We start from the raw sequence: 55,340 nt of genomic DNA on the forward strand, positions 1-55,340 counted from the left end.
GTGCACGAGCGCATCATGCAGCAGGTCATCATGCCCACCGTTCACGGTATGGCTGCCGAGGGCCACCCTTATAGCGGTTTTCTCTATGCCGGCCTGATGATCGACGCCGAGGGCAATCCCAAGGTGATCGAGTATAACTGCCGCTTCGGCGATCCCGAGACTCAGCCGATCATGCTGCGTCTGCGCTCCGATCTCGCCGAGCTGTGCCTGGCCGGGGCGCGGGGCGAGCTCGCCGGCCACACCTGCGAGTGGGACCCGCATGCTGCGGTGGGCGTGGTACTGGCCGCCGGCGGTTATCCCGGCAGCTATCGCAAGGGTGACGCCATCGTTGGGCTCGACGCCGCAGAGGCGACCGGTTGCAAGGTCTTCCATGCCGGTACCGCCGAGGACGACCAGGGGCGTATCGTGACCAGCGGCGGGCGTGTGCTGTGCGTCACCGCGCTGGGACAGGGCGTGTCCAAGGCTCGCGATCTGGCCTACCAAGGCGTGGCGGCGATTCACTGGGACGGCGTTCAGTTCCGCCGCGACATCGCCTACCGTGCCATTGCCCGGGAGCGTCAGGAGGGCTGATCACGGCCTCCTGTATCTACCGCAACGACAGTCAGGGAGTGAGCATGGAGCGCATCAAGCTGGCATTTCCCGATTCCGCCATCGTGCACAGGCAGCCGCTGTCGGTACGCGTCACCGACATGAACTATGGTCGACACCTGGGGCACGATACGCTGGTATCGCTGCTGCATGAGGCGCGCATACAGGCCTTCGGCGCCCTTGGTCTCACCGAGTGGGACATGGGCGGCTTTCCCAGCGTGGTGGTCGACCTCGCCGTGCAGTACCAGTCCGAGGCCCGCTGGCCGGATGCGCTGGTGGTGGAGACAGCCATTCCGGAGCCGGCCAGCCAGGCTATCGTGGTCTATCATCGGGTACGGCATGCCGAAGGCGGCCGGCCGGTAGCCACGGCGCGCCTCAACCTGGTGCTGTTGGACCCGGCCCAGGGGCGCAGCGTCGCGCTGCCCGATGCCGTACGGCAGGCCTTTGTCGGAGCGGAGAGCGCCTGATGTCGCGGGAATATCCCATCATCGCCGTGACCGGCTCCTCCGGGGCCGGCACCACTACGGTGAAACGCACCTTCGAGCGCATGTTCGCCCGCGAGGACGTGCATGCGGCCTTCGTCGATGGCGATGCCTTCCATCGCTATACCCGCGAGGAGCTGGCGCGCATCTTCCGCGAAGAGCCCGAGCGCAAGAATCAGCTCTCCCACTTTGCCGTGGAGGCCAATCTGCTCGACCGTCTCGAAGCGCTGTTCCTGGAGTACGGCGAGCATGGCACCGGGACCTACCGGCACTACATTCATGCCGAAGACAAGCAGATGATCGAGGCGGGCCATCAGGTGGGCACCTTCACCGAATGGCAGCCGCTGCCCTGCGGCACCGACCTGCTGTTCTACGAGGGATTGCACGGCGGGCTGGTGACGTCGGGGCACGATATCGCCCGCCACGTGGATCTGCTGGTGGGGGTGGCGCCGACCATGAATCTCGAGTGGATTCAGAAGATCGACCGCGACATCAAGCTGCGCGGCTACTCCCAGGAGGCGGTGATCGACACCATTCTGGGTCGCATGAACGACTACGTGCGCTACATTCAGCCGCAGTTCTCGCGCACCCACATCAACTTCCAGCGGGTACCCACGGTGGATACCTCCAATCCGTTCGAGGTGCAGGACATCCCCAACGACGCCGAATCGTTCGTGGTGATTCGCTTCCGTGACCCCTCGACGGTGGATTTTCCCTGGCTGCTGGCGATGATCCAGGACTCCTTCATGAGCCGTCCGCACACTTTGGTGGTGCCCGGGGCGAGGATGTCACTGGCCATCGAGCTCATCCTGGCGCCGCTGGTGCGCCATCTGCTGGCGCAGCGGCGTTTTCGGTAATACGCAAGGGAGCACGTCCGATGCAAGACTGCCTGTTCTGCAAGATCGTCAAGCGCGAGATCCCTGCCGATATCGTCTTCGAAGATGACCAGGTCTTGGCGTTCAACGACATCAATCCCCAAGCGCCGACCCATGTCCTGATCATTCCCAAGCGCCATATCGCCACTCTCAACGACCTCGAGGAGGCAGACCAGACCCTGGTCGGCCGGCTGCCGGTCGTGGCGGCCCATCTGGCCCGGGAGCGGGGCTTTGCCGATGACGGCTACCGGGTGGTGATGAACTGCAATGACCAGGGCGGGCAGACGGTCTATCATATTCATATGCACCTGATGGGCGGTCGTCGCTTTACTTGGCCGGCTGGCTAGCCGGCGCTCTGCGGTCCATCCGCGCGCGTCGAGGCGTGCGACGCATCAGGTGCATCCAATTTCATCAGCGCCACCCCATGGGTGGCGCTGTCGTAATAGCCGACAGGTTTCCGGGCGCGAAACGAGCACACCGCACCCTGACGAGCTCAGGAAGGCGGCGCAAAGGGAAAAGAGACATGTACCGTAACTACTCTCCGGCCGACAATCTGGTCCACCAGTTCGATACCGTGCTGCGCACATTGATCCCCCATGCAGCTCACCCCTCGCGCCCCTCGCCGGCCACCGCGGACATCCAGGACGACGACATGAGCGCCGAGGAGCGGCGCCATGCCGCCGGGCTGATGCGGGTCAATCATACCGGTGAGGTATGCGCCCAGGCGCTCTATCAGGGCCAGGGTTGCACCGCCAAGCTGCCGGAAGTGCGCAGTCAGATGGAGCACTCCGCCCAGGAAGAGATCGATCATCTGGCCTGGTGCGACGAGCGGCTGCAAGAGCTCGACAGTCACCCCAGCGTGCTGAATCCGCTGTTCTATGCGGCTTCCTTCGGCCTGGGGGCGGTGGCGGGCGCCATCGGCGACCGCATCAGCCTGGGCTTCGTCGCCGCCACCGAGGAGCAGGTGGGCAAGCATCTGGAGGATCACCTGGTCAAACTGCCAGCGGGCGACCACCGCTCGCGTGCCGTGCTGCGTCAGATGGCCATCGACGAGGCGCATCACGCCCAACTGGCGCTGGAAGCCGGCGGGGCACGCTTCCCGGCGCCGATCAAATTCGGCATGTCGTTGATGTCGAAGGTGATGACCAAGAGCGTCTATCGAATCTGAGCACGTCGCGATGTCGGACGAGATCCATCGGCGCTGTATCGAAGTCGCCAGCCAGTTGAGTCCACTGCTCGCCGAGGCCATCGAGCGCGGTGGGCCGCTGGTACTGCGCGCCGACGACGGCCAGCCGCTGGCGGAGCGCCTGTGCCGTTCGATCGCTGGGCAGCAGCTTTCGGTAAAGGCGGCGCGCTCGATCTGGGCGCGGGTCGTCGATGCGGCGGGCGAGACGCCGCTGATGGAATTTTTCCTCGAGCCGAACCAGGAGGTGCTGCGTGGCTGCGGCCTGTCGGGGGCCAAGGCCAGAGCGCTGTGCCTGATTGCCGAAGAGGCCCGCGCCGGTCGGCTTGAAGCCGACGCGCTGCGAGGTCTGGACCATGTCGAACGCTCGCGGCACCTGACCGCACTATGGGGTGTGGGGCAATGGACCGCCGACATGCTGTCGATCTTCTACTTCGGCGAGCCTGACGTCTGGCCGGAAGGCGACGTGACGGCGCGCAAGACCCTCGAGCGTCTTACCAGCCCGCGGCGCAAGACGCTGCGAACCGCCATGCGTTTTGCCCCCCATCGCTCCTACCTTGCCCTATACCTGTGGCGGCATGTCGACTCGCCGCCTGGCTAGCGCTTGGCTATCCGTTTGGAACCAGAAAAGGCCCGCCAGGCGGGCCTTCGTCTGTATGGGGGCTCAGTCTCGGTGCTGCTAGTCGTCGATGATGCTGTAGGAGTGGGTAACGTCTACCCCACCCTTGGCCAGCATGATCGAAGCGCTGCAGTATTTCTCGGCCGACAGCTCCACGGCGCGCTTGACCTGGCTCTCCTTGAGGTTGCGGCCGCTGACGGTGAAGTGGATGTGGATCTTGGTGAAGACGGCTGGCACGGCATCGGCGCGTTCGGCCTCGATGGTCGCCACGCAGTCGCTCACGGGGGCGCGCGACTTCTCGAGGATCTCCAGCACGTCGAAGGAGGTGCAGGCGCCCATGCCCATCAGCAGCATTTCCATCGGGCGCGGGCCGGTATTGCGTCCGCCGTGGTCAGGCGGGCCATCGATCACCACGCTGTGACCACTACCCGATTCGGCGACGAACTGACGGCCATCGGTCCACTTGACGCTGGCTTTCATGAGCAAGGTTTCCTTGTCGATACGTTCATGTCGGAGAGCTTACCACTGTGCGGCGCTCGGCTCAGCCCTGCCGCCTGACCAGCTCCCGCTCCAGCTCGGCCAGGCGCTCGGGGGTACCCACGTCGACCCAGCGTCCGCGATGGTGGGTGCCGCCAACGCGGCCGGCACGCATCGCCGTACGCAGCAGGGGGGCCAGGGGAAACTCACCCGGTGCCCGGTCGGCCACCAGGGCCGGGTCGAGCAGGCTGAGCCCGGCGAAGGTCAGGCGTGGCTCGCCCTCGGCGTGGACCCGCCCCGCGGCGTCCAGATGGAAATCGCCGCCGGGGTGGTGAGCGGGATTGTCGACCAGCACCAGGTGGGCCAGATCGCGCCCCAGGACGGGAAGTGTCGAGGGGTCGAATTCGCACCAGACGTCGCCGTTGATCAGCAGGAAGGGCGCGTCGCCCAGCAGCGGCAGCGCCTGGCGAATGCCGCCGCCGGTCTCCAGCGGCTGCGTTTCACGGCTCCAGGCGATGCGTACGCCGAACTGTCGACCATCGCCCAGGGCGCCGATGATCTGCTCGGCGCGATAGCTGACGTTGATCACCACTTCGTCGATACCGGCGGCCGCCAGACGTTCCAGGTGGTGCACGATCAGCGGCTTGCCGGCTACCGGCAGCAGCGGCTTGGGACAATGGTCGGTCAATGGGCGCATGCGTTTGCCGAGCCCGGCGGCCAGGATCATGGCCTTCATGTCGCCTCCGGGCCGGTGCCGGCGGCCAGCCGCTGGGTCAGGGTGGGGCGCAGGCGCTCCGCCAGCCAGCGCTGGAAGGCTGCGTGTTCGGGCAGGTCGACGAGGCTGGCCTCGAGATGGCCGAGGAAGTGCGGCAGACGTTCGAGATAGCCGCTACGGCCATCGCGCAGGGTCAGGCGACAGAAGATGCCGAGCACCTTGAGCGCGCGCTGGGCGGCCATGGCCTGGGCCTGGCGCTGGAAGGTATCGCTGCCGGTGGAGCCGGGCAGGCGGCCGTCGTGAACTGCCCGCTGGCGAAAGGCCTCGACCCAACGCGCGAAGCGCGCGGGCGGGAAGCGGCAGTAGCGCCCGCGCAGCAGCGAGATCAGGTCGTAGGTGATGGGGCCGGCCACGGCGTCCTGGAAATCGATCAGGTAGAGCGTCTCGTCGTGCACCATCAGGTTCATGGCATCGAAATCGCGATGCACCGTGACCACCGGCTGCGCCAGGGCGGAGGCGATCAGCGCCTCACGCAGCTCGGCCCAGCCGGGCGGTAGGGCGCTATCGCCCAGCCATTGCGTCAGGCACCACTCGGGGAAGAGGTCCAGCTCGCGGCCCAGCAGCGCCTCGTCGTAGACCGGCAGCATATCGGGACCGGCGCGATTCTGCAGCTCATGAATCAGGGCCAGGGCGCGTTCATGCCAGGCCAGGGTGTCGGCATGCTCGTCGTCGGCGAAGCGCAGCTGCAGCGGCGTGTCGCCCAGGTCGTCGAGCTCGACGAAGCCGGCGTCGAGATCCACCGCGTGCAGAGCCGGTACCGGCAGGCCACCGGCCCGCCAGCGGCGGGCGATGTCGACGAATGGACGACTGTCCTCCTGGGGTGGGGGCGCATCCATCAGCATGCGCGTGCTGCCGTCGGGCAGCTGCAGACGGAAGTAGCGGCGAAAGCTGGCGTCTCCTGCGGCCAGGCACAGGTCGAGGGCTGCCGGGGAAAGCTCGTGCTGCGCCGCGGCCCACTGGCGCAGGGCCTCGAATCGCGTCGTGGTGTCGGCCTGGGTCATGCTGGCTCCTTGCAGTCTCGGACGGTGCCGGTTGACGCCCGTTGGGCACCGCCGCATGCTGACCGATCAGGCGCATACGACAGGCTGGGTGTGGTCTGTATAATACCGATTCTCTTCGCCAAGGACATCGAGGGACCATGGGCAAGCGACATGCAGGAACGGCGTTGGCCAGCCTGATCACATCCGGCCTGACGCTGGGCGCGCCGCAGGCGCTGGCGCTCGAGCCGTTGGCGGCATGGCAACTGGACTGGCAGCCTTGGGGCGAGGGGCGTCCGGCCGAGGCGCTGTGCCGCGGGGTCTACATCATGCCTGCCTATCGCTTGCCCGCCGGTGACGAGCCGGGCCAGGTGCGCAGCGAGTCCGACACCGCCTATTACGGCGATGATGGCGAAACCATTCTCGGCGGTGAAGTGATCCTGCGGCGTGCCGACACGCAGCTCGAGTCGCCGCGGGTGAGCGTGCCGCCCGAGCGTGAGCGGGCGTTTGCCGAAGGGCCGTTGGCGCTGCGCGATCTCAACCTGCTGGTGCGCGGAGAGGCCGGCGAGGTCTCGCTGGTTACCGATGCCGCCAGCATCGACGCGGCGCACTTCGTGGTCCACGATCAGCACCTGCGCGGCGATGCCATGCAGATGGAGCGGCTGGAGGATGGCCGCTTCCGGCTCACCTCGGCCAGCTTCACCACCTGCGACCCGGGCGACAATCTGTGGCAACTGGTCACCGGCGATCTGGTGCTCGACCGCGAGAGTGGCTTCGGTACCGCGCGTCACGCGCGCCTGGAGATGGGCAATGTGCCGGTGTTCTACTGGCCCTGGGTGCGTTTCCCCATCGACGACCGGCGTCACACCGGTTTCCTGTGGCCCGAAATCGGCCTCTCCGGCGGCGCCCTGGACTATGCCCAGCCGTTCTACTGGAACATCGCGCCCAATCATGACGCCACCCTCACGCCGCGCTGGATCAGCGACCGCGGCCTGCTTTTGGGCGGGGAGTACCGCTATCTGTTCCCCACCGATGCCGGTCAGATCGAGGGGGCCTACCTGTCCAGCGACGGCGGTGGCTCCGACGAGCCGGGTGCCGCTTCGCGGCGCTACGAGGGCGAGGACCGCTGGTACGTCGATTACCGCCATACTGGGCGTTTCGATACGCGCACGAGCTATAACCTGCGCTATGGGGCGGCCAGCGACGGGCGCTATTTCGACGACTACGGCAGCATCTTCGGCGACGACCCCAGCAACATGCCGCGCCTGGCCCAGATAGACTACCGCGGCGCTGTCTGGCGCCTGGATGCCCGTGCCCAGGGCTACCAGCGGCTCGACGATCCGCTGCGCGATCGCGACAAACCGTTCTACCGTCTGCCCAGCCTCACCGCCGACGCTCGCTGGATGCAGCCAGGCGGGCTGTACCAGGAGTGGCGCTCCAATGTCACCTACTTCTGGCGCGACGTGAATGAAGTGGCGCTGTCTCGGGAGCGTGAGGCTGCAGTGGGTACCCGTCTGCACCTGGCGCCAGCTACCGGTTGGCGCTTCGATCAGAGCTGGGGCCACCTGGAGCCGCGAGTGGAGTGGCTCTATACCGCGTATGATCTCGACTACGGCGAGCGCCAGACCGAGCGTGACACCACGCTACAGCGGGCGGTGCCGGTGACTTCCATCGACGGCGGGCTGGTGTTCGAGCGCGAGCTGGAGCTCGGCGGGCGGCCTTATCGTCAGACGTTGGAGCCACGGGTCAACTATGCCTATGTGCCGGCCCGCGATCAGCGTGAGTTTCCCGATTTCGATACCAGCGAGCGGGCACTCTCGTGGAATCAGCTGTGGTCGCCGTATCGCTTCTCCGGGGCCGATCGGGTGGGGGATCTCAACCGCTTGTCGGTAGGTGTCGACTCACGCCTGCTGGAAGACGACCGCGGCCGCGAGCGGCTGGCCATCGGCATCGGTCAGGCGTTCTATTTCGATGATCGTCATATCGACATGGACGGTAATCCCGATACACTGCCGGTGCCGCCTGAGCAGGGCGGGGATTTCGAATCCTGGTACAACGCCACCCGCGACCGCTCATCGCTGGTGACCCGGCTCGATTGGCAGATCAACGATGCCTGGCGCAGCCGCTTGCAGTGGATCTACGACGACTACCAGCAGCGTACCGAGCGGACCTCGCTGGACCTGAGCTACCGCAGCCAGGCAGGGCACGTATTGAACCTTGGCTACCGTTGGGAACTCCAAGGGTTCGACCCGTCGGTGGAGCCGGACGACGACGAGTTCCGCGACTACAACCGCGAAGAGTACGATCTCTCGTTTGCCTGGAAGCTCTCGCCCCGGGTGGATCTGATCGGGCGTGCCGTGTATGACTACACCAACGAGCGCCTGCTCGACCAGTTGGCAGGCGTGCAGTGGAACGACTGCTGCTACGGCTTGCAAGTCGTCTGGCGCGAATGGGTCGATGACCAAGGCACTGCCAGCATCGAGAACGATACGACGGAGCGTGGGTTGTTCCTGCGCTTCGTATTCAAGGGCTTGGGCGGTGTCGGTGGCGACGCCGGCGACTATTTCGAGCGGGCCATACCGGGCTACCGAGCCACTGCCTTCTGATCGTGCGTATGCCCTACAAGTGAGCCATATGAGAGGAAAGAGAGAGATGCGGATTTCGCCATTCGCCACCCTGGGCGCCCTGGGATTGGTCCTGTGCCTCGGTGCCTTGCCGCTGTCGGCTGTGGCCCAGGATTTCCAGCCGGTACAGCGGCAGTCCCTGGACCGTATCGTGGCCGTGGTGAACCAGCAGGCCATCATGCACAGCCAGCTCGAGGAGCGCATGATGCAGGCGCGCAGTCAGCTGTCGGCACAGGGGCAGTCCCTGCCCCCCGAGACGATGCTGCGCGAATACGTGCTCGAGCAGATCATCCTGGAAGAGATTCAGCTGCAGATGGCGGCCAATGCCGGCCTCAGCATCGACGACACCGCGCTCAACCGGCAGATGCGCGAGATCGCCGAGAGCAACAACATGACCCTCGATCAGTTCGCCGACGCCCTGGAGGCGGATGGTCTGACCATGGCATCCGTGCGCGAGGAGATCCGTCGCGAGATGCTGCTGCGTGAACTGCATCAGCGTCAGATCGGCGGCCGGGTCAACGTCAGCACACGTGAGGTGGAGCGCTTCATCGAGCAGCAGGGCGGCAACGTGAGCCATGAGCAGGCGCGCCAGATGGTGTTCCAGCGCAAGGCCAACGAAGCCCTCGACGCCTGGCTGCAGGAGATTCGCGCCGATGCCTTCGTCGACAATCGGCTGGCCAGCGGCAGCTGATAGATGAAACCGTCCGCGCCCGTGCTGGCGGTGACCAGCGGGGAGCCTGCCGGCATCGGCCCCGAGCTGTGCCTGCAGCTGGCCTTGGGGGAGCCGCCGCCCGGGGGCGTCGTGGTAGTGGGCGACCCGACCCTGCTGGCTCAGCGTGCGGCGCTGCTACGCCTGGAGGTCGACTTGGTCGAACTAAGTCCAGGGGCGCCGGTGCCGCCAGCAAGGCGCGGCGTGCTGCCGGTGTGGCCGGTGGCGCTGCGTGAGCCGAGCCGCCCCGGTGAGCTGGCCGTGGCCAATGCCGGCTATGTGCTGGAAACCCTCGACGTGGCGATTGCGGCCTGTCGCGACGGCCGTGCCGGCGCCATGGTTACCGCACCGCTGCACAAAGGGGTGATTCTCGATGCCGGCCATGCCGGCTTTCGCGGCCACACCGAGTACCTGCGCGATGCCTGCGGCGTCGACGAGGTGGTGATGATGCTGGCCACCGACAGCGCTCTGCATGCTGCGGGCTCCGACTGGCAGGGTAGCACCGCGCTGAGAGTGGCGCTGGCCACCACCCACCTGCCCCTGCGTGAGGTGGCCGACGCCATCAGCGAGGCGGGGCTGGAGCGCATCCTGCGTATTCTGCAGGCGGACCTGACACGCTGGTTCGGCATTGCCAGGCCGCGCATTGCCGTGTGCGGCCTCAATCCCCACGCGGGGGAGAGCGGGCATCTGGGGCGCGAAGAGCTCGAGGTGATCGAGCCCTGTCTTGTGCGCCTGCGCAACGAGGGTTTCGAGCTTGACGGGCCGCTGCCGGCCGATACCCTGTTCACGCCGCGCCATCTGACCGGGGTCGATGCGGTGCTGGCGATGTATCATGATCAGGGCCTGCCGGTGCTCAAGTATGCCGGCTTCGGCCAGGCCGCCAACATCACCCTGGGGCTGCCTATCGTGCGTACCTCGGTGGATCATGGCACGGCGCTGGATCTGGCCGGTCGCGGTCTGGCCGATGCGGGCAGTCTGCGAGTCGCCGTGGCACTGGCCGCCGACATGGCCGACCGCGGTTCGGCCACTCCCTGACGAACGAACAGACAAGGATTCTTTGCATGGCATCGCGCCCGCCGGTCCATCGCGCTCGCAAGCGCTTCGGCCAGAACTTCCTGCGTGACCCCGGCATCATTTCCCGCATCGTGCGGGCCATCGCGCCCCGCCCCGGCGACAGGCTGGTGGAGATTGGCCCCGGCCAGGGGGCGCTGACCGAACCGCTGATCGAATCAGCCGGCGGGCAGCTCGAGGTAATCGAGCTGGATCGCGACCTGATCCCCGGGCTGCGCGTGCAGTTCTTCAACTATCCGGGCTTCGTGGTGCACGAGGGCGATGCGCTGAAGTTCGACTTCCGTGCGCTGCGCGGCGACGGCGAGCCGCTACGGGTGGTGGGCAACCTGCCCTACAACATCTCGACGCCGCTGATCGCCCACCTGCTGGAAGCCGGCGATGTGATCGCCGACATGCACTTCATGCTGCAGAAGGAGGTGGTCGAGCGCCTGGCTGCTGAGCCAGGCGGTGCCGACTGGGGACGTCTCTCGGTGATGGCGCAGTATCGCTGCCGCGTCGATGACCTGTTCACGGTGCCGCCGGAGGCATTCGTGCCGCGGCCCAAGGTCGACTCGGCCATCGTGCGGTTGACGCCATACGCCGAGCTGCCCTGGCCGGCGACGAACGAGGCGCTGCTGTTCGATGTCGTGCGTCAGGCCTTCTCACAGCGCCGCAAGACCCTGCGCAACAATCTCAAGGGGGTGGTGGACGGCGACACGCTGACAGCGCTGGGCATCGACCCCGCGCGCCGGCCTCAGACGCTGAACGTAGAAGAGTTCGTTCGCATTGCCAACCACCTCGCTGCCACGGAGGTCACACCATGAACCCGACTTCCGACGTGCCGCTGGAGCGGGAGGTGCTGGTCGACGTGGAGCCGATCTATCGCGACGACGAGTCCTCGCGTGAGGAGTCGCGCTATGTCTTCAGCTATACGGTGACGATCCACAATCATTCGGCGCGTAGCGTCCAACTGCTGGCGCGTCACTGGCGTATCACCCAGGGCAGCGGCAAGGTGCAGGAGGTGCGCGGCAAGGGGGTGGTGGGCCAGCAGCCCATGATCGGCCCCGGGCAGACCTTCCGCTACACCAGCCGTGCCATCCTTGACGGGCCGGTGGGGGTGATGGAAGGCTCCTACACCTGTGTTGATACCGCCAGTCAGCGTCCTTTCGAAGTGAGCATCGCGCCTTTCCGGCTGGCCGGCCCCAATCAGATACACTGAAGCCTGCGGTGCGGGGTGAGCCTCGCGCCGGATGGACAACCCGCGAAGCGCACAAGGGAAAGTGTCATGACCGCCTATGCCGTCGGAGATTTGCAGGGCTGCCACGCCGAGTTCGTCGAGTTGCTCGAGAAGATCGACTTCGACCCCGGCCGCGACCGCCTGTGGCTGGCCGGTGACCTGATCAATCGCGGCCCGGGGTCGCTCGCCTGCCTGCGCGAGGCGCAGGCGCTGGGCGATGCCGCCCTCACCGTGCTCGGCAATCACGACCTGCACCTGCTGGCGGTGGCGCGTGGCGGTGCCCGGCTCAACCGCAAGGACACCCTGGACGACATTCTTGCCGCCCCCGACCGTGAGGCGCTGCTCGACTGGCTGCAGTCGCGGTCGCTGCTGGTGCGTGAAGACTTCGCAGGGCAGGGCGAGACCGTGATGGTTCACGCCGGGCTGTTGCCTCAATGGTCGGTGAACGAGGCGGCAGAGCTGGCCGGCGAGGTCGAAGAGCGTCTCGGCAGCGAGCGCAGCGGTGCCTTCCTGGAGCGCATGTACGGCAACGAGCCGGCCTGCTGGCATGCCGCGCTCGATGGCATCGACCGCCTGCGTGCCATCGTCAACGTGCTGACCCGCATGCGCTTCATCGACGCCGACGGTTGCCTCGACTTCAGTGCCAAGGAGGGGCTCGACAGCGCCCCGACGGGTTTCGCCCCCTGGTTCCGTTACCCCAGAGGCGACGACGTGCGGCTGCTGTTCGGCCACTGGGCCGCGTTGGAAGGACATGCCGAGGGCGCCCGTGTGCGGGTCGAGGCACTGGATACCGGCTGCGTGTGGGGCGGCACTCTCACCGCACTTAACCTTTCCACCGGCGAGCGCATTGCAGTGCCCAGCCATCGTCATCGCCGCTGAACCCGGATTGCGATCCGGCGAGACCTGAATGGAGCGCACCATGTTTCGACACCTGACCATCGATACCCTGACCGCCTGGCTCGACGACGAGGCTCCGCTCACCCTGGTCGATATCCGCGATCCGGCCAGCTTTGCTGCCGGCCGCATTCCCGGCAGCCGCCATCTCGACAATGACAGCGTGCCGGCACTGCTGGAGGCGGCGCCGCGCGAGCAGCCCATGGTGGTGGTGTGCTACCACGGCCACTCGAGCCAGCAAGCCGCGGCTTGGCTGGCGGGGCAGGGCTTCGCCGAGGTCTACAGTCTCGACGGCGGCTTCACCGAATGGGAGTACCGCCTGCCTGAACGCGTGGAGCGTGCCGGCTCATGAGCGCAGCGCGGGACCCGGCGATCGCAGGCCTCGAGGTCTATCGCGTGGGGGGGGCAGTGCGCGATGCTCGCCTGGGCTGGCCTACCGTGGATACCGATTGGGTGGTGGTGGGAGCGACGCCTGAGGAGATGCGCCGCCGCGGCTTTCGTCCGGTGGGGCGTGACTTCCCGGTGTTTCTGCACCCGTTCAACCACGAGGAGTATGCGCTGGCGCGCACCGAGCGCAAGTCGGGGCACGGCTATACCGGTTTCGAGGTGCATGCCAGCCCCGATGTGACTCTGGAAGAGGATCTGGCCCGTCGCGACCTCACCATCAACGCCATGGCAGAGACCCCGGAAGGCGAGCTGATCGATCCATACGGCGGCTTGCAGGATCTCGCAGAGCGCGTCTTACGACACGTTTCGCCGGCCTTCGTCGAAGACCCGCTGCGGGTGCTGCGCACGGCACGTTTCCTGGCCCGCTATGCCGGGCTCGGCTTCATCATCGCCGACGAGACCTGGGCGCTGATGCGCGAGCTGACCGAGAGCGGCGAGCTTTCTCACCTGGTGGCCGAGCGCGTCTGGACCGAGACCGAGAAGGCGCTGGGCGAGCCCGAACCGGCGGTCTACTTCCGTACGCTGCATGCCTGTGGCGCCCTGACGGTGCTGATGCCCGAGCTCATCGGGAGCGGCGCGGAGCTCGATGAGGCGTTGCAGCGCATGACGCGCCTGCCAGATGTACTGCCCGAGGCGGAGCGGTTGCGCTGGCGCTGGGCCCGCCTGGTGGAGCATCTGGATGAGGCCGACCAACGAACCTTGAGCGAACGCCTGCGCCTGCCGCGCAGCTATCGTGAGCTGGGGTGGCAGGCCGCATTGACCCGGCAACTGGCCGAGAGCGACACGCCTGTTGCCGATACGGTGAAAGCCTGGCTGGACGGTGTCGACGCCTGGCGCCGAGCCGAGCGGGTGGCCCCGCTCATCGCGCTGCTGGCGCTCGAGACGCCGGCGCTGGCCATACGACTAGAGCGGGCCTGGCGGGAGGTGTCGCGGCTCGAGGCAAGGGAGCTGCTGGCCGAGGGCTTTCGCGGCGGCGCGCTGGGCGAAGAACTGGCCCGACGGCGCCGGGCCGTGCTGCAGCGGGAAATGGAGCGGCACTGAGAGAATGTGCTCAGCTGTCGGCTTGCTGGCGCATCGCTCAGGAGCGCCAGACGAACTCGACGGGCCACAGACGCTGATCGCCAGCCTCGAACTCGGTCCACAGTTCGGCGTAGGTACGCCCGACCTCGGGGTGGAGCGTGTCGGGCAGTAGTTCGGCGAGCGGCAGCAGCACGAAGGCGTGGTGCAGGATCTCGTCGCGTGGCAGCGTGACCCCGTCGTGCTCGCCGCAGAGGTCGCCCACCGTCAGCAGGTCGATGTCCAGCGTTCGCGGGCTGAACTTGGGCGTGCCCGGGCGTCGTCCGTGCTCGCTCTCGATACGCTTGCACCAAGCCTGCAGCTCGCCCACCGACCAGTCGCTGTCGAACACTGCCACCAGATTGTAGAAGTTGCGTCCGTCGATGAAGCCGACGGGCTCGCTCTCGAAGACGCGGGACACGGCCAGGTTGTCGAAGGTGGCGGCAAGCGCCTCCAGGCAGGCCGTGATGTGACGCTCACGCTCGATGTTGCTACCGATGCTGACGCTTACCTTGGCCATCAGGCGCCCTCCGGCGGTGTGCCGCGTTCGATGCGCACGCCTACCGCAGCAGCGGCCGGTACCGCGCCCGGCTTGCGTAGCGTCAAGCGTAGCCACGGCACGAAAAATTCCGTCATCAACAACTGCGCGAGACGCTCGGCGAAGGTTTCCACCAGTGCGAAGTCGTGCTCGTCGGCGAAGCGCTGGATGCGCTGGCTGATGGCCGCGTAGTCGAGAGTCTTGGTGAGGTCATCGTCGGCAGCTGCCGGGCGAATGTCGGTGGCGAGCTCCAGGTCGAGCACCAGCCGCTGGCGAATGGTGCGTTCCCAGTCGTATACGCCGATGACCGTCTCGAGTTCCAGCGACTCGATCAACACGCAATCCATGTGCAGCTCCCAAACAGGCCGAAGAAGGAGGCACGATTGTACGTGAGCGTCGGGACGGATTGACAGGCTTGCGGTGCTGTCCCTGGCGTGCGGGGGCTGGCAGAATCGTTGATGGTGATGACGAACGAGCATGGGGGCGGATTTGGGCGAAGAGCTGTGGCCGCTATGGGGTCTGGTGCCGCTGGGCTATCTCAGCGGTTCCTGGCTGGGCGCGCTGTGGGTCTGCCGGCTGGCAGGCGTCGCTGATCCGCGCGGGGAAGGCTCCGGCAACCCGGGCTTCTCGAACGTGTTGCGCCTTTACGGCCCGCGGCTTGCCGGAGCGACGCTGGCGCTCGATGCGGCCAAGGGGATGCCGGTGTTGTGGTTCGCCATGGTGCTGGGCATGCCGCCATGGGCCCAGGGCATGGTCGGGCTGGCCGTACTGTTGGGGCACAGTTTTCCGCCCTGGCATCGTTTTCGTGGCGGCAAGGCGGTGGCCAGCGCGTTCGGCGTGCTGCTGGTGCTGACTCCCTGGGTGGCACTGTGCTGTGCCGCGCTGTGGGTACTGCTGGCCTGGCGGGTACGTACCGCGGCGGTGGCCTCGCTGGCCAGCGCCGGTATCGCGCCGCTGGCCAGCCTGTGGCTGGCGCCGGACTATGTGCTGGTGATCCTGGTCTTCACCCTGCTGGTGCTGGTGCGCCACCTGCTCAACATACGTCGGCTGGGCAAGGGCGACGAGCACGCGCTTTGAACGTTGCGTCGTCGTTGGCCCGGCTGGTTGCATCAGGACGGCGGACGTTCAGATGCTGGCTGGTGACGTCAGGGTATCCATCGGCCAGCGCGGTACCGCCTTCATCTGTCCTGTCTCGTCGCGTTCGCCGGCCTCCAGGCGCAAGGCGCCGGCCAGGGCGATCATGGCGCCGTTGTCGGTGCAGAAACGGCCGCGGGGATAGAATACCTGTGCGTTGCGCTTCGCCACCTCTGTGGCCAATCTCTCGCGCAGGCGCTGGTTGGCACTCACCCCACCGGCCATCACCAGACGTTTGAGGCCGGTGTCGTCCAACGCCCGGCGGCACTTGATCGTCAGGGTATCGACCACTGCCTCCTCGAAGGCCCGGGCAACGTCGGCACGGGCCTGGTCGTCGAGCTCGCCGGCCTGTTCCAGCTGGCGCAGGGTGGTGAGGGTATGGGTCTTGAGCCCGGAAAAGCTGAAGTCGAGGCCCGGCCGGTCGGTCATCGGCCGGGGGAAGCGAAAGCGCCCGGGATTGCCCGTCTCGGCCAGTCGGGCGACCTGAGGGCCGCCGGGATAGCTCAGTCCCAGCATCTTGGCGGTCTTGTCGAAGGCTTCGCCGGCGGCGTCGTCCACCGACTCGCCGAGCAGGCGATACAGCCCCAGCCCTTGTACCTCGACCAGTTGAGTATGCCCGCCGGAGACCAGCAGGGCGACGAAGGGGAAGGCCGGCGGCGACTCCTCGAGCATGGGCGCCAGCAGGTGCCCCTCCATGTGGTGAACCCCCAGCACGGGGATGCCCAGCGCACGAGCCATGCCGTGCGCGGTGCTGGCGCCCACCATCAGCGCGCCGACCAGCCCCGGGCCGGCGGTATAGGCGATGGCGTCGAGCTCGCTGCGCTGCATGCCGGCCTCGTCGAGCACCCGCTGTATCAGGGGCAGCAGGCGCCGGGTATGGTCACGGGAGGCCAGCTCCGGTACCACGCCGCCATATTCGGCATGCATGGCGACCTGGCTGTAGAGAGCGTCGGCCAGCAGGCCGCGTTCGGTGTCGTAGATCGCGACGCCGGTTTCGTCGCAGGAGGTCTCGATGCCAAGGACGCGCATGGTGCAGAGCTCATGATGAGAGGAAGGCCGTATTCTAGCAAATCGGGGCCTGGCCATCCCGCCTTCGTGTGGCGGGAATTTGCAAAGCTTGGCATCGCCGACTAAACTACCGTGCGCTGTACAATTGGGTCGTGCACCCACATCCGGGTGTGCGTTCGAACCGAACTCAAGAATTCAAGGTAGGTGAGTGCTTAATGCCTTCTGTCAAAGTACGTGATAACGAGCCGTTCGACGTCGCGCTGCGCCGTTTCAAGCGTTCCTGTGAAAAAGCCGGCATCCTCTCCGAAGTGCGTCGTCGCGAGCACTACGAGAAGCCGACAGCAGAGCGCAAGCGCAAGGCTGCCGCCGCGGTGAAGCGTCACGCCAAGAAGCTCCAGCGTGAGCGCAAGCGTTTCGAACGGCTCTATTGATCCGTACTCGGGGAGCCTCGATGCTTCGTGCATTGCGGCTTCTGGAAGGATGACCAAGCGGCTGCCGTCAGGTGGCCGCTTGTCTTTCAAGTCCGTTTCACTGCAACTTTTCATCTGCCCCGCCGGGAGGTGGCAAGACCCACATGGCCGGCCAGATTCCGCAGCGCTTCATCGATGACCTGCTGGCACGCGTCGACGTGGTCGAGGTGGTGGGCGAGCGAGTGCAGCTGAAGAAGGCTGGACGCAACTATTCCGGCCTGTGCCCCTTTCATCAGGAAAAGACGCCGTCCTTCACCGTCAGTGCCGATAAGCAGTTCTATCACTGCTTCGGCTGTGGTGCTCACGGCACTGCTCTGCGTTTTCTGATGGAGTACGACAAGCTGCGCTTCCCCGAGGCGGTAGAGCAACTGGCGGCCCGCTTGGGGCTCGAGGTGCCGCGCGAAGGCGACGACGACCCTCGCGCTCAGGCACGCGAGCGCAAGCGCCAGGAGGGCGTCAATCTGCTCGAGCTCTCGGCCAGCTTCTTTCGCGAGCGGCTGAAGATGTCTGAGGGGCAGCAGGCGCGGGAGTACCTCTCCCGGCGCGGCCTCTCCGAAGAGGTGCAGCGAGACTTCGGCATCGGCTATGCCCCGGACGACTGGGAGGCACTCAAGCGCCACCTGAGCGCTAGGGGCGTTGCCGAAGCGGTACAGGTCGAATACGGCCTGCTGGTGCAGCGCGAGGAGAGCGGCCGCACCTACGACCGCTTCCGCGATCGGGTGATGTTCCCGATTCGTGACGTGCGCGGACGTACCATCGCCTTCGGTGGTCGGGTGCTCGGCGATGCCAAGCCTAAATACTTGAACTCGCCCGAGACGCCGGTCTTCCACAAGGGCAGGGAGCTGTACGGGCTGTTCGAGGCCAGGCAGGCCAATCCACGGCTCGAGCGGCTGGTGATCGTCGAGGGCTACATGGACGTGGTGGCGCTGGCCCAGTTCGGCATTCGCAATGCCGTGGCGACCCTGGGGACTTCCACCAGCGAGGAGCATCTGGGGCGGCTGTTCCGCATGGTCGACGAGGTGGTGTTCTGCTTCGACGGCGACCGGGCCGGGCGGCAGGCCGCCAGCCGCGCGCTGGAAACGGTGCTGCCGCAGATGATCGATGGGCGGACGGCGCGCTTCCTGTTCCTGCCGGAGGGCGAGGACCCGGATACGCTGGTGCGTCGCGAGGGGCCTGAGGCCTTCGAGAACCGCATCACCTGCGCCAGCCCGTTGTCGGAGTTCCTGTTCGATCAGGCGGCGCGGGGGCGTGACCTGGCACGTGTCGAGGAGCGCGAGCGCTTCGCCAGCCAGGTGTTGAAGGCAGTGGCACGATTGCCTCAGGGCATGTTGAAGACCGTGCTGCTGGGGGAGCTCGCGCGGCGTACCGGGGTCGATCAGTCTCGCTTCGACGCGCTCCTGGCCAGCGAGCAGGAGGCTGCCTCACCGGCCGCCGAGCCTTCCCAGGCGCCTGTCGCGGCGGCTTCCGCACCGAGTGTGGCGGAAGAGAAGCCGCGCAAAGAGGGAGCGGCGCTGGGGCTGATGGCGCGGGTGCTGCAGCTGCTGGTGCATGAGCCGACGCTGGTCGAGCGCTTGCCCGCGGTGGAGGAGTGGTGTCCGGAGGACGGGACGGATGCCTTGCTGTGCCGCGAGCTGGTGCGTTTGCTGCGGGCGGGACGTTACCGTAGCCCGCATGTGTTGCTGGCCCACTTCCAGGGCAGTGCTCAGGGCGAGCGGCTAGCGGCACTGGTACAGCGAGAGATGCTGATTCCGCGGGAGGCGCGAGGCCAGGAGCTCGAGGGATTGGTCGAGTACCTGAGGCGTCAACGGCAGCGCCAGTCGCCGCAGGAGGAGTTCGAGGCGCTGCTGGCCAAAGAGCGGGGCGGTGAACGCCTGCCGCTCGAGGCGAGGCAGCGGCTGCAGGAGCTGCTGTTGGAGCTGAAACGCTGACCGCTGGATTGAGACCGGCGGATTGATTTTCCGTTGTGCACCCCCATGTTAGGGAGCATGGCCGGACGCTGTCAGCATAACCGATTAAACTAACACACCTGAGTGATCGAGCAAATGGGCCGTACTGGCGGGTTCGTACTGTTTCCCGCTATACTATTGGGCTTCATGAGTTTTCTCCACCCCAGCGCTTCAGGTGCTTCATTCTTCTTCGTCGAGATAGGGTTTCTATGGCTGGAAATGCGCAGCAGCAGTCACGTCTGAAGGAGTTGATCGCGCGTGGCAAGGAACAGGGCTACCTGACCTATGCCGAGGTCAACGACCATCTTCCCGAGGATATTGCCGATCCCGATCAGGTGGAAGACATCATCGGCATGATCAATGACATGGGTATCAGCGTCGTCGAGGAAGCACCCGATGAAGATACCCTGATGATGTCCGATCACTCCGCCGACGAGTCGGCCGCCGAGGAGGCCGTGGCTGCCCTGGCGGCGGTAGAGAGCGACGTAGGCCGGACCACCGATCCGGTGCGCATGTACATGCGTGAAATGGGCACCGTGGAGCTGCTGACCCGCGAGGGTGAGATCGAGATTGCCAAGCGCATCGAGGAAGGCACCCGCGAAGTGATGTCGGCGCTGGCCTGGCTGCCGGGCGCGGTGGACTCGATTCTCGAGGCCTACGATGCCACCCAGGACGAAGAGGCGCCGGGACGACTGTCCGACCTCTTCTCCGGCTTCATCGATCCTGACGAAGGCATCCCCGGCGTGGCCGAGGCGGAAGTGCCCGAAGAGCTGGTCGACGACGGCGCCGCCGACGACGCGGATGATGCCGATGCTGACGATGACGAAGACGACGCTGACACCAGCGAGGCGGAGGAGAGCACCGGCGGCCCCGACCCGGAAGAGGCGAGGGCGCGTTTCGAGCAGATCCGCGAGCAGAACGAGCTGGTGCGGGAAGCCCTGGCCAAGCATGGTCGTGGCAGCGAGCAGGCGCGGGTCGAGATGGATCGCCTGGCGGAACTGTTCTCGCCGATCAAGCTGGTGCCCAAGCACTTCGAGCGCCTGGTCGGTCAGGTGCGCATCAGCGTCGAGCAGATTCGCACCCAGGAAAAGGCGGTGATGCAGCTTTTCGTCAAGCTGGCCAAGGTGCCGCGCAAGAGCTTCATCAAGGCGTTTCCCGGCAACGAATCGCGTCAGGAGTGGCTCGACGAGTTCATTGCCGAGAATGCCAAGTTCGCCGAGCGCCTCGAGCCGCTGCGGGCCGATATCCAGCGCGCCCAGCGCCGCATCGCCTTCGAGGAGGAGATGGTTCAGCTGCCCGTGCCGGAGCTGAAGGAGATCAATCGTCGTCTCTCCATCGGCGAGGCCAAGGCGCGCCGGGCCAAGAAGGAGATGGTCGAGGCCAACCTGCGTCTGGTGATCTCCATCGCCAAGAAGTACACCAACCGTGGCCTGCAGTTCCTGGATCTGATCCAGGAGGGCAACATTGGCCTGATGAAGGCGGTGGACAAGTTCGAGTACCGTCGCGGCTACAAGTTCTCGACCTACGCCACCTGGTGGATTCGTCAGGCGATCACCCGCTCGATCGCCGATCAGGCGCGTACCATCCGTATTCCGGTGCACATGATCGAGACCATCAACAAGCTCAACCGCGTGTCGCGCCAGATGCTGCAGGAGATGGGCCGCGAGCCGACGCCAGAGGAGCTGGGCGAGCGTCTCGAGATGCCCGAGGACAAGGTACGCAAGGTGCTCAAGATCGCCAAGGAGCCGATCTCCATGGAGACGCCCATCGGTGACGACGACGACTCGCACCTGGGCGATTTCATCGAGGACAGCACCATGCAGCTGCCGGTCGACCTTGCTACCGGCGAGGGCTTGATCGAGGCCACCCGCAACGTGCTCGGCGGGTTGACCGCTCGTGAGGCCAAGGTGCTGCGCATGCGTTTCGGTATCGACATGAACACCGACCACACCCTCGAGGAGGTCGGCAAGCAGTTCGACGTGACCCGTGAGCGGATTCGTCAGATCGAAGCCAAGGCGCTGCGCAAGCTGCGCCACCCGAGCCGCTCCGAACCGCTGCGTTCGTTCCTCGACGAGTAAGCGCGATCATCCGATGTGAAAAAAACCGCGGCCCGATGGCCGCGGTTTTTTTTCGACCGCACCGTGGACGGTGTGGCGCAGGGCGTGTTCAGAGCACGTAGTGGGTGGCCGAGCCCGGCCCTACCGGCAGGCCGAACAGGAACACCCAGGCAAAGAACAGCAGGCTCCAGCCGATCAGCATGAACAGGGTGTAGGGCAGCATCAGCGCCACCAGCGTGCCGATACCCAGGTCCTTACGGTAACGCGCGGCCACCGCCATGATCAGGCCGAAGTAGCTCATCATCGGCGTGATCAAGTTGGTCACCGAGTCGCCGATGCGGTAGGCGGCCTGGATCACTTCCGGGGCATAGCCCATAAGCATCAGCATCGGTACGAAGATGGGCGCCGTGACCGCCCACTGTGCCGACGCGCTGCCCAGCGACAGGTTGACGAAGGCGCACATCAGGATGAACAGGGCGAACAGCAGCGGGCCGCTCAGGCCCAGTGTCTGCAGCATGTCGGCGCCAGCCACGGCGATCACGGTGCCGAAATTGCTCCAGTTGAACAGCGCCACGAACTGGGCGGCAAAGAAGACCAGTACGATGTAAAGGCCGAGGCTGCTCATGCTGCGGGCCATGGCATCGACGACGTCGCGGTCGCCGCGCATGGTGCCGGCAAGCCTGCCGTAGACGAAACCGAGCAGAGAGAAGGAAATCGCCACGATCACCACGATGCCGCTGAGAAAGGGCGAGCCGCTGATGGCGCCGGTTTCCGGGTGGCGCAGGATGCCGTTGGCAGGCACCACCATGAGTGCCAGCAGCGCCACGATGGCCAGGGTGGCGAGTCCGGTCCCCTTGAGTGCGCGCTTCTCCGTGGCCGAGAGGCTCGCCATGCGCTGCCCGTCGATGTCATCCGCGGCGTAGGCGGCATCGAACTTGCCGAGCTTGGGCTCGACGATGCGCTCGGTCACCAGCCCGCCGATCAGCGTGACGACGAAGGTGCTGACGATCATGAAGAACCAGTTGGCCTCGGCGCCTACGCTGTAGCTCGGGTCGAGCAGGCGCGCGGCTTCCTGGGTGATGCCGGAGAGCAGCGGGTCGACGGTGCCGATCAGCAGGTTGGCGCTGTAGCCGCCGGAAACGCCGCAGAAGGCGGCGGCGAGCCCGGCCAGCGGATGACGCCCCAGCGAATGGAAGATCATCGCTGCCAGCGGAATCAGCACCACGTAACCGAGTTCGGCGGCCATGTTGGACATGATGCCGGCGAACACCACGGCATAGGTGACGATGCGTGGTGAGCGGTCCAGCACCAGGGCGCGCATGCTGGCCGAGAGCAGTCCCGAATGCTCGGCGACGCCCACGCCGAGCATGGCGACCAGTACCGTGCCCAGCGGCGCGAAGCCGGTGAAGTTGGTCACCATCTCGGTGATCAGGCGACGCAATCCTTCTGCGTTGAGCAACGAATTGACCGCAATGAGCTCACCTTCATTGGCAGGGCGCGGGTCGGCGACCGAAACGCCCAGGGCACCGGCGATGCCGCTGGCCACCACCACGATGACGCAGAGCAGTGCGAACAGAGTGACCGGGTGTGGCAGCAGATTGCCCAGCCACTCCACGCTGTCGAGGAAACGATGGAAGGCGCCCCGTTTCAGGCGCTCGCGGCGAGGTAATGTTGACATTAGAAAATACTCTTTTAGTGCGCTTTGATTAGTTGAAATTGTTGCCTTGTTGGCATGGCGCGAGACATTACGCTGATAATGATCTGTCTGCAAACCTGCCTCGCCATGGGCAAGTCTGGTCACGCGAGGTGTGCCGATTCGAACAGGGAGGCGGTGGGGAAGGAGCGTCAGGAGTAGGTGGTCACGTGGCGCTGGGCCTCTTCCACGATCCAGTCGTGAACGGCCGCGACGCGCCGGTCGTCCAGCGCGCCGCTGGTATGCACGATGCCGTAGCGCTTGCCGGTGGGGATGCGGGCGGGGAACGGGGCGATCAGCGCCCCCGTCTTGAGTTCGTCGGTCAGCAGCGCCTGGCGTGCAATGGCGACTCCCATGCCGGCGACGGCCGCCTCCAGGGCCAGCCGGTGCCGATTGAAGGTGTAGCCGCGGCGTACGTTGAGCGGCGGGGCTTCGATGGCCTGCAGGTAGTGTTCCCACTCGGCGTAGGGGCTCCCACCGCGCCAAGCGGTGATATCGTGCAGCAGCGGGTACCAGGCCAGGTCGCCGGGGCTGGAAAGCGGCGGGCGGCGGCGCATCAAGCCGGGGGCGCAGACCGGGAAGATCACCTCCTCCATCAGCGGGGTGATGGCCAGGCCCGGATAGTGGCCGTCGTTGAGATCGATCGCCAGATCGAACTCGCCTTCACGCAGCGACAGGCTGCTGTCCTCGGCGATGACCTGCAGCTCGATATCGGGAAAACGGGCCTGGAGTCGCGGCAGGCGCGGCATCAGCCACTTACTGAGAAAGGCCGGCACGCTGCGCAGGCGAATCACGCCGCTCATCACGCCACTGCGCAGGCGCTTCACCTCGAGGCCGACCGACTGGTAGGCCTCGTCCACCACGGCGGCCAGCCGTTTGCCCTCTTCAGTAAGCTCCAGGCGCCGTGGCAGGCGGCGAAAGAGCTTGAAGCCGAGCCGCTCCTCCAGCTGCTTGATCTGCTGGCTCACCGCGCCAGTGGTGACGTGCAGCTCTTCTGCCGCCCGGGTAAACGAGAGGTGGCGTGCGCTGATCGCGAAGACTTTCAGCCAGGCATGGGTTTGGGCGTGCAGTAGTCGACTCATGGTTTAGTTTTGCTATAGCTGCAAGGAGTTATTCTCGGTTGCTTGGCGAGCCCTTCGACGTCAACCTTATGCCATACTTGCTTACAAGCAAACATGTTTTAGTCAGGCTGATCCATGGGCTTCATTGGTACGTGGCATGGCTGACGACTTGCGAGGTGAATCATGGCCATCAGTGTGTTCGACCTGTTCAAGATCGGTATCGGTCCGTCCAGCTCCCATACCGTGGGGCCCATGCGGGCTGCCTATGACTTCGTCGAGGAGCTGCGCCAGCGGGACCTGGTCGAGCGCGTGGCCCGCATCGAGGTGAAACTGTTCGGCTCGCTGAGTGCCACCGGCAAGGGGCACGCTACCGATCGCGCAGTGATCATGGGGCTGATGGGCGAGCGTCCCGATCGGATCGATCCCGCCATCGTCACGCCCTGCATCGAAGAGCTGCTGGAAACCAACACGCTGATGCTGGACGGACGCCTGGCGATCCCGTTCCTCTGGACTCGTGACCTGCAGTGGTACGAGGAGTGCCTGCCCTACCACCCCAATGCGATGACGCTGGTGGCGCACGGTCATAGCGAAGAGCTGTGGCGTAACACCTACTACTCGGTGGGTGGCGGTTTCGTCATCGACGAGGGGCAGGCCGAGCGCGGCGAGCTGGATCAGGATTCCACCGTGCTGCCTTACGACTTCAATTCCGGCGCCGAGCTGATGGCGCTGTGCCGCATGCATGACATGCGAATCAGCGAGCTGATGCTGGAGAACGAGAAGGCCTGGCGCAGCGAAGCCGAGATTCGTGACGGCCTGTGGCAGATCTGGCAGGCCATGCAGGCCTGCGTCGACAAAGGCTTGCAGCAGGAAGGCGTGCTTCCCGGCGGGCTCAACGTCAAGCGCCGTGCCGCTGCGCTGCATCGCCGCCTGCTGGCGACGAGCGACGACCGGAGCTTGATCGCTTCGACCTTCGGCGCCATGGACTGGGTCAACGTCTTCGCCCTGGCGGTGAACGAAGAGAACGCCGCGGGCGGGCGCATGGTCACGGCCCCCACCAACGGGGCGGCGGGCATCATTCCGGCCGTGCTGCATTACTACATGAAGTTCCAGCCCGGCGCCTGTGAGCGCGACGTGGTCGATTTCCTGCTGGCCGCCGCGGCGGTGGGCATCCTGTGCAAGAAGAACGCTTCCATCTCCGGCGCCGAGGTGGGCTGCCAGGGCGAGGTCGGCTCGGCCTGCGCCATGGCCGCCGCCGGGCTGGCCGAGGTGATGGGAGGCAGCGTGGCACAGGTGGAGAATGCCGCCGAGATTGGCCTGGAGCACAACCTCGGGCTGACCTGCGACCCGGTGGGCGGCCTGGTACAGGTACCCTGCATCGAGCGCAACGCCATCGCTTCGGTCAAGGCGATCAATGCCGCCCAGATGTCGCTGCGTGGGGACGGCGAGCATTTCATTTCACTCGACAAGGCGATCCGCACCATGCGCGATACCGGGCGCGACATGCAGGACAAGTACAAGGAAACGTCCCGCGGCGGCCTGGCCGTGAACGCCATCGAGTGCTGAAAGAGGTCGCCAGAACAGCCCCTTGGCTGTAATGGTGAAGAACATGACGCGATGCCCCTGTGGCATCGCGTTTTTGTTTGCAAACTAACAAAGCCTGCTTTGATATACGCCATTGGTCGAGTTTGACCCATGAACGGTTGCTCCGCGGTTGTGTCTCCTCTAGCTTACGTTAACGTAAAGGTTAGAAGTCCCAGGTTGGGCCAAGCGCCGGCCGCAGCCTTCACGACAACGACAACAAATCAGCATGGATCGCGTGGGCGATCCAGAGAGGACGTCACATGACCCAGGAGTTCATACTGGAAACTCGCGGGTTGACCAAGCAGTTCCGCGGCTTCACCGCCGTGGACGATGTCAACCTGCAGGTCCGGGAGGGGCATATCCACGCCTTGATCGGTCCCAACGGTGCCGGCAAGACGACCGTCTTCAATCTCCTCACCAAGTTCCTGCCACCGACCCGTGGCGAGATTCTCTACCGCGACAAGCCGATCACCGGCATGAAGGCCAACGAGATCGCCCGCATGGGGATGGTGCGTTCCTTCCAGATCTCGGCGGTGTTCGCCCACATGACCGCGCTGGAGAACGTGCGCGTGGCGCTGCAGCGCCCCATCGGCACCTCCTTCCATTTCTGGAAGTCGGAGCGCACGCTCGACTACCTCAACGACCGCGCCATCGAGCTGCTCGATGAGGTTGGTCTGCGTGAGTACGCCGACGTGCTGACGGTGGAGATGCCCTACGGGCGCAAGCGCGCGCTCGAGGTGGCCACGACCCTGGCCATGAATCCGACGCTGATGCTGCTCGACGAGCCGACCCAGGGCATGGGGGCAGAGGACGTCGACCGTATCGTCGCGCTGATCCGCCGCGTGGCGCAGGGCCGTACGGTGCTGATGGTGGAGCACAACCTCAGTGTGGTGAGCCGGCTTTGCGACCGCATCACCGTATTGGCTCGCGGCGCCGTGCTGGCGGAAGGGGATTACCAGACGGTTTCCGCCGACCCACGGGTGCGCGAGGCCTACATGGGTAGCGAGGCTGCGGCAGAGGAGGCCAGCGCATGAATCAGGTCGTCGAACAGCCTTCACGCAGCGAATACAACGATCACGATGGCGCCGAGATGCTGCGCATCCGCGATCTGCATGCCTTCTATGGCGAGTCGCACATTCTTCATGGGGTCGACATGGAGGTGCGTCGCGGTGAGCTGGTGACCCTGCTGGGCCGCAACGGTGCAGGGCGCAGCACCACGCTCAAGGCGATCATGAGCATGGTGGGCCGGCGTACCGGTTCGATCATGATCAACGGCACCGAGACGGTCGGCATGAAGGCGCATCGCATTCCGCGTCTGGGTATCGGCTACTGCCCCGAGGAGCGCGGTATCTTCGCCAGCCTCGACGTGGAAGAGAATCTGCTGCTGCCGCCCACCGTGCGTTCGGGTGGCATGTCGATCGACGAAATCTACGAGATGTTTCCCAACCTTTACGAGCGCCGCCGCAGTCAGGGCACTCGGCTTTCGGGCGGGGAGCAGCAGATGCTGGCCATGGCGCGCATCCTGCGCACCGGCGCGCGCATGCTGCTGCTCGACGAGATCACCGAGGGGCTGGCGCCGGTCATCGTGCAGAAGCTGGCCGAGGTACTGGTCAAGCTGCGCGACCGTGGCATGACCATCGTGCTGGTGGAGCAGAATTTCCGCTTCGCCGCGCCGCTGGCCGACCGCCACTACGTCATGGAGCACGGGCGCATCATCGAGGAGATCAGTGCGGCACAGCTGCCCTCCAAGCGCGATCACCTCAACTCCCTGCTGGGGGTGTAACCAACTTTCGTTATCACGACGAAGCGCGACTCATCTGCAGTACGTGTCACAACGATGCATCACAACAACAAGCCGCCCAACCGGGCTATGGAGACAATAATGACCTTCATCAAGAAGACTCTCGCCAGCAGCGTTGCTCTTGCCGTCACCGCCGCCATGGCGACTGCCGCTCAGGCCGAGATCAGCGACGGCGAGATTCGCATCGGCTACCTGGCGGACATGTCCGGCACCTATCGTGACCTGGCCGGACCCGGCGGCCTCGAAGCCCTGCGCATGGCGGTCGAGGACTTCGGTGGCAGCGTCAACGGAGCACCCATCCAGGTGTTCAGCGCCGACGACCGCAACAGCGCCGACGTCGGCGCCAACACCGTGCGTGAATGGATCGATACCCGCAACGTCGACATGGTGGCCGGCCTGGTGGCCTCCTCGGTGACCATTGCCGTCACCCGCGTGCTGGAAGAGAACGACGGCTTCGGCATCGTGTCCGCTTCGGCTGCCTCCAGCATCACCAACGAGCACTGCACGCCCAATCACATTCATTGGGTCTACGACACCTATCCGCTGGCCAACGGTACCGCCCAGGCGGTGGTACAGCAGGGCGGCGACACCTGGTTCATGCTCACCGCCGACTACGCCTTCGGTCATGCCCTGGAGGGCGACGTGACCCGTGTGGTGGAAGAGAACGGCGGTCAGATCGTCGGCGGCGTGCGCCACCCGTTCCCCACCGACGACTTCTCGTCCTACATCCTCCAGGCCCAGGGTTCCGGCGCCAAGATCATCGGTCTGGCCAATGCCGGTGCCGATACCGTCAATGCCATCAACACCGCCAGCCAGTTCGGCGTAGTGGAGGCCGGGCAGCAGCTGGCCGGTCTGCTGGTGTTCCTCAACGACGTGCATGCCATGGGGCTCGACGCCACCCAGGGGCTGCTGTTGACTACCGGCTGGTACTGGAACATGGACGACGAGGCACGTGAGTGGGCCGAGCGTTACTACGAGCGCGTGGGCCGCATGCCGACCATGGTCCAGGCCGGCATCTATTCCAGCACTACTCACTACCTGCAAGCAGTCGAGGCGACCGGCAGCGACGATCCGCAGACGGTGCGCGAGCACATGATGCGTCAGCCGATCCACGACTTCTTCGCTCGTAATGGCCGGCTGCGCGAGGATGGCCGCATGGTGCACGACATGTACCTGGCGCGCGTGAAGTCGCCCGAAGAGTCCACCCACGAGTGGGATCTCTACGAAATCCTCACCACCATTCCCGCCGAAGAGGCCTACCGCCCGCTCTCCGAAAGCCAGTGCAAGCTGGTGCAGAACTGAAGCGAGCAAGATCGGCGGCGGCTGCGGCCGCCGCCCCTCTGACGGCGAGGAGAACCTGACATGACGATGATATTCGGCGTGCCGTTGGCGGTGTTCATGGGCCAGCTTCTGTTGGGTCTGATCAACGGCGCCTTTTACGCCCTGCTGAGCCTTGGGCTGGCGGTGATCTTCGGCCTGCTGAAGATCGTCAACTTCGCTCATGGGGCCATGTACATGCTGGGGGCGTTCGCCACCCTGCTGGGCATGCGCTACCTGGGCATCAATTACTGGGCGGCGCTACTGCTGGCACCGCTCTTCGTGGGCCTGCTGGGCATGCTGATCGAGCGCGTGCTGCTGCGTCGCATCGGCCACCTGGACCATCTCTACGGCTTGCTGCTGACCTTCGGCCTGGCACTGATCTTCGAGGGTACGCTGGTCAACTTCTTCGGCGTATCCGGGGCGCGTTACCCCACCCCCGAGGCGCTGCAGGGCGGTTATCAGACCGGTTTCATGTTCCTGCCCAAGTATCGCGCCTGGGTACTGCTGGCGGCTCTCGTCGTTTGCTTTGCTACCTGGTACATCATCGAGCGCACACGCCTCGGTGCCTACCTGCGCGCGGGCACCGAGAACCCGGCACTGATGCAGGCCTTCGGGGTCAACGTGCCACTGCTGGTGACGCTGACCTATGGCTTCGGCGTGGCGCTGGCGGCCTTCGCCGGGGTACTGGCCGCACCGCTCTATCCAGTGTCGCCGACCATGGGTTCGAACCTGCTGATCGTGGTCTTCGCCGTGGTGGTCATCGGTGGCATGGGCTCCATTCTGGGCGCCATCGTCACCGGGCTTGCCATGGGGCTGATAGAAGGTCTGACCAAGGTGTACTACCCCGAGGCGGCGAACACCGTGATCTTCCTGGTGATGATTCTGGTGCTGCTGCTAAGACCCGCCGGACTGTTCGGCAAGGAGGCATGACGACATGGCCACGACTCAAACGATGACGCCCTCCATGAAGCGTGAGCGCCGCGCCAACCTGCGTCGCAATGCCTTCTACCTGGTACTGATCGCGATCGGCCTGGTGGCACCCTTCTTCGCCTACCCGGTATTCTTGATGAAGGTGCTGTGCTTCGCGCTGTTCGCCTGCGCCTTCAACCTGCTGTTGGGCTATGCCGGGCTGCTCTCCTTCGGGCATGCGGCCTTCCTGGCCACCGGCGGTTACGTCACCGGCTATCTGCTGGCGAGCTACCCGGCACTGACCCCCGAGCTTGGCATCCTCATCGGTACGGCTGCCGCCCTGGTGCTGGGGGCCGCATTCGGTGCGCTGTCGATCCGCCGCCAGGGCATCTATTTCGCCATGGTGACCCTGGCGCTGGCGCAGTTGATGTTCTTCTTCTACATTCAGGCGCCCTTCACCGGCGGTGAGGATGGCCTGCACGGCGTGCCGCGCGGTCACCTGTTCGGCGTCATCAGCCTGCGCAGCAATCTGGCGATGTACTACTTCGTCTTCGCCATCTTCCTGTTCGGTTTCGCTCTGATCCAGCGTGCGGTGCACTCGCCGTTCGGCCAGGTGCTCAAGGCGATTCGCGAGAACGAACCGCGTGCCGTGTCTCTTGGCTACAACGTGGATGCCTACAAGCTGGTCGCCTTCATTCTTTCCGCAGGTCTGGCCGGCCTGGCCGGCTCCACCAAGACCGTGGTGTTCCAGTTGGCGTCGCTGACCGACGCCCATTGGCACATGTCCGGCGAGGTGATCCTGATGACCCTGCTGGGGGGCGTCGGTACTCTGTTCGGTCCGGTGGTGGGCGCGGGGCTGGTGGTGAGCCTGCAGCACATGCTGGCGCAGTCGCCGCTGGGCAACTGGGTCGGCCCGATTCTCGGCGTCATCTTCGTGATCTGTGTGCTCAGCTTCCGTAGCGGTATCGTCGGTGAAGCGATGAAGATGTACCGCAAGAACTTCAAGTGAAGGCCGTTGGCAAGACCTCTTCCTGGCGCCCTATAGGGGCGCCTTTTTCATTGCACTTTCTTTCATTGCACTGTCTTTCACTGCGCTTCCGTGGCGCAGGCCTGCTCCAGCCGTTGGGGCAGGTGCTCGACCAGAAAATCGATGAACTGGCGTACCTTGGCGGCATGCTGGCGATGGCGCGGCATGACCGCCCATACCCCGGCATCGCGGCACTGAAACCGCGACAGCACTTCGACCAGCTCACCGCTGGCGAGATAGGGCATGACGTAGTAATCGGGCAGTTGCGCCAACCCCAGTCCCTTGAGGGCAGCATCGAGCAGCGCCGGTCCCGAATTGGCCTGCCAGGGGCCGCTCACGCGCACCTCACGATGCAGGCCGTCGACATCGAAGCGCCACTGGTCCCGGGTGCCGATCAGACAGCGATGATGTATCAGTTCCGCTATCGAATGAGGCTGCGACACGCGCTGGAAGTAGTCGGGCGAGGCGACGACATATTCGCGCCGCTCGCAAAGCCGGCGGGCCACCAGCGTGGAGTCCTGCAGGGTGCCCATGCGAATGACCACGTCGTAACCTTCGTCGATGACGTCCACCTGACGGTTGGTGAGGTGCAGGCGCATCTCCAGCTGTGGATGCAGCTTGAGGAAGTCATTGACCAGAGGGGCGATGAAGCGCTCGCCGAACGCGGTGGCACAGCTGAGCTGAAGGATGCCATGAGGCTTTTCCTGCAGGCTCTGCAGGGCGGCTTCGGCTTCACGGAAGCCGTCCAGGAGTTCACGGCAGCGGGCGTAATAGCGCTCCCCGGCATCGGTGAGGTGGATCTGCCGCGTGGTGCGATAGAGCAGCGGCAGCCCCAGCTCCTGTTCGAGCTGGGCCACCTGGCGGCTGATATGCGAATTGGAAACGTGCAACTGGCGTGCTGCGGCGGCAAAAGTGCCCAGCTTGACCACTTCCACGAAGGCTTCGATACCGTCCCAATGAGCCATGAGCGCACCGTGATTATTGCACAGCAGGAATAATGTTGTGTCGCTGTTTCAGTATCATCATAGCGCCTAGCGCACCTAGACTGATAGGAATCGTTACACACTGGATCGCCAAACCATCAGGAGAAAGGTATGAAGTCGCGTGCCGCCGTTGCGCTGGAAGCGGGCAAGCCCCTCGAGCTCACCGAAATCGACGTACAGGATCCCAAGGCGGGTGAGGTGCTGGTGCGTATCGCCGCGACCAGCGTGTGCCACACCGACGCCTTCACGCTCTCCGGCGCCGACCCCGAGGGTCTGTTCCCCTCGGTGCTGGGCCACGAGGGCGCCGGCATCGTCGAGGCGGTGGGCGAAGGGGTGACCAGCCTCGAGCCCGGCGATCACGTCATCCCGCTCTATACCGCCGAGTGCGGCAAGTGCAAGTTCTGCCGCTCGGGCAAGACCAACCTGTGTCAGGCGGTGCGCGCCACCCAAGGCCAGGGGCTGATGCCCGACGGCACCTCGCGCTTCTCGCTCGACGGCAAGATGCTGCACCACTACATGGGCTGCTCCACCTTCAGCGAATACACCGTGCTGCCCGAGGTCTCCCTGGCGGTGGTCTCCAAGGAGGCGCCGCTGGACAAGATCTGCCTGCTCGGCTGCGGCGTGACCACCGGCATCGGTGCGGTGCTCAACACCGCCAAGGTGGAGCCGGGTGCCACCGTCGCCGTGTTCGGCCTCGGCGCCATCGGCCTGGCGGTAATCCAGGGCGCGCAGATGGCCAAGGCCAGCCGCATCATCGCCATCGACGTCAACCCGGACAAGTTCGAACTGGCGCGCCAGTTCGGTGCCACCGACTTCGTCAATCCCAAGGAGCACTCGGCGCCGATCCAGCAGGTGATCGTCGACATGACCGACGGCGGGGTCGACTACTCCTTCGAGTGCATCGGCAACGTCAACGTGATGCGCTCGGCGCTGGAGTGCTGCCACAAGGGCTGGGGCGAGTCGGTGATCATCGGCGTGGCCGGGGCCGGCGAGGAGATCTCCACGCGGCCGTTCCAGCTGGTCACGGGCCGGGTGTGGCGCGGCTCGGCGTTCGGCGGGGTGAAAGGGCGCAGCGAGCTGCCCGGCTACGTGCAGCGCTACATGGACGGCGAGATCAAGATCGACGAGTTCATCACCCACGACATGCCGTTCGAGCAGATCAACGAGGCATTTGAGCTGCTGCACGCGGGCAAGAGCATTCGTACGGTGCTTCACTTTTGATAGGCGCCCGGCGCTGCGCCCACTATTAACAGGCGCCGCATTTTAGCCACGCCCGAAGCCGCGTGTCGCGTCTATAACAGGCGCTCGCGCCCAGACTGACGAGCCGCCCAGCCTATAGCGCTGGGCGGCGAGGGTAAGGAGACCGAACGATGAGCATGACCGAGAACCTCGAGCCGATCTCGAGCAACAAGAGTTTCGGCGGCTGGCACAAGCGCTACCGGCACCGCTCGCGGGCGCTGGACTGCGAGATGGAGTTCGCCATCTACCTGCCGCCGCAGGCCGAGACCGAACGCGTGCCGCTGTTGTGGTGGCTGTCGGGGCTGACCTGCACGGACGAGAACTTCATGCAGAAGGCCGGGGCGCATCGTGTGGCAGCCGAGCTCGGCATCGCCATTATCTGCCCCGACACCAGCCCACGCGGTACCGATCTGCCCGGCGAGCACGACAGTTACGACTTCGGCTCGGGGGCGGGCTTCTACGTCAACGCGACCCAGGAGCCGTGGAAGAAGCACTATCGCATGTACGACTATGTGGCGGAGGAGCTGCCTTCGGTGGTGCGCCAGCACTTCCCGCTCAATGGTCGTGAGGCGATCAGCGGACACTCCATGGGTGGTCACGGTGCGCTGATACTGGCGCTGCGCCGACCCGGCCACTATCGTTCGGTGTCGGCCTTCTCGCCCATCGTCAATCCCACCCAGTGCCCCTGGGGACGCAAGGCGTTCCGCGGCTACCTGGGCGACGATCCCGGCGCCTGGACCCAGTATGACGCCTGCGAGCTGGTGGCCAAGGGCGCGTCGACACAGCACCTGTTCATCGATCAGGGCGAGGCAGACCAGTTTCTCGAGGAGCAGCTCAAGCCCGAGCGGCTCGAGGCCGTGTGCGAAGAGCACGATCACCCCCTGACGTTGCGCCGTCAGCCGGGGTATGATCACAGCTACTTCTTCATTGCCAGCTTCATCGAGGAGCACCTGCGTTACCATGCGGAGCATCTCTCCAAGCGCTGATTCTCCCCCTGCACAGGGCACTGCATGATCAGTGTCCTGCTACGCCGCGTGCTGCGTTGGGCGGCCCTTGCCGGGGCCGCCTTCGTCATCTTGTCGATCCTCGCGGTCATGCTGCTGCGCCATGTACCCGTGTACGGCTCCATGGTGATGCTGGAGCGCAAGGTGCAGTCCTGGATGGCGGGGGAGTCGCTGACCATTCAGCATCAGTGGCGGCCATGGGGTGAGCTCTCCGATCATGCCAAGCTGGCGGTGATCGCCGCCGAGGACCAGCGCTTCCCGATCCATCGCGGTTTCGATGTCGACGAGATGCGCCGCGCCTGGGAGGCGAGCCGCAACGGCGGGCGTTTGCGCGGTGCCAGTACCATCAGCCAGCAGACGGCCAAGAACCTGTTCCTGTGGACGGGGCGCAGTTGGTTGCGCAAGGGGTTCGAAGCCTGGTTCACCGTGCTGATCGAGGCGCTGTGGCCCAAACAGCGCATTCTCGAGGTCTATCTCAACATTGCCGAGTGGGATAACGGCGTATTCGGCCTGGAAGCAGCCGGACAGCGCTATTTCGGCGTCTCTGCGGATCGCATCAATGAAGTGCAGGCCAGCCGTTTGGCAGCGATCCTGCCCAATCCGAGGGCCTGGGATGCTGCCCGGCCTGGCCCTCACGTGGAGCGTCGCAGCCAGTGGATTCGCCAGCAGATGCGCAACCTTGGCGGGCCGCGCTATCTCGAGCAACTGGCCGCCAACTGACGCAGCCACTTCTTTCTATTGCCTCTCTATCGCCGCCTCTGGCCGCGAGCTGCCAGCACGACTCCGACGATGGTTACGGCCATGCCTGCCAGTGCCGCCAGTGGCAGGCGCTCGTCGAACAGCCACCAGGCCTGTAGTGCCGTGACGGGGGGCACCAGGTAGAACAGGCTGGCCACGCGGGAGGCTTCTCCGCGCCGGATGAGCGCCATCAGCAGCAGAATGGCGGCAATCGACAGCACCAGCACCAGCCAGCCCAGGGTCAGTACGAAGGTGAGCGTCCATTCGACGTGCCGCTCCTCCAGCAGCAGGGCGCCGAAGCCGAGCAGGGCGCCGGAGGAGAGGTACTGCACCACCGTGCCCGAGAGCAGCGGCATACCGGTGCAGAAGCGCTTTTGATACAGGGTGCCCAGGGTAATGCCGGCCAGGGCGACGAGAACGCAGGCCAGAGCGCCGAGGCCGAAGCCCTGGAACAGCTCGGCTCCCGGGTCGAGCTTGCTGCCCAGCACCAGCGTGATGCCGATCAGGCCCAGCGCCAGCCCCAGCCACTGGGTGGCAGCGATGCGCTCGCCCAGCATCGGCCCGGCCAGGGTAGCGGTCAACAGCGGCTGCAGGCCGACCAGCAAGGCCGTGAGACCCGCCGGCATGCCCAGGTAGATGCCGTAAAAGACGCCGCCCAGATAGGCGCCGTGCACCAGCAGCCCCGAGACGGCAATATGACCCTTGAGCCGCCAGCCTGCGGGCCAGGCGCTGCCCAGTAGCTTGACCAGCGGGATCAGCAGGGCCAGGGTCAGCACGAAGCGAATGAACAGGAAAGTGAAGGGTTCGGCATGGGGCAGGCCGAACTTGGCGCCGATGAAGCCGGTACTCCACAGGGCGACGAAGAGAATCGGCATGCTGGCCAGCAACGCGGCATCGAAGCGTGAAGTGGCGGTGCTTGGCATCGCAGGAGCGTCCTTGAAGTGCTGTCGTGAAGCTGTCGACGATACTTGGTTGCCGCTGGTGACGAAAGCTAGCAGGTTAACTTTTTCCACACGGTTTCAGGCCGCGCAGTGAAAAGGCCAAAAAATTACATTACGTAACATTAAAAACTGAACTCCGAGCGCTTGCGCTCGTCAGACTCCCTACATTCACCGCAACACCCCTTGGAGGTATTCATGCAACGGATGACTGCACTGTTCTCGGCCGCCCTGCTCACCGCCGGGCTGATGACCGCACAGGCACACGCTCAGCAAGATCCCGCCCAGGACCCGGCAGCCCAGCCGCAAGCGCAGGCACCCGCTCAGGACTTCTCCGATGATCAGCTTCAGCAGTTTGCCGATGCCTCCCAGGAAATCGCCGTGATTTCACAGGAGTACACCGAGCGTCTGCATGCGGCCGAAGACGAGCAGGCCCAGCAGGAAGTGCGCATGGAAGCCAATGACCGTATGGTCGAGGTGGTCGAGGAGAACGGTCTCGACGTGGATACCTTCAATGCCATCGGCCATGCCATCCAGCAGGATCCGGAGCTGATGCAGCGCGTGCAGCAGATGGCCGAGCAGTCGTAAACGACGCTAGCCAAACTGACTGGAAAGGCCGCTTCGAGCGGCCTTTCTTGTGTTTGGCATTTGCCCCCCTTTACTCTGTCGAGGCACGTCGTTACCGCCATAGGGAGCCCGATGCGACATGGATGCGGAAGTACTCGAGATACGCCAGCACATGGGACGCTTCCCGCCTTTCGAAGCCCTGGACGATGAGCTGCTCGACGAGGTGGCCGGGCAGGTCGAGGTGGGCTACTTTCAGGCGGGGTCCGACATTCTGCAGTTCGATCAGGAGCTGCATGAACTCTGCTACATTCGCAGCGGAGCCGTGGAAGTGCGGCGCCGTACGGGCGATCTCTACAATCGCCTGGGTGAAGGGGACATTTTCGGCCACTTCAGTCTGCTGAGGAACCACCGGGTGCGTTTCCCTGCCCGCGCCTTGGAAGATACCCTGATCTACTTCATTCCCGAGGCTCTCTTCGTGCGCCTGTGCGAGGCCGACGAGCACTTCTCCGACTTCGTCGAGCTGGAGCGCCCGCGGCTGGAAGCGGCGGTGGAGCAGCACAAAAAGGCCAACGACATGATGATCACCCGGGTGCGCAAGCTGCTCACTCGCTACCCGGTGATGGTCGAGGCCAGTGCTACGGTGCAGGAAGCGGCGCGCCAGATCACCGAGGCTCAGGCATCGTCGGCGCTGATCCTCGATGAACCCGGCGACGATCACGATCCTCGTCACACCTTCACCGACAGCCAGGACCGCCCCTGGCGGCTGCGGGGCATCCTCACCGACAGCGACTTTCGTACGCGCATCGTGGCCGAGGGTCTGCCGCCCGACACCCCGGTGGGGGAGCTGACGGGGGGCAGAGTGATCACGATTCAGTCCGACGAGTCCGTGCATGAAGCAATGCTGTGCATGCTGCGCAACAATATCCATCACCTGCCGGTGCTCTATCGTCGGCGGCCGATGGGCATCGTCCATCTCTCCGACATCATCCGCTACGAGACCCACAGCAGCCTCTACCTGGTGAGTAACATCTTTCATCAGTCCAGCGTCGAAGGGCTGGCGCGGCTGGCCCCGGACGTGCGTGTCGCCTTCGTACGCATGGTGGAAGAGGGGGCAAACTCGCAGATGGTGGGAACGGCGCTCTCCACCATCGGGCGCAGCTTCGTGCGGCGGCTGCTGGAGCTGGGAGAAGCGTCGCTGGGTCCACCGCCCGTGGCGTACTGCTTCATGGTCAACGGTTCCATGGCACGCAACGAGCAGACCGTCGTTACCGATCAGGACAATGCCTTGATCCTGGCCGACGACTTCGATCCGGCCCGGCATGACGACTATTTCGCCAACCTGGCGAAGTTCGTCAGCGATGGGCTAGCGGCTTGCGGCTACACCTACTGCAAGGGCGAGGTCATGGCCACCAACCCCAGGTGGCGACAGCCACTCAAGGTGTGGAAGCGCTACTTCAGCGAGTGGATCGACTCGCCCACCCCGGAGCGCCTGCTACACTGTTCGATCTTCTTCGACCTGGACAGCGCCTACGGCGAGGAAGCCTACATCGAGCAGCTGCAGGACCTCATCGCCGACAAGGCACCGCGCAGCCCCCGGTTTCTGGCCGCAGTGGCACGCAATGCGCGGAACCGTACGCCGCCGCTGGGCTTCTTTCGTACCTTCGTGATGGAGAAGGATGGTAAGCACAACAACTCCATCAACCTCAAGCGTCGGGGCACGGCGCCGCTGGTCGATCTGATACGCGTGCACGCTCTGGCCTGTGGCTCAAGGGCTCAGAACAGCTTCGAGCGGCTGGATGCCATCGCCGCCACGCAGCTGTTGGCGCCGGGCGTCGATGCCAAGCTGCGCCATGCCATGGAGTTGCTCTCCATGGTGCGGATTCGCCATCAGGTCATCGATCTTCAGCAGGAGCACGAGCCGGACAACAACATCGAGCCGGAAAACGTCGCCGACAGCGAGCGCCACCATCTCAAGGATGCGTTTCAGGTCCTCAGTCGTGCCCAGAAGTTCCTCAAGTATCGCTACCCGATACCGGGACCCACCGGCCGGGATCGTTGAAGCATGCTGTCCCATCGCCTGGCATCGCGCTCACAGGTGCAGGAGTGGCCCGCCTACCTGCAACAGCGCGCCGACGCTGCCCACGATCCGCTGCTGAAAGCCTTCTTCGCCGCCGGTTGTCCCGCGCCTGAGACGCCGATCGGCGAGGTACCGCTGGTCGCTCTGGACCTGGAAACCACCGGGCTCGACGTTCAGCGTCACGCCATCGTGAGCATCGGTCTGGTGCCCTTCAGCCTGTCGCGCATACCGCTGGCTCTGCGGCGTTACTGGGTCGTGCGCCCCAGCCGTGCGCTCTCCGATGCTTCCATCACCCTGCACCGCATCACGCATTCCGAAGTGGCCGAAGCCCCCGATTTCGGCGACATCCTTCCCGAACTCCTCGAGGCCTTGGCCGGGCGTATCGTCGTCGTGCACTTCCGCCATATCGAGCGGCCTTTTCTCGCCGACGCGATCAAGGCGCGGTTGGGGGAAGGGGCGCGGTTTCCGATGATCGATACCATGTCACTGGAAGCGCGGCTGCACCGGCTCTCGCTGTGGGCTCGGCTGCAGCGATGGATGCGGCGGCCGCCGGTTTCGATACGTTTGGGAGACAGTCGGAGGCGCTATGGGTTACCGGATTACCAGGGCCACCATGCCCTGGTCGATGCCTTGGCCACGGCCGAGCTGTTCCAGGCGCAGGTAGCCAAGCATTACGATGCCGCGACGCCGGTAGGCAAGCTCTGGACCTGAGACTAAGCCTGCAGCGCTTGGCGGGATTCGCCTACAGCCACAGCTCGGCGAAGGTGTTGCCATCCACGGGACGGCCGAAATGGAAGCCCTGCACGCCGGTGCAGCCAAGGGCTCGCAGTGCCTCGGCCTGTTCGGCTTCCTCGACCCCTTCGGCCACGGTCTGCATGCCCAGGGTCTGGGCCATGGCGATGATGGTGGAAACGATGGCGTGATCGTGGCTGCTCTTGAGCATGTCCTGGACGAAGGACATGTCGATCTTGAGGGTGTCGGCGGCAAAGCGCTTGAGGTAAGTGAGAGAGGAGTAACCGGTACCAAAGTCGTCGATGGCCAGACTGAAACCGGCCTTGCACAGGGCTCGAGTGATGCGCACGGTCTGCTCGGGGTTACGCATCAGGCCGCTTTCGGTCAGCTCCAGCCCCAGCTTGCCGGGGGAGACCCGGGTGGCGATGCGCTGGATATGCTCGGCAAGACGTGGGTCATCCATCTGCTGGGCGGATACGTTGACGCTGAGCCGGCCCGGAAACGGTTTGCCTTGTCGCTCCCAGGCTGCGATCTGCTGACAGGCGGCTTCCAGCACCCATTCGCCCAGTGGCCGGATGAGGCCCTGCTCCTCCGCCAAGGGGATGAAGATGCCGGGGCTGACCTGGCCGAGGATCTCATCGTGCCAGCGGCACAGGGCTTCGGCGCCGATCAGCTTGCCGCTCTTGAGGCTGAACTGAGGCTGAAAGGCCAGCGACAGCTTGCCTTTGGCCAGGGCGTCGCTGAAACGCAGCTGCAATATTTCGTGCTGCTGTAATTCATCGGCCATGGTGGCGGTGAAGAATCGCGTGCGGCTGCTGTCGCGCTTGGCATGGTTGAGCGCAATGCTGGCGTGCTGAAACAGCGACTGAGCGTTATCGGCATCGCGTGGGAACAGCGCGGCTCCGACGCTCGCGGAAATCGAGAAACTTCGCTCCGACAGCAGAATCGGCGCCAGCAGGCTGTTGCGATAGCGCTCGATGGCATGCGCCATGGCCGCTGGCCGGGTGTCGGTGAGCAGCACCATGAATTCATCTCCGCCCAGCCGGGCAAGGAACTCACCCGCCTCTGCCTGGGCGCTGAAACGACTGGCTATCTCGGCGAGCACCTGGTCGCCCAGCTCGTGGCCTTGAGTATCGTTGATTTGACGAAAGCGCTGCAGGTCGAGATAGATCAGTCCCAGGCAGCTGTCGCGCAGTCGAGCCTGCTCGCAGGCCTCTTCCAGCCGCTCCATGAGGCAGCGGCGGTTGGGTAGCCCCGTGACGCTGTCCCAGTAGATGAGCTGCTGAATGCGGTAGTCGCTGCTGCGCCGCTTTTCCTCTTCGGATCGGCGTGCCATCTCGGCGCCTGCCTGAGCAGCGGCAATGCGCAGCACCTCTGAACCATAGGCGGCAAGATCGAGCGGCCGGCTCGAAAGTACGGCCAACAGGCCGACGAGGTGGCCTTGGGGGGAGCGTAGCGGAACGCCTACGTAACTCTCGACCCCCAACTCCTGCAGCATGACATCGTCCGGAAAGCGTTGACAGACACCCTCGGTGAATTCGCACACCTCGTCGTTCAGCACGTGCTCACAGGGCGTGCCAGCCAGCGTGTAGACAGCGGCGGGTTGGAGTGAGCCATGCGACCAGAAGGCGACGGTGCGGATAGTGGCGTTATCGGAAAGCAGCTTGCCGATAAGCACGTGCTCTCCATCGAAAATGGCGGAGATCCGTTCGACGAGATGGTCGAACGCCAGGGGAGTGCCGGCCTTGCCCAAGCCATCGGCGAGCAGACGAAAGGCGTCTTCGGGTGCCATCATGGGCGTAGAACGGCTCCTTCGGCATAGTTGTAATGATCTATTCGAAATATGCCCGAAGCGGTGGCGGGTTACTAGTGGCCGTATGGAGCATGAACCACTTGACTAATGGGATTTTTCTCAGTCCCCATAGTCTTGTCGTGATATCGCTTCTGCCGGTGAGAGTTGCTTCACTGGACTTGACGAGACACAAGACTCGGGACCGGGCGGCCTTCCGTGGCCGCGCTGGCAGGGTGGCTCGAGGATCAGCCGCGAGGCTCGCTCATTAACCCCTTGATGATGGCATAACAGCCCACCAGTAGCACCAGAGTGAAGGGCAACCCGGTGGAAACCGCCATCGCCTGCAGTGCGACCAGGCCGCCGCCGAGCAGCAGGGCGATGGCGATGACGCCTTCGATGATGGCCCAGAACACTCGCTGTGGCTTGGGTGCATCGACCTTGCCGCCGGCGGTGATGGTATCGATCACCAGCGAACCGGAATCCGACGAGGTGATGAAGAACACCACCACCAGCACGATCCCCACGAACGAGGTGATGGCCGTCAGCGGCAGTTCGCCCAGCATGACGAACAGCTGCAGCTCGAGGGCGGCGTCCTGTACGCCTTCGAAGCCGGCACCGACCAGCTGGTTGATGGCGGTGCCGCCGAAGGCGGTCATCCACAGCACCGAGACCAGCGAGGGAACCAGCAGCACGGCGGTCAGGAATTCACGTACGCTGCGGCCACGGCTGACGCGGGCAATGAACATGCCGACGAAGGGCGACCAGGAGATCCACCAGGCCCAGTAGAAGGCGGTCCAGCCCTGGGTGAAGTTGGCATCCTCGCGGCCGAAGGGGTTGGAGAGTGCCGGCAGGTTGACCATGTAGGCGCCGAGATTCTGGAAGAAGCCGGTGAGGATCAACACGGTCGGCCCCACCAGAATCACGAACAGCAGCAGCAGTACGGCCAGGCCCATGTTGATCTCGGAAAGCCTGCGCACGCCCTTGTCGACGCCGGCCAGGATCGACACGATAGCAATGGCGGTGATGCCCAGAATCAGCAGCACCATGGTGGCGTCGGTCTCGGGCACGCCGAACAGATAGCTCAGCCCTGCCGAGGCTTGGGAAGCGCCGAGACCCAGTGAGGTGGCTAGACCGAACAGGGTGGCGAAGACCGCCAGGATATCGACGATGTGGCCCGGCCAGCCCCATACCCGCTCGCCCAGAATCGGGTAGAAGATCGAACGCATGGTGAGCGGCAGGCCCTTGTTGAAAGAGAAGATGGCCAGTGCCAGTGCCACCACGGCGTAGATCGCCCAGGGGTGGAGCCCCCAGTGATAGATCGTGGCGGCCATGCCCAGACGGGCCGCGGCTGCAGGGTCGTCGGCGGCAGCGCCGAGCGGGGCCCAGTCGGTACGTACGCCATTCTCGACGTCAGTGCCGCCCATGGCCGCCCCGAAGTGCGACATGGGTTCGGATACGCCGTAGAACATCAGGCCGATGCCCATGCCGGCGGCGAAAAGCATGGCGAACCAGCCGCTATAGCTGAAGTCCGGCTTGGCATGCATGCCGCCGATTCGCACCTTGCCCAGCGGCGACACGATCAGCACCAGGCACAGCAGTACGAAGATGTTGCCGGCCAGCAGAAAGAACCAGGACAGGTTGCCGGTAAGCCAGTCGCGCATGGCGTTGAACAGCGGCTCGACCTCGGCCTGCAGGGCAAGGGTGATTACCACGAAGAACACCGTGACCAGTGCCGAGATGGTAAATACCTTGCCGTGCAGGTCGATGCTGAAGCCGAGCTTGTCGGTGGCCAGATTGTCCTGGCCGATGACGTAGTCGGTGTCGATCAGGTTGGCCGGTCCTTCCGGAGCCGGCACGCCTTCGGAGGTCTCGGCCTCCTTGTGGCGTTCGTCGCGAGAAGTGTTGTCCACGTTATGCTCTCCCATTGAAACGTCCTGGTACGAGGATGGTGGTGTTATGATATTTGTTGCGGTGATGCCGGATTGACCGGCGGCTAACAAGAGGGCGCAAGTCCCTAGATGGTAAGGTCAATGGAAATCATGACCTTGCTTTGCATGCCATGTTGTTGGCGCAGCCAAAGTGAGGTGTTCCGAGGTGTGCAAGAAGACACCGTGGCCCCCACGTCAAGTCTGGCATCGTTGACGAGCGCTGCCAGCTTGATAGCGCTAAGAACCGCACCCATAGCGACATTATTGTGGACAGAAATTATACACAAAAAGGTTTTGCCTGCCGAGGCATCCGTATTCCCCTCGCTTTAATTAGGATTGGGCGGAAAAATAGAGCGTAATCATCGGGTTTTGTTGGGTAACGATGCGTAATCGATAAGGTCTCGTCTGTCCCGTCTTTGCTTCAACGCTTTTTGGACACAGCTGGGATTGCGGTGGATAGCGGGTAACGCATAGGGTAGGTGGCTACAACGATAAAGAACCAGCCAGCTTGCGTGAGCGAAGTCACACGGCTTTGCCGGATCTGGTTGTGAGTGAGAACCCTGCATGAACGAAAGTTTGCAACAAGAGCGCAATGACAGCGCAAGTGAAACCAGTCACGCAGCGGAAGCGCACTTTGTCCGTTTCATCAATGTCCAGAAGAGCTACGACGGCGTCGAGCTGGTGGTGAAGGGGTTCGACCTCGACATTCACAAGGGCGAATTCGTCACCCTGCTAGGCCCTTCTGGATCTGGCAAGACTACCTGTCTGATGATGATGGCGGGCTTCGAGACTCCCACCCATGGCCAGATTCTGCTCAAGGGAGAGCCCATCAACGACCTGCCGCCGCACAAGCGGGGCATCGGCATGGTGTTTCAGAACTATGCGCTCTTCCCCCATATGTCGGTTGCCGAAAATCTTGCCTTCCCGCTCGAGGTTCGTCGTCTCTCCAAGGCGGAAATCAAGCGCAAGGTGGCGCGGGCGTTGGCCATGGTGCGTCTGGAGAATTTCGGTGACCGCCGGCCGGCGCAGCTTTCGGGCGGGCAGCAGCAGCGGGTGGCGCTGGCCCGGGCGCTGGTCTTCGAGCCCGAACTGGTACTGATGGACGAGCCGCTGGGCGCGCTGGACAAGAATCTGCGTGAGGAGATGCAGTACGAGATCAAGCGCATCCATGCCGAGTTGGGGGTCAGCATGATCTACGTGACCCACGACCAGACCGAAGCCTTGACCATGTCCGACCGTATCGCCGTGTTCAACGATGGCGTCGTGCAGCAGTTGGCAGCTCCAGAAACCCTCTACGAGGCCCCCGAGAACGCTTTCGTTGCCAACTTCATCGGTGAGAACAACCGGCTCTACGGCGAAGTGACCGAAATGATCGGCGACAAGTGCCAGGTGCGCCTCGACAGCGGTGAAACGGTGCTGGCCAAGCCCGTTGCCGCCGGCGGCATTGGTGCGCGTACCACGCTTTCGCTGCGCCCCGAGCGTGTCGACATCGCAGCGAGTGGTGCCGAAGCGTCGTTCGACAACCGTTTTCGCGCCGAGGTGAGAGAGGTGATCTATCTCGGCGACCACCTGCGCACGCGGGTCAGCGTCTGTGGCACCGACGAGTTCATCCTCAAGACACCCAATGCAAAGCACTACGCATCGCTGAGGCCGGGGCAGTCGGTCGATATCGGCTGGTCCAGCAGCGACTGTCGGGCGCTGGACGCCTGATCTATGTCGAACCCATGCAGTTCAACAAGAAAAAAGAGGAAGGTGGACGATGAAACGTGACACTCAACAAGCAGGGAAACCGGCACTCAAGCTGATGGTATGTGCCGTGGCCGGCGCCTCGGTCATGGGGCTGGCGAGCGTTGCCCAGGCTCAGCAGACGCTCAACATCGTCTCTTGGGGTGGCGCCTACAGCATGAGCCAGCAGCGTGCCTACCATGAGCCCTGGATGGAGAAGACCGGCGACAATATCGTCAACATCGACCGTAGTGCCAACGCCCTGGCCGGCCTGCGCGCCCAGTCCCAAGCGGGCAACGTCACCTGGGATCTGGTCGACATGCTGCCTGCAGACGCCATGATCGCCTGTGCCGAGGGTCTCATCGAGCCGCTCGATCACGATGAGCTGCTGGCGCCGGCACCCGACGGGACGCCTGCCAGTGAAGACTTCGTCGATGGCGCGCTGGGCGAATGCTTCGTGGCCTCGATCGTCTACTCCAACATCGTGGCCTTCAATAGCTCGATGTTCCCCGAGGACAAGCAGCCGAGCACCATCCAGGACGTATTCGACCTGGAGAACTATCCCGGCCAGCGTGCTCTGATGCGGCGGCCGATCAACAACATGGAGTGGGCCCTGATCGCCGATGGCGTCGACCGCGAAGACGTCTATGACATGCTCGAGACGGAAGAGGGCATTCAGCGTGCTTTCGCCAAGCTCGACACCATCAAGGATCATGTCATCTGGTGGGAAGAGGGCTCGCAGCCACCGCAGCTGCTGGCGGACCGTGAGGTCGCCTTCGCCTCGGCCTACAACGGTCGTATCTTCGATGCCATGGTGAGCGAGAACCAGCCCTTCGAGATCATCTGGGACGCCCAGGTCTTCGAGCTGGATGGCTGGGTGGTACCGACCGGCAAGCTCGACAAGGTGCGCGACTATCTCCACTTCGCCACCGACACCCAGCGGCTGGCCGACCAGGCTCAGTACATCTCCTATGGCCCGGCCCGCTACTCCTCTTCGGATAAGGTCTCCGTACATGCGGAAACGGGTATCGACATGATGCCGCACATGCCGACCTTCCCGCCCAACTTCGCTACTGCGATCCAGAAGGACGATGAGTTCTGGGCCGACTACAGCGACGAGCTGAATCAGCGCTTCGACGCCTGGCTGGCTCAGTAAGGTGTGACCGCCGCCCGGCTACAGGCCGGGCGGCGGTATCCGCTGCCTTCGTCGTCATGTTGCCTTCCGGAGGGCCAGAGTGTCCGATTCACCTGCATCCCCATTGACCACTGCCGATGGCGTGCCGCTAAAGGTCAGCCTGCGTCGCGCCGTGAGGCGCTCGAAGATCAAGGCTTTCCTGCTGGTATCGCCGCTGCTGCTGTTTCTCGTCGTCGCCTTCGTCATGCCCATCTTCGAGATGCTGTGGCGCAGCGTCGACAATCCCGAAGTGTCGACCCATCTGTCGCGCACCGTCGAAGCCCTGGAGGGCTGGGACAGAGAGTCGCTGCCCGGGGAAGAGGTCTTCGCGGCGCTGGCCGAGGACCTGCGCGAAGGGCAGCAGGCACGTAACCTGGGGCTGCTGTCGAGCCGCTTGAACTATGAGAAGTCGGGCATGCGCTCGACCATCACCCGCACCGCCCGCGGCCTTGGCACGCTCGAACCCCCTTACCGTGAAGCGCTGATCGAACTCAATGACACCTGGGGCGAGCTCGATACCTGGAAGCTGATACAGCGCGAGGCCTCGCCGCTGACGATCAGCTACTACCTGGCGGCGGTGGACCGCCAACTCACGCCCGATGGCGAGATCGTTCGCGCACCCGAATCCCAGCGCCTGCACGTCACTCTGTTCTGGCGCACGCTATGGATGAGCCTGGTCATCACCGTCCTGACACTGCTGCTTGGCTATCCCGTGGCCTTCCTACTGGCCAGCCTGCCGCTGCGCTATTCCAACCTGCTGATGATTCTGGTGTTGCTGCCATTCTGGACGTCGCTGCTGGTACGCACGACGACCTGGATCGCCATTCTGCAGTCCCAGGGGGTGCTCAACGACCTGATGGTCGCCGTTGGGGTGATCGCCGACGAGGCGCGCTGGCAGATGATCCACAACAAGACCGGCACCATCATTGCCATGACCCACATCCTGCTGCCGTTCATGATTCTGCCGCTGTACTCGGTGATGAAGACCATCCCGCCGAGCTACATGCGTGCGGCGCGCTCCCTGGGCGGCCGGCCGTTCCTGTGCTTCCGGCGCGTCTACTTCCCGCTCACCATTCCGGGCATTGCCGCCGGGGGGATCCTGGTATTCATCCTTTCGATCGGCTATTACATCACCCCGGCGCTGGTCGGTGGCCAGTCGGGGCGTTTCATCACCAACTATATCGCCTACCACATGCAGACCTCCCTCAACTGGGGCCTGGCGGCGGCAATTGCCTCGATCCTGCTGTTCGTGGTGGTGGTGTTCTATCTGGTCTTCAATCGCCTGATCGGCGTCGACAAGGTCAAGCTGGGGTAAACGATGGCCATTCCTTCCTATGCCACCCGCGGCGAGCGCATCTGGCACTACGTGTTCCTCGGTATCTGCGCGCTCATCTTCCTGTTCCTGGTGGGGCCGCTGTTGATCATCATCCCGCTGTCCTTCAATGCGCAGCCTTACTTCACCTTTTCCCAGGAGATGCTGTCTCTCGATCCGGCGGGTTATTCGCTGCGCTGGTACCAGGACTTCTTCACCTCACGAGCCTGGCTGCACGCGATCAAGAACAGCTTCATCATCGGCATCGCCTCGACGATCCTGGCGACCATCCTGGGCACCGTGGCGGCACTGGGGCTGTCGAGCCGCCATATGCCGGCTCGCAGTGTCATCATGGCGCTGCTGATCTCGCCGATGATCGTACCGCTGATCATCTCTGCTGCCGCCATGTTCTTCTTCTTCTCCAAGGTCAATCTGGCCCAGACCTACCTCGGTGTGATTCTGGCGCATACCGCGCTCGGGATTCCCTTCGTCGTGATCACCGTGACGGCAACGCTGTCGAGCTTCGATACGACCTTGATCAAGGCGGCCCACAGCCTGGGCGCCAATCCGACACGAACCTTCTTCAAGGTCGTGCTGCCATTGGTCACTCCGGGGGTCGTATCCGGTGCTTTGTTCGCCTTCATCACCTCCTTCGATGAGGTGGTGGTGGTGCTGTTCATTTCCGGCCCCGAGCAACGCACCATGCCGATCCAGATGTGGTCCGGCATTCGCGAGCAGATCAGCCCGACCATCCTCGCCGTCGCCACACTGCTGGTACTGCTCTCCATGCTGCTGCTGACGACGCTGGAGCTGTTGCGTCGGCGCAGTGAGCGGCTGCGGGGCGTCGCGCCGGAATAATACCTACCCTCTCGCTTCGGCAAAGACAAACAGGGAGACGTCTCGACGACGTCTCCCTGTTTGTCGTGAGCAGCCGGGTTTGGGCTGTGGCAAAGCTGCCCATGTGTCAGTTTGAACCACCTTTCTTGCCGATTTTCAGAGTACTTCGTCTTCACGGTTTTATGTCTAACTTATTGTTTTTTATATATTATAAGAAATATCAGGAAGAGTGGCACGACCTGTGCTGCTATCTAGAGGAGAATGAATCAATCAGGGAGAGGAACCCAGATGAGCCATAGAAAGCGTGCAAGCAAACCTGCCAGGCAGCTGACCGCCTTGGCCTCGGCAGTGGCTCTGGCGCTAGGGACGTTGTCTCTTGCTGGTTGCGGCAATGACGATGATGTGCCGCCTGTCGAGGAAGAGCGTCCAGTCACGGAAGAACAGACTTCCCCGATGCAGGACACCACGGCCGATCCGGGCATCGATCAGACTGATACGGCGGCTGGAGACGGCTCGGCGGAGCCGATCACCGGGGCCGAGGAGAGCCCTGAGGGCATGGGTGACGTAACGCCCGAGCAAGACCCGCTGCCTGAAGCCGAGCAAGAGCCGGTTCCCGATGAGGACGAGCTCGAAGGCCAGCAGGACACAATGGACCAAGGACAGGTCGACGATCCCTTGGTTGAAGAGGAAGAAGAGCAAGGTGGTAACTGATCTTTCGATCTGACCCCTTTCGCTTCGTGCCGCCATCGGGACGGTGGCGGCTCAGGGCAGGACGCCCATCACACTTCGCGCAAGGCGATACCGCAGGAGGTGGAATCATGATGTCCAAGGAATTTCTGAAGAAGCTAGGCATCGTTGGTGTGACCATGGGGCTGACCGCCAGCCCGTTCGCGCTGGCCCAGCAGACCCAGACTCAGCAGGACGAGTTCCAGACTCAGCCAGGTGCCGAACAGCCTGGTGATTATCCGGCGACCGAGGCGGCACCGGGCCATGAAGCCGGTCCGGGCGTCGAACCCGGCGACCCGGCCGCGCCGGGCATTGATGGAACTACTGAGCCGGGCGCTGATCCTGCCATGCCGGGTACCGAAGCGCAGCCGGGAGAAATGCAAGATCCGGGTATGCAGCAGTCCGATCCTGGCTTTGAGACTGCGCCAGGCACAGGCACAGGCACCGAGGCTGCGCCGGGGCATGAAGCCGGCCCAGGTGTCGAGCCCGGTGACCCGGCTGCCCCCGGCATTGACGGGGCCACTGAACCGGGTGCCGATCCTGCTATGCCTGGTACCGAAGCTGCACCTGGTGAAGAGCCCGGTTTCGGTGATGGTCCCGAAGCTATGCCGGGCGATGAGTCAGATGAGTGGGAATATCCGGAACAAGACACTTAATTTCCAGGTTCGGCCCCAGTCGGTTGGCTGGGGCTTCCTAAATGTATAGCGAACGCAAGGATGCGTGATCAAAATGACGCGCCGCAATTGGCTGACGGCCCGCCACCCTCCCCCCTTGCACCGTCAGCGAGTTGCATGGCGTACTTCGCCCCCGCGCTCCCACGGGGGCTTTTTTACGTTTCCTGTCCCTATGTCCTGTCGCTATGTCAGTTGCGTTCGGGTCGTAACGTCTGAATAGTCGTCAATCCTCCTCCAGCCGCCGGTAGAGCGTGCGTCTGGCGATGCCGAGAATGTCCGCCGTGCGCCGCTTGTTGCCTCCGGTGGCCTCCAGCACCTTCTGGATATAGCGCTTCTCGACTTCCTCGAGACTCGGCCAGCTCTGCTGGCTGCGAGCGACGAGGGCACTGCCGGCTTCGATCTGACGTACCACGCCACGCTGCTCCTGGCCATGCTGACGAATGCGTTCCGGCAGGTCGGCGTGGCTGAGCAGCCCTTCCTCGGCCAGGGTCACCGCCCGCATGATGGCGTTCTCGAGCTCCCGCACATTGCCGGGGTATGGGTAGTCGAGCAGGGTTTGGAGTGCCACAGGCTCCACGCTTTCTATGCGCTTGCCCTGGGCAGTGGCGTGCTTCTCGATCAGCGCCGAGACCAGGCGTTCGATGTCGCCCTGGCGCTCGCGCAGGGGCGGAATGCGCAGGGAGAAGGTTTCAAGCCGGTAGAACAGGTCGCTGCGGAAATTGCCGCTCTCGATCTCCTGCTCGAGGTCGCGGTGAGTGGCGGCGATGATGCGCACGTCCACCGACTCTTCCTTCTCGGCACCCACGGCCTTGACCATCTTCTCCTGCAGGGCGCGCAGCAGTTTGGCCTGCAGGCCGGGCGACATCTCGCCGATCTCATCGAGGAACAAGCTGCCGCCGTTGGCCGCCTGGAACAGGCCCTGGCGCGAATCGCTGGCACCGGTGAACGCCCCCTTCACGTGGCCAAAGAACTCGCTCTCCATCAGCTCCGAAGGAATGCTGGCGCAATTGACGGCGATGAAGGGTTCGGCGGCGCGGGGGCTTTCGGCATGAATGGCACGCGCCAACAGCTCCTTGCCGGTGCCGCTCTCGCCGAGGATCAGAATCGGCGCGTCGCTCTTGGCCAGGCGTGCCGCATCGTGGAACAGCGCCTGCATCGTTTCGCTCTCCCCAACGATGCCATGGAAATGACCGGGCGACTCTCCCTGCTGGAAGCGTTCGGCCAGACGCCGGTTCTCCAGCACGCGGTAGACCGCTTCGCCCACGCTTTCCAGATCGAGCGGTTTGGTCAGAAAGTCGTCGGCTCCGATCTTCAGCGCCTCCACGGCCTGATCGATGGTGCCGAAGGCGGTGATCACGATGAAACCTACCCGGCTACCCTCCTGGCGAAGCTGTTCGAGCAGCTGCATGCCGCTCATGCCGGGCAAGCGCACGTCACTGATGATCATGGCCACTTCGCTGTGGCTCAAGGTGAGCATGGCTTCCTCGGCGCTGCTGACACCGAGCGTCTTGTAGCCGGCTTCCTGGAGCTCTTCCTCGAGCAGCTCCAGGATGGCGGCGTCATCCTCGACGACCAGTATCGGCAGATCGGATTGGGTGTGGCTTCCTGTCACGTGGCAGTCCCTCCTTCATCGCTATCGTTCAGTGGCAGCCCGATCTCGAAGCCGGCTCCCCCCAGCTCGCTGTCGTAAACACCGACAGTGCCGCCATGATCGTTAATGATTCGATGTACCATGGATAATCCCAGACCGCTGCCCTGACCCACGGGCTTGGTGGTGAAGAATGGGTCGAAGACTTTCGGTTTGTCCTGGTCGGAGATTCCCGGGCCATCGTCCTCTATCCACAGAGTCAACCAGCCCTCCTTGTCCTGTGCGCGGATGCGCACGCGTTCGACGCCCTTGGCCTGTGCCGCGTTGCGTAGCAGGTTGGTCAGTACCTGTATCAGCTGTTGGCCGTTGGCCAGCAGCGGCGGTGTCGTCGCGGGCAGGTCGAGCTCGAGCCGGATGTCGCTTTGTTCGAAATCCTCCTCGACCAGTTCGCGGGTGGTCTCGAGCAGTTCGGCGAGCTGCAGCGGCTCCTTCTCGACGTTGTGGCGCCGGCCCAGTTCCATCAGCTGGCGCACGATCTCGACGATACGCTCCACCTCTCCGCGTATGCGACCAAGCCTGGTGCGGTCCGCATCGGTGAGCGTCTCGCGGCGTGAGAGGCGCTGCGCCTGGCCGTTGATCACCGTCAGCGGGGCGCCGATTTCATGGGCGACACCCGCAGCCAGCACGCCGAGCTCGGCGAGCTTCTTCGATTTGCGCAGTCGCTTCTCGAGTTCGATCTCCTTACGCCGACGTGTCTCGATATCGGCGTCCTTCTCGGCCATGGCATCGAGCATGCCATTCAGGGCCACCGCCAGGCGTTCGTACTCCTGCGGACCCTCGGCTTCGGCGCGCTGCTCCCGGTCGCCGGCCTCCACTCGCTGCATGACGGCCAGCAGCCGCTCCAGCGGGCGCTCGATATGGCGGCGAAAGCCCCACCAGATACCCAGCACGATCCCGGCCGCGCCGACGACGAATGCCAGCAGCGCCAATTGGCTGAGAAAACCGGTGTAGTTCTCGATCCCGGTGTTGAGCCGGTTGACCTGCAGTACGCCCTGCACCTCGCCGGTGTTGGACATCAGCGGCTTCAGAGCGGAGTAGTAATGCCAGCCGTCGTGTTCGCGATAGGCCGCGCGCATTTCGCCGCGCTCGGCGACCTCGCGGATGGTTTCCGGGCTGAACAGGGCTTGCCCCAGGCCGAGCCCGTAGATCTCTCGTCCGTTGGCGTCGAAGACATAGGCGCCGTAGATACGATGGAAGGAGAACGCGGAGTAGAGCGACTCCTCGAGCGGCTCGGTGGCGTTGCGGCTGAGGGCGTGGCTCAGGGTCGTGCCGATGACATTGGTGATGACCTGGACTTCCCGCTCGAGGCGAGTGCGCACGTTATCCTCGAGCGACTTGATGGCCACCAGGCTGAATATCAGCAGCACGAGGAACAGCGGTGCTATGACGGTGATGAGGATGAGATTGCGTAGGCGCATGGCATCTCGCAGGCAGCATTAGACGAATGCGGCACCAGCCCACACGGACCGGTGCCGCGCTTGAGTCACTCCACCGGCCGTAGCCGGTAGAGGCTGCCTTGCGCCTCGTCATTGACCAGGTAGATGGCACCATCGTGCCCCTGGTGCACGCCGCGGATGCGTCCGATCTGTCCGTCCAGCACCACTTCGCTGTCGGCCAGCTGCTCTCCCTCGATCGACAAGCGGTACAGCCGCTCGCCGCGCAGCCCGCCGGCCAGCAGGTCGCCCTGCCACTCGCCGAAGGTGACCGAGGTCACCTGAGCCAGACCGGAGGGGGCGAAGGGAGCTTCGAAGACGTGGATCGGATCCTGCATTCCCGGCAGGGAGTCCTCGCCGATGGGCTCGCGGGTGCCATAGTCGCGCCCCTGGCTGACCTCGGGCCAGCCGTAGTTTTCTCCCGCGACGATGAGATTGAGCTCGTCGCCGCCGAAGGGGCCGTGTTCGGTGGCCCAGACCTCACCCTGCTCGGTCACCACCATGCCCTGGATGTTGCGGTTGCCGAGGGTGTAGATCTCGGCCCGGGTGGCATCTTCGTCGGTGAAGGGGTTGTCGTCGGGAGCGCTGCCGTCGGCGGCTAGCCGCAGCACGCTGCCGGCATGATCGTCTGCCGCCTGGGCGCGTTCAGGTGTGCCTCGGTCGCCGATGGACATCAGCAGGGTCTCGTCGGGCAGCCAGGCGAGCCGTGAGCCATAGTGCCGCCCGGGGCCGGAGAAGCGGTCCTGTTCGAACAGCGTCTCGACGTCGCTCAGGGCATCGTCGCTCAGTCTGGCGCGGTTCAAGGCCGTTGCCGTGCCGCCGTCGCCGGGCTTGCTCCAAGTGAAGTAGAGCCAGTCGTGCTCACCGTCACCGTAGCGGGGGTGCAGCGTGACGTCGAGCAGGCCGCCCTGGCCTTGAGCGCTGACCTCGGGCACGCCCTCGAGATGCGTGATGCTGCCGTCCTCATCGATCAGCGCCAGGCGTCCCGGCCGCTCGGTGACCAGAAAGCGCCCGTCGGGCAGCATGGTTACCGCCCAGGGGTTCTCGAGACCCTCGGCAATGCGCTCCAGGCGCAGCTCCAAGTGTTCGGTGGAGAGACTCTCTTCGATGACTTCGGCGCCGACCGCTGCGGTGGCCAGGACAGTACCGCTTGCCGCGATACCTGCCAGCACAACGACGGACAATGGCTTGTTTGCTTCGTGCATGACTTCCTCCCTTGCATTTCTTTGCCGCCCCAGAAGATAGAGACTGTGGTGCAGCCGGGGTGTTCCCTTCACCCCTCGGTCTCGCTTGCCGGCTACATCAGGATAGCCAGCAGAATGGGCAAGTAGAACAGCGCCAGCAACGTCGAGCAGAACACCAGGCTGGCAACGTATTCCGGTTCCCGCTTGGCGCGCTGAGCGAACAGGTAGTTGAACACCGCCACCGGCATGCACATCTGCAATATCAGGATGCTGAGTGCCAGCGGCGGCAGGTTCAGCAGCGTGCCGATACCCCAGGCCAACAGTGCGGCGATGGGGATGCGCAGCAGGCTGAAACCGATGCCCGTTTTCAGGTTCTTCACCTTGATGCTCGCCAGCGACACCCCCAGCGTGATCAGCATCAGCGGCACCGTGAAACCCGAGATCAGGTCGACGCTGTTGGCCAGCCACAGCGGCAGCCCGGTATCCGTCAGCAGCAGGAGCAGTGCTATCAGGATAGCGTAAACCGTAGGCGTCCTGAGCAGAGTCTTCAAAGGATTGCCGGTACTGGCAAAGATGGCGCCGATGGTGAACTGGAACAGCGAGACCGTCACCATTACCGTGATACCGAAAGCGAAGCCCGCGCTGCCGAAGGCGTAGAGCACCACCGGCAGGCCCATGTTGCCGGTGTTGGGGTACATCATCGGGGCCAGCAACACTCGCCAATCCTGCTTCAGCAGCCGCGCCATGGCGAAGGTGGCGCCGCCCATCAGTATTATCACCAGGGCGGTGGCCAGCATGGTGCGCCCGAAGCTGCCGGCATCGATGTCGGCACCCGTGAGCGAGGCGATGACCAGGGCCGGCGTGCCGATGTTGAAGACCAGGCGGGTGACGAAGTCGACGGGAAAGGGATGTCCCAGGCGGATCCACGTGAAGCCCAGTCCGGCACCGGCCAGAATGGGGGCCATGACGGCGAAGAGATCGGGGATCATCGAGCATCCTTGGCGGTGAGAAAGCCCAGTATTGTCGTGAAGAGTGCGGTGGCGATGCAAGCTCGCCGCATGCCGCTGCCTTGGTGCAAATGGGTGAAACCGTTAAGCTGCGAATCTTGTTCGCCAGGAACCTCTCATGTCAGCCAACGCTTCCGCCAACAGTTTCCATGCGCTGGTGCGCCTGCTGCGCTACGCGCGCGGCTACCGACGCCGCATCGTTGCCGCCACCACCTGCTCGGTGATCAACAAGATATTCGACATCGCCCCCGAGATCCTCATCGGCGTGGCCATCGACGTGGTGGTCAACCAGGAGCGCAGCTTCGTCGCCCGGCTCGGCTTCACCACGCCCCAGGAGCAGATCCTGGTGCTGGCCGTGCTCACCTTCTTCATCTGGGCCGGCGAGTCGATCTTCGAATACCTCTACAAGATCCTGTGGCGCAACCTGGCCCAGCGGCTGCAGGCCGACATGCGCCTGGACACATACGAGCACGCCCAGCGTCTCGACATGGCCTACTTCGAGTCGAAGAGCTCGGGCCAACTGGTGGCGACCATGAACGATGACGTCAACCAGCTCGAGCGCTTCCTCGACGGCGGCGCCAACTCGCTGATCCAGGTCGGCGTGACCGTGGTGGCGGTGGGCGCGGTGTTCTTCGTCATCTCGCCGTTGATCGCGCTGCTTGCCTTCACGCCGATCCCGCTGATCATCTGGGGCGCCTTCTTCTTCCAGCGCAAGGCCGGCCCGCTCTACGCGGATGTGCGCGAAAAGGTCGGCGATCTGGCCAGCCGGCTCTCCAACAACCTGGCCGGCATCGCCACCATCAAGAGCTTCACCAGCGAGGCGCGCGAGGCCGAGCGGCTGCGTACGGTCAGCGAGGCCTACGTGGAGGCCAACCGCCGCGCCATCCGGGTCAGCTCCGCCTTCATTCCGGTGATCCGCATGGCGATCCTGGCCGGCTTCCTGGCCACCTTCACCGTGGGCGGCATGCTGGCGCTGCGCGGCGACCTCAACGTGGGCGCCTACGGCGTGCTGGTGTTCCTCACCCAGCGCCTGCTGTGGCCGCTCACGGGTCTTGCCGAGGTGATCGACCTGTTCGAACGCGCC

The 55,340-nt window shown here is 64.3% G+C and carries 53 protein-coding genes (2 of these 53 only partly in view); 37 read left to right on the forward strand and 16 right to left on the reverse strand.

Translation table 11 applies throughout. The annotated features are described in order from the left end of the window. The 6 genes from purD to HOP59_RS03005 all read left to right on the forward strand — a co-directional run. Nucleotides 1-570, forward strand: partial view of a phosphoribosylamine--glycine ligase gene (gene purD, locus HOP59_RS02980; RefSeq protein ID WP_234252740.1) — the 3' end only. Its footprint begins 726 nt before the window's first position; 570 of the gene's 1,296 nt are visible here — the last part of the coding sequence; its start codon lies beyond the left edge, outside the window; the stop codon is at nucleotides 568-570. Between the two features lie 44 nt (nucleotides 571-614). Further along, nucleotides 615-1,055 carry an acyl-CoA thioesterase gene (locus HOP59_RS02985; RefSeq protein WP_010629631.1) on the forward strand — a complete coding sequence of 147 codons (441 nt, stop codon included), beginning with the start codon at nucleotides 615-617 and terminating at the stop codon, nucleotides 1,053-1,055. Beyond that, nucleotides 1,055-1,927, forward strand: a complete 873-nt coding sequence (locus HOP59_RS02990) for a phosphoribulokinase (RefSeq protein WP_010629630.1) — start codon at nucleotides 1,055-1,057, stop codon at nucleotides 1,925-1,927. The genes HOP59_RS02985 and HOP59_RS02990 overlap by 1 nt, the downstream gene beginning before the upstream one ends. A 20-nt stretch (nucleotides 1,928-1,947) precedes the next feature. Further along, nucleotides 1,948-2,292 carry a histidine triad nucleotide-binding protein gene (locus HOP59_RS02995; protein ID WP_010629629.1) on the forward strand — a complete coding sequence of 115 codons (345 nt, stop codon included), beginning with the start codon at nucleotides 1,948-1,950 and terminating at the stop codon, nucleotides 2,290-2,292. A gap of 176 nt (nucleotides 2,293-2,468) precedes the next feature. Next, nucleotides 2,469-3,113, forward strand: coding sequence for a 2-polyprenyl-3-methyl-6-methoxy-1,4-benzoquinone monooxygenase (coq7, locus tag HOP59_RS03000; protein ID WP_234252741.1), 645 nt, complete (start codon nucleotides 2,469-2,471; stop codon nucleotides 3,111-3,113). A 10-nt stretch (nucleotides 3,114-3,123) separates the two neighbouring features. Next, on the forward strand, nucleotides 3,124-3,729 hold the full coding sequence (locus HOP59_RS03005; RefSeq protein WP_010629627.1) for a DNA-3-methyladenine glycosylase family protein: 606 nt from the start codon (nucleotides 3,124-3,126) through the stop codon (nucleotides 3,727-3,729). 78 nt (nucleotides 3,730-3,807) lie between these two features. On the opposite strand, the gene HOP59_RS03010 is transcribed toward HOP59_RS03005, so the two are convergent. The 3 genes from HOP59_RS03010 to HOP59_RS03020 all read right to left on the reverse strand — a co-directional run bounded on the left by HOP59_RS03010 (nucleotide 3,808) and on the right by HOP59_RS03020 (nucleotide 6,000). Next, nucleotides 3,808-4,227, reverse strand: coding sequence for an OsmC family protein (locus HOP59_RS03010; protein WP_010629626.1), 420 nt, complete (start codon nucleotides 4,225-4,227; stop codon nucleotides 3,808-3,810). 61 nt (nucleotides 4,228-4,288) lie between these two features. Continuing rightward, on the reverse strand, nucleotides 4,289-4,960 hold the full coding sequence (gene murU / locus HOP59_RS03015) for an N-acetylmuramate alpha-1-phosphate uridylyltransferase MurU (protein ID WP_234252742.1): 672 nt from the start codon (nucleotides 4,958-4,960) through the stop codon (nucleotides 4,289-4,291). After that, entirely contained in the window at nucleotides 4,957-6,000 is a 1,044-nt protein-coding gene (locus tag HOP59_RS03020) for an aminoglycoside phosphotransferase family protein (RefSeq protein WP_234252743.1), read from the reverse strand. The genes murU and HOP59_RS03020 overlap by 4 nt, the downstream gene beginning before the upstream one ends. Nucleotides 6,001-6,137: 137 nt before the next feature. Between HOP59_RS03020 and HOP59_RS03025 the strand changes: the two genes are divergently transcribed. The 8 genes from HOP59_RS03025 to HOP59_RS03060 all read left to right on the forward strand — a co-directional run bounded on the left by HOP59_RS03025 (nucleotide 6,138) and on the right by HOP59_RS03060 (nucleotide 13,978). Beyond that, nucleotides 6,138-8,582, forward strand: a complete 2,445-nt coding sequence (locus HOP59_RS03025) for an LPS-assembly protein LptD (protein WP_234252744.1) — start codon at nucleotides 6,138-6,140, stop codon at nucleotides 8,580-8,582. Nucleotides 8,583-8,628: 46 nt separating this feature from the next. Continuing rightward, nucleotides 8,629-9,291, forward strand: coding sequence for a SurA N-terminal domain-containing protein (locus tag HOP59_RS03030; protein ID WP_010629622.1), 663 nt, complete (start codon nucleotides 8,629-8,631; stop codon nucleotides 9,289-9,291). A gap of 3 nt (nucleotides 9,292-9,294) precedes the next feature. Further along, a complete protein-coding gene (pdxA, locus tag HOP59_RS03035; RefSeq protein WP_234252745.1) occupies nucleotides 9,295-10,344 on the forward strand; it encodes a 4-hydroxythreonine-4-phosphate dehydrogenase PdxA in 1,050 nt (349 codons plus the stop codon). Nucleotides 10,345-10,370: 26 nt separating this feature from the next. Continuing rightward, the gene (gene rsmA / locus HOP59_RS03040) at nucleotides 10,371-11,183 is read left to right on the forward strand and encodes a 16S rRNA (adenine(1518)-N(6)/adenine(1519)-N(6))-dimethyltransferase RsmA (protein WP_010629620.1); all 813 of its coding nucleotides are present in this window, start codon (nucleotides 10,371-10,373) and stop codon (nucleotides 11,181-11,183) included. Then, a complete protein-coding gene (apaG, locus tag HOP59_RS03045; protein WP_234252746.1) occupies nucleotides 11,180-11,578 on the forward strand; it encodes a Co2+/Mg2+ efflux protein ApaG in 399 nt (132 codons plus the stop codon). Before rsmA ends, apaG begins: the two co-directional genes overlap by 4 nt. 66 nt (nucleotides 11,579-11,644) lie before the next feature. After that, nucleotides 11,645-12,475 (forward strand): symmetrical bis(5'-nucleosyl)-tetraphosphatase, encoded by an 831-nt coding sequence (locus HOP59_RS03050; RefSeq protein WP_234252747.1) that lies wholly within the window; start codon nucleotides 11,645-11,647, stop codon nucleotides 12,473-12,475. 40 nt (nucleotides 12,476-12,515) lie between these two features. Further along, on the forward strand, nucleotides 12,516-12,842 hold the full coding sequence (gene glpE / locus HOP59_RS03055) for a thiosulfate sulfurtransferase GlpE (RefSeq protein WP_267963362.1): 327 nt from the start codon (nucleotides 12,516-12,518) through the stop codon (nucleotides 12,840-12,842). Further along, entirely contained in the window at nucleotides 12,839-13,978 is a 1,140-nt protein-coding gene (locus HOP59_RS03060; protein ID WP_234252749.1) for a tRNA nucleotidyltransferase/poly(A) polymerase-related protein, read from the forward strand. The genes glpE and HOP59_RS03060 overlap by 4 nt, the downstream gene beginning before the upstream one ends. A 37-nt stretch (nucleotides 13,979-14,015) precedes the next feature. On the opposite strand, the gene folK is transcribed toward HOP59_RS03060, so the two are convergent. Next, nucleotides 14,016-14,513 carry a 2-amino-4-hydroxy-6-hydroxymethyldihydropteridine diphosphokinase gene (gene folK, locus HOP59_RS03065; protein ID WP_234252750.1) on the reverse strand — a complete coding sequence of 166 codons (498 nt, stop codon included), beginning with the start codon at nucleotides 14,511-14,513 and terminating at the stop codon, nucleotides 14,016-14,018. Beyond that, nucleotides 14,513-14,878, reverse strand: coding sequence for a dihydroneopterin aldolase (gene folB, locus HOP59_RS03070; RefSeq protein ID WP_234252751.1), 366 nt, complete (start codon nucleotides 14,876-14,878; stop codon nucleotides 14,513-14,515). The genes folK and folB overlap by 1 nt, the downstream gene beginning before the upstream one ends. 130 nt (nucleotides 14,879-15,008) lie before the next feature. Between folB and plsY the strand changes: the two genes are divergently transcribed. After that, the gene (gene plsY / locus HOP59_RS03075) at nucleotides 15,009-15,608 is read left to right on the forward strand and encodes a glycerol-3-phosphate 1-O-acyltransferase PlsY (protein ID WP_234252752.1); all 600 of its coding nucleotides are present in this window, start codon (nucleotides 15,009-15,011) and stop codon (nucleotides 15,606-15,608) included. 48 nt (nucleotides 15,609-15,656) lie between these two features. On the opposite strand, the gene tsaD is transcribed toward plsY, so the two are convergent. Then, on the reverse strand, nucleotides 15,657-16,694 hold the full coding sequence (gene tsaD / locus HOP59_RS03080) for a tRNA (adenosine(37)-N6)-threonylcarbamoyltransferase complex transferase subunit TsaD (RefSeq protein WP_234252753.1): 1,038 nt from the start codon (nucleotides 16,692-16,694) through the stop codon (nucleotides 15,657-15,659). A 194-nt stretch (nucleotides 16,695-16,888) separates the two neighbouring features. Here tsaD and rpsU point away from each other — a divergent pair, with 194 nt between their 5' ends. The 3 genes from rpsU to rpoD all read left to right on the forward strand — a co-directional run bounded on the left by rpsU (nucleotide 16,889) and on the right by rpoD (nucleotide 21,167). Continuing rightward, the gene (gene rpsU / locus HOP59_RS03085) at nucleotides 16,889-17,104 is read left to right on the forward strand and encodes a 30S ribosomal protein S21 (protein WP_010629611.1); all 216 of its coding nucleotides are present in this window, start codon (nucleotides 16,889-16,891) and stop codon (nucleotides 17,102-17,104) included. Between the two features lie 143 nt (nucleotides 17,105-17,247). Continuing rightward, the gene (dnaG, locus tag HOP59_RS03090; protein ID WP_234252754.1) at nucleotides 17,248-19,071 is read left to right on the forward strand and encodes a DNA primase; all 1,824 of its coding nucleotides are present in this window, start codon (nucleotides 17,248-17,250) and stop codon (nucleotides 19,069-19,071) included. 227 nt (nucleotides 19,072-19,298) lie between these two features. Beyond that, nucleotides 19,299-21,167, forward strand: a complete 1,869-nt coding sequence (gene rpoD / locus HOP59_RS03095; protein WP_010629609.1) for an RNA polymerase sigma factor RpoD — start codon at nucleotides 19,299-19,301, stop codon at nucleotides 21,165-21,167. A gap of 88 nt (nucleotides 21,168-21,255) precedes the next feature. Here the strand turns inward: rpoD and HOP59_RS03100 are convergent, their stop codons facing one another. Beyond that, nucleotides 21,256-22,824 carry an AbgT family transporter gene (locus HOP59_RS03100; protein ID WP_010629608.1) on the reverse strand — a complete coding sequence of 523 codons (1,569 nt, stop codon included), beginning with the start codon at nucleotides 22,822-22,824 and terminating at the stop codon, nucleotides 21,256-21,258. A gap of 167 nt (nucleotides 22,825-22,991) precedes the next feature. Beyond that, complete coding sequence (locus HOP59_RS03105; RefSeq protein ID WP_234252755.1) at nucleotides 22,992-23,921, reverse strand: LysR substrate-binding domain-containing protein; 930 nt, start codon at nucleotides 23,919-23,921, stop codon at nucleotides 22,992-22,994. A 162-nt stretch (nucleotides 23,922-24,083) separates the two neighbouring features. Here HOP59_RS03105 and HOP59_RS03110 point away from each other — a divergent pair, with 162 nt between their 5' ends. From HOP59_RS03110 to HOP59_RS03135, 6 genes are all read left to right on the forward strand, one after another. Then, nucleotides 24,084-25,463, forward strand: a complete 1,380-nt coding sequence (locus HOP59_RS03110; protein ID WP_234252756.1) for an L-serine ammonia-lyase — start codon at nucleotides 24,084-24,086, stop codon at nucleotides 25,461-25,463. A 278-nt stretch (nucleotides 25,464-25,741) separates the two neighbouring features. After that, entirely contained in the window at nucleotides 25,742-26,515 is a 774-nt protein-coding gene (locus HOP59_RS03115; protein WP_010629605.1) for an ABC transporter ATP-binding protein, read from the forward strand. After that, a complete protein-coding gene (locus HOP59_RS03120) occupies nucleotides 26,512-27,264 on the forward strand; it encodes an ABC transporter ATP-binding protein (protein ID WP_010629604.1) in 753 nt (250 codons plus the stop codon). The genes HOP59_RS03115 and HOP59_RS03120 overlap by 4 nt, the downstream gene beginning before the upstream one ends. Nucleotides 27,265-27,363: 99 nt before the next feature. Next, nucleotides 27,364-28,584: an ABC transporter substrate-binding protein gene (locus tag HOP59_RS03125; protein WP_234252757.1), complete on the forward strand. Its 1,221-nt coding sequence runs from the start codon at nucleotides 27,364-27,366 to the stop codon at nucleotides 28,582-28,584. A gap of 60 nt (nucleotides 28,585-28,644) precedes the next feature. Continuing rightward, nucleotides 28,645-29,532, forward strand: coding sequence for a branched-chain amino acid ABC transporter permease (locus HOP59_RS03130; RefSeq protein ID WP_010629602.1), 888 nt, complete (start codon nucleotides 28,645-28,647; stop codon nucleotides 29,530-29,532). Between the two features lie 4 nt (nucleotides 29,533-29,536). Then, nucleotides 29,537-30,520, forward strand: a complete 984-nt coding sequence (locus tag HOP59_RS03135; protein WP_010629601.1) for a branched-chain amino acid ABC transporter permease — start codon at nucleotides 29,537-29,539, stop codon at nucleotides 30,518-30,520. Between the two features lie 77 nt (nucleotides 30,521-30,597). On the opposite strand, the gene HOP59_RS03140 is transcribed toward HOP59_RS03135, so the two are convergent. Then, complete coding sequence (locus tag HOP59_RS03140; RefSeq protein ID WP_010629600.1) at nucleotides 30,598-31,503, reverse strand: LysR family transcriptional regulator; 906 nt, start codon at nucleotides 31,501-31,503, stop codon at nucleotides 30,598-30,600. 129 nt (nucleotides 31,504-31,632) lie between these two features. Between HOP59_RS03140 and HOP59_RS03145 the strand changes: the two genes are divergently transcribed. The 3 genes from HOP59_RS03145 (at nucleotide 31,633) to mtgA (ending at nucleotide 34,484) form a co-directional block, all read left to right on the forward strand. Then, a complete protein-coding gene (locus tag HOP59_RS03145) occupies nucleotides 31,633-32,742 on the forward strand; it encodes an S-(hydroxymethyl)glutathione dehydrogenase/class III alcohol dehydrogenase (protein ID WP_234252758.1) in 1,110 nt (369 codons plus the stop codon). 149 nt (nucleotides 32,743-32,891) lie between these two features. Further along, a complete protein-coding gene (gene fghA / locus HOP59_RS03150; RefSeq protein ID WP_234252759.1) occupies nucleotides 32,892-33,746 on the forward strand; it encodes an S-formylglutathione hydrolase in 855 nt (284 codons plus the stop codon). Nucleotides 33,747-33,770: 24 nt separating this feature from the next. Continuing rightward, entirely contained in the window at nucleotides 33,771-34,484 is a 714-nt protein-coding gene (gene mtgA, locus HOP59_RS03155; RefSeq protein WP_234252760.1) for a monofunctional biosynthetic peptidoglycan transglycosylase, read from the forward strand. Between the two features lie 26 nt (nucleotides 34,485-34,510). Here mtgA and HOP59_RS03160 read toward each other — a convergent pair whose 3' ends face one another. Next, the gene (locus HOP59_RS03160; protein WP_234252761.1) at nucleotides 34,511-35,425 is read right to left on the reverse strand and encodes a DMT family transporter; all 915 of its coding nucleotides are present in this window, start codon (nucleotides 35,423-35,425) and stop codon (nucleotides 34,511-34,513) included. Between the two features lie 213 nt (nucleotides 35,426-35,638). Between HOP59_RS03160 and HOP59_RS03165 the strand changes: the two genes are divergently transcribed. The 3 genes from HOP59_RS03165 (at nucleotide 35,639) to HOP59_RS03175 (ending at nucleotide 38,795) form a co-directional block, all read left to right on the forward strand. Continuing rightward, nucleotides 35,639-36,028: a DUF4168 domain-containing protein gene (locus HOP59_RS03165; RefSeq protein WP_010629594.1), complete on the forward strand. Its 390-nt coding sequence runs from the start codon at nucleotides 35,639-35,641 to the stop codon at nucleotides 36,026-36,028. A 118-nt stretch (nucleotides 36,029-36,146) separates the two neighbouring features. Continuing rightward, on the forward strand, nucleotides 36,147-38,066 hold the full coding sequence (locus HOP59_RS03170; protein ID WP_234252762.1) for a DUF294 nucleotidyltransferase-like domain-containing protein: 1,920 nt from the start codon (nucleotides 36,147-36,149) through the stop codon (nucleotides 38,064-38,066). Between the two features lie 3 nt (nucleotides 38,067-38,069). Then, nucleotides 38,070-38,795, forward strand: a complete 726-nt coding sequence (locus HOP59_RS03175; RefSeq protein WP_010629592.1) for a 3'-5' exonuclease — start codon at nucleotides 38,070-38,072, stop codon at nucleotides 38,793-38,795. Nucleotides 38,796-38,826: 31 nt separating this feature from the next. Here HOP59_RS03175 and HOP59_RS03180 read toward each other — a convergent pair whose 3' ends face one another. Both HOP59_RS03180 and HOP59_RS03185 read right to left on the reverse strand, forming a co-directional pair. Next, nucleotides 38,827-40,611, reverse strand: coding sequence for a putative bifunctional diguanylate cyclase/phosphodiesterase (locus tag HOP59_RS03180; protein WP_234252763.1), 1,785 nt, complete (start codon nucleotides 40,609-40,611; stop codon nucleotides 38,827-38,829). Nucleotides 40,612-40,853: 242 nt separating this feature from the next. Beyond that, the gene (locus HOP59_RS03185; RefSeq protein WP_010629590.1) at nucleotides 40,854-42,533 is read right to left on the reverse strand and encodes a BCCT family transporter; all 1,680 of its coding nucleotides are present in this window, start codon (nucleotides 42,531-42,533) and stop codon (nucleotides 40,854-40,856) included. Nucleotides 42,534-43,100: 567 nt separating this feature from the next. Between HOP59_RS03185 and HOP59_RS03190 the strand changes: the two genes are divergently transcribed. The 6 genes from HOP59_RS03190 to HOP59_RS03215 all read left to right on the forward strand — a co-directional run bounded on the left by HOP59_RS03190 (nucleotide 43,101) and on the right by HOP59_RS03215 (nucleotide 48,966). Then, nucleotides 43,101-44,246 (forward strand): ABC transporter ATP-binding protein, encoded by a 1,146-nt coding sequence (locus tag HOP59_RS03190; protein WP_010629589.1) that lies wholly within the window; start codon nucleotides 43,101-43,103, stop codon nucleotides 44,244-44,246. Between the two features lie 49 nt (nucleotides 44,247-44,295). Further along, nucleotides 44,296-45,417, forward strand: coding sequence for an extracellular solute-binding protein (locus HOP59_RS03195; RefSeq protein WP_010629588.1), 1,122 nt, complete (start codon nucleotides 44,296-44,298; stop codon nucleotides 45,415-45,417). Between the two features lie 79 nt (nucleotides 45,418-45,496). Then, complete coding sequence (locus tag HOP59_RS03200) at nucleotides 45,497-46,750, forward strand: ABC transporter permease (RefSeq protein ID WP_035591745.1); 1,254 nt, start codon at nucleotides 45,497-45,499, stop codon at nucleotides 46,748-46,750. Nucleotides 46,751-46,753: 3 nt separating this feature from the next. Next, a complete protein-coding gene (locus tag HOP59_RS03205) occupies nucleotides 46,754-47,605 on the forward strand; it encodes an ABC transporter permease (protein WP_010629586.1) in 852 nt (283 codons plus the stop codon). Between the two features lie 267 nt (nucleotides 47,606-47,872). Further along, nucleotides 47,873-48,295: a hypothetical protein gene (locus HOP59_RS03210; RefSeq protein ID WP_010629585.1), complete on the forward strand. Its 423-nt coding sequence runs from the start codon at nucleotides 47,873-47,875 to the stop codon at nucleotides 48,293-48,295. A gap of 107 nt (nucleotides 48,296-48,402) precedes the next feature. Then, a complete protein-coding gene (locus tag HOP59_RS03215; RefSeq protein ID WP_141638672.1) occupies nucleotides 48,403-48,966 on the forward strand; it encodes a hypothetical protein in 564 nt (187 codons plus the stop codon). Between the two features lie 241 nt (nucleotides 48,967-49,207). Here HOP59_RS03215 and HOP59_RS03220 read toward each other — a convergent pair whose 3' ends face one another. From HOP59_RS03220 to HOP59_RS03235, 4 genes are all read right to left on the reverse strand, one after another. After that, nucleotides 49,208-50,596 (reverse strand): sigma-54-dependent transcriptional regulator, encoded by a 1,389-nt coding sequence (locus HOP59_RS03220; protein WP_234252764.1) that lies wholly within the window; start codon nucleotides 50,594-50,596, stop codon nucleotides 49,208-49,210. Then, nucleotides 50,593-52,050, reverse strand: coding sequence for a sensor histidine kinase (locus HOP59_RS03225; protein WP_010629581.1), 1,458 nt, complete (start codon nucleotides 52,048-52,050; stop codon nucleotides 50,593-50,595). The genes HOP59_RS03220 and HOP59_RS03225 overlap by 4 nt, the downstream gene beginning before the upstream one ends. Before the next feature lie 65 nt (nucleotides 52,051-52,115). Further along, nucleotides 52,116-53,270 (reverse strand): PQQ-dependent sugar dehydrogenase, encoded by a 1,155-nt coding sequence (locus HOP59_RS03230; RefSeq protein WP_234252765.1) that lies wholly within the window; start codon nucleotides 53,268-53,270, stop codon nucleotides 52,116-52,118. 92 nt (nucleotides 53,271-53,362) lie between these two features. After that, a complete protein-coding gene (locus tag HOP59_RS03235; RefSeq protein ID WP_234252766.1) occupies nucleotides 53,363-54,238 on the reverse strand; it encodes an AEC family transporter in 876 nt (291 codons plus the stop codon). 136 nt (nucleotides 54,239-54,374) lie between these two features. Between HOP59_RS03235 and HOP59_RS03240 the strand changes: the two genes are divergently transcribed. Beyond that, on the forward strand, nucleotides 54,375-55,340 hold the 5' portion of the coding sequence (locus HOP59_RS03240) for an ABC transporter ATP-binding protein (protein ID WP_234252767.1). It continues 846 nt past the right edge of the window; 966 of the gene's 1,812 nt are visible here — the first part of the coding sequence; the start codon lies at nucleotides 54,375-54,377; the stop codon falls past the right edge of the window.

Origin of the sequence: Billgrantia aerodenitrificans (assembly GCF_021404405.1) — a bacterium.
GTDB classification, from domain to species: Bacteria; Pseudomonadota; Gammaproteobacteria; order Pseudomonadales; family Halomonadaceae; genus Halomonas; species Halomonas aerodenitrificans.

What these genes read in the sequence shown, in the direction of transcription:
- HOP59_RS02985 (WP_010629631.1), top strand. Translation starts at nt 615, where the DNA reads ATGGAGCGCATCAAGCTGGCATTTCCCGATTCCGCCATCGTGCACAGG.
- HOP59_RS02990 (WP_010629630.1), top strand. Translation starts at nt 1,055, where the DNA reads ATGTCGCGGGAATATCCCATCATCGCCGTGACCGGCTCCTCCGGGGCC.
- HOP59_RS02995 (WP_010629629.1), top strand. Translation starts at nt 1,948, where the DNA reads ATGCAAGACTGCCTGTTCTGCAAGATCGTCAAGCGCGAGATCCCTGCC.
- coq7 (WP_234252741.1), top strand. Translation starts at nt 2,469, where the DNA reads ATGTACCGTAACTACTCTCCGGCCGACAATCTGGTCCACCAGTTCGAT.
- HOP59_RS03005 (WP_010629627.1), top strand. Translation starts at nt 3,124, where the DNA reads ATGTCGGACGAGATCCATCGGCGCTGTATCGAAGTCGCCAGCCAGTTG.
- HOP59_RS03010 (WP_010629626.1), bottom strand. Translation starts at nt 4,227, where the DNA reads ATGAAAGCCAGCGTCAAGTGGACCGATGGCCGTCAGTTCGTCGCCGAA.
- murU (WP_234252742.1), bottom strand. Translation starts at nt 4,960, where the DNA reads ATGAAGGCCATGATCCTGGCCGCCGGGCTCGGCAAACGCATGCGCCCA.
- HOP59_RS03020 (WP_234252743.1), bottom strand. Translation starts at nt 6,000, where the DNA reads ATGACCCAGGCCGACACCACGACGCGATTCGAGGCCCTGCGCCAGTGG.
- HOP59_RS03025 (WP_234252744.1), top strand. Translation starts at nt 6,138, where the DNA reads ATGGGCAAGCGACATGCAGGAACGGCGTTGGCCAGCCTGATCACATCC.
- HOP59_RS03030 (WP_010629622.1), top strand. Translation starts at nt 8,629, where the DNA reads ATGCGGATTTCGCCATTCGCCACCCTGGGCGCCCTGGGATTGGTCCTG.
- pdxA (WP_234252745.1), top strand. Translation starts at nt 9,295, where the DNA reads ATGAAACCGTCCGCGCCCGTGCTGGCGGTGACCAGCGGGGAGCCTGCC.
- rsmA (WP_010629620.1), top strand. Translation starts at nt 10,371, where the DNA reads ATGGCATCGCGCCCGCCGGTCCATCGCGCTCGCAAGCGCTTCGGCCAG.
- apaG (WP_234252746.1), top strand. Translation starts at nt 11,180, where the DNA reads ATGAACCCGACTTCCGACGTGCCGCTGGAGCGGGAGGTGCTGGTCGAC.
- HOP59_RS03050 (WP_234252747.1), top strand. Translation starts at nt 11,645, where the DNA reads ATGACCGCCTATGCCGTCGGAGATTTGCAGGGCTGCCACGCCGAGTTC.
- glpE (WP_267963362.1), top strand. Translation starts at nt 12,516, where the DNA reads ATGTTTCGACACCTGACCATCGATACCCTGACCGCCTGGCTCGACGAC.
- HOP59_RS03060 (WP_234252749.1), top strand. Translation starts at nt 12,839, where the DNA reads ATGAGCGCAGCGCGGGACCCGGCGATCGCAGGCCTCGAGGTCTATCGC.
- folK (WP_234252750.1), bottom strand. Translation starts at nt 14,513, where the DNA reads ATGGCCAAGGTAAGCGTCAGCATCGGTAGCAACATCGAGCGTGAGCGT.
- folB (WP_234252751.1), bottom strand. Translation starts at nt 14,878, where the DNA reads ATGGATTGCGTGTTGATCGAGTCGCTGGAACTCGAGACGGTCATCGGC.
- plsY (WP_234252752.1), top strand. Translation starts at nt 15,009, where the DNA reads ATGGGGGCGGATTTGGGCGAAGAGCTGTGGCCGCTATGGGGTCTGGTG.
- tsaD (WP_234252753.1), bottom strand. Translation starts at nt 16,694, where the DNA reads ATGCGCGTCCTTGGCATCGAGACCTCCTGCGACGAAACCGGCGTCGCG.
- rpsU (WP_010629611.1), top strand. Translation starts at nt 16,889, where the DNA reads ATGCCTTCTGTCAAAGTACGTGATAACGAGCCGTTCGACGTCGCGCTG.
- dnaG (WP_234252754.1), top strand. Translation starts at nt 17,248, where the DNA reads ATGGCCGGCCAGATTCCGCAGCGCTTCATCGATGACCTGCTGGCACGC.
- rpoD (WP_010629609.1), top strand. Translation starts at nt 19,299, where the DNA reads ATGGCTGGAAATGCGCAGCAGCAGTCACGTCTGAAGGAGTTGATCGCG.
- HOP59_RS03100 (WP_010629608.1), bottom strand. Translation starts at nt 22,824, where the DNA reads ATGTCAACATTACCTCGCCGCGAGCGCCTGAAACGGGGCGCCTTCCAT.
- HOP59_RS03105 (WP_234252755.1), bottom strand. Translation starts at nt 23,921, where the DNA reads ATGAGTCGACTACTGCACGCCCAAACCCATGCCTGGCTGAAAGTCTTC.
- HOP59_RS03110 (WP_234252756.1), top strand. Translation starts at nt 24,084, where the DNA reads ATGGCCATCAGTGTGTTCGACCTGTTCAAGATCGGTATCGGTCCGTCC.
- HOP59_RS03115 (WP_010629605.1), top strand. Translation starts at nt 25,742, where the DNA reads ATGACCCAGGAGTTCATACTGGAAACTCGCGGGTTGACCAAGCAGTTC.
- HOP59_RS03120 (WP_010629604.1), top strand. Translation starts at nt 26,512, where the DNA reads ATGAATCAGGTCGTCGAACAGCCTTCACGCAGCGAATACAACGATCAC.
- HOP59_RS03125 (WP_234252757.1), top strand. Translation starts at nt 27,364, where the DNA reads ATGACCTTCATCAAGAAGACTCTCGCCAGCAGCGTTGCTCTTGCCGTC.
- HOP59_RS03130 (WP_010629602.1), top strand. Translation starts at nt 28,645, where the DNA reads ATGACGATGATATTCGGCGTGCCGTTGGCGGTGTTCATGGGCCAGCTT.
- HOP59_RS03135 (WP_010629601.1), top strand. Translation starts at nt 29,537, where the DNA reads ATGGCCACGACTCAAACGATGACGCCCTCCATGAAGCGTGAGCGCCGC.
- HOP59_RS03140 (WP_010629600.1), bottom strand. Translation starts at nt 31,503, where the DNA reads ATGGCTCATTGGGACGGTATCGAAGCCTTCGTGGAAGTGGTCAAGCTG.
- HOP59_RS03145 (WP_234252758.1), top strand. Translation starts at nt 31,633, where the DNA reads ATGAAGTCGCGTGCCGCCGTTGCGCTGGAAGCGGGCAAGCCCCTCGAG.
- fghA (WP_234252759.1), top strand. Translation starts at nt 32,892, where the DNA reads ATGAGCATGACCGAGAACCTCGAGCCGATCTCGAGCAACAAGAGTTTC.
- mtgA (WP_234252760.1), top strand. Translation starts at nt 33,771, where the DNA reads ATGATCAGTGTCCTGCTACGCCGCGTGCTGCGTTGGGCGGCCCTTGCC.
- HOP59_RS03160 (WP_234252761.1), bottom strand. Translation starts at nt 35,425, where the DNA reads ATGCCAAGCACCGCCACTTCACGCTTCGATGCCGCGTTGCTGGCCAGC.
- HOP59_RS03165 (WP_010629594.1), top strand. Translation starts at nt 35,639, where the DNA reads ATGCAACGGATGACTGCACTGTTCTCGGCCGCCCTGCTCACCGCCGGG.
- HOP59_RS03170 (WP_234252762.1), top strand. Translation starts at nt 36,147, where the DNA reads ATGGATGCGGAAGTACTCGAGATACGCCAGCACATGGGACGCTTCCCG.
- HOP59_RS03175 (WP_010629592.1), top strand. Translation starts at nt 38,070, where the DNA reads ATGCTGTCCCATCGCCTGGCATCGCGCTCACAGGTGCAGGAGTGGCCC.
- HOP59_RS03180 (WP_234252763.1), bottom strand. Translation starts at nt 40,611, where the DNA reads ATGATGGCACCCGAAGACGCCTTTCGTCTGCTCGCCGATGGCTTGGGC.
- HOP59_RS03185 (WP_010629590.1), bottom strand. Translation starts at nt 42,533, where the DNA reads ATGGGAGAGCATAACGTGGACAACACTTCTCGCGACGAACGCCACAAG.
- HOP59_RS03190 (WP_010629589.1), top strand. Translation starts at nt 43,101, where the DNA reads ATGAACGAAAGTTTGCAACAAGAGCGCAATGACAGCGCAAGTGAAACC.
- HOP59_RS03195 (WP_010629588.1), top strand. Translation starts at nt 44,296, where the DNA reads ATGAAACGTGACACTCAACAAGCAGGGAAACCGGCACTCAAGCTGATG.
- HOP59_RS03205 (WP_010629586.1), top strand. Translation starts at nt 46,754, where the DNA reads ATGGCCATTCCTTCCTATGCCACCCGCGGCGAGCGCATCTGGCACTAC.
- HOP59_RS03210 (WP_010629585.1), top strand. Translation starts at nt 47,873, where the DNA reads ATGAGCCATAGAAAGCGTGCAAGCAAACCTGCCAGGCAGCTGACCGCC.
- HOP59_RS03215 (WP_141638672.1), top strand. Translation starts at nt 48,403, where the DNA reads ATGATGTCCAAGGAATTTCTGAAGAAGCTAGGCATCGTTGGTGTGACC.
- HOP59_RS03225 (WP_010629581.1), bottom strand. Translation starts at nt 52,050, where the DNA reads ATGCGCCTACGCAATCTCATCCTCATCACCGTCATAGCACCGCTGTTC.
- HOP59_RS03230 (WP_234252765.1), bottom strand. Translation starts at nt 53,270, where the DNA reads ATGCACGAAGCAAACAAGCCATTGTCCGTCGTTGTGCTGGCAGGTATC.
- HOP59_RS03235 (WP_234252766.1), bottom strand. Translation starts at nt 54,238, where the DNA reads ATGATCCCCGATCTCTTCGCCGTCATGGCCCCCATTCTGGCCGGTGCC.